This is a genomic window from Denitrificimonas halotolerans, assembly GCF_034259425.1.
In the GTDB taxonomy this organism is placed as follows: Bacteria; Pseudomonadota; Gammaproteobacteria; order Pseudomonadales; family Pseudomonadaceae; genus Denitrificimonas; species Denitrificimonas halotolerans.
The window spans coordinates 57,672-103,136 of the sequence record NZ_JAXIVU010000009.1; the positions used below are offsets into that span (position 1 = coordinate 57,672).

The 45,465-nt window shown below is 46.1% G+C and carries 50 protein-coding genes and 1 pseudogene (1 of these 51 cut by a window edge); 31 read left to right on the forward strand and 20 right to left on the reverse strand.

The annotated features are described in order from the left end of the window. Both TOI97_RS07990 and TOI97_RS07995 read right to left on the reverse strand, forming a co-directional pair. Positions 1 to 312, reverse strand: the 5' portion of a protein-coding gene (locus TOI97_RS07990) for a DMT family transporter (protein WP_321553595.1). 141 nt of this gene lie to the left of the window's left edge; the window shows 312 of its 453 coding nt (coding positions 1–312); its start codon is at positions 310 to 312; its stop codon lies beyond the left edge, outside the window. An 81-nt stretch (positions 313 to 393) separates the two neighbouring features. Next, on the reverse strand, positions 394 to 933 hold the full coding sequence (locus TOI97_RS07995; RefSeq protein WP_321553596.1) for a DUF4136 domain-containing protein: 540 nt from the start codon (positions 931 to 933) through the stop codon (positions 394 to 396). A 613-nt stretch (positions 934 to 1,546) separates the two neighbouring features. Here TOI97_RS07995 and TOI97_RS08000 point away from each other — a divergent pair. The 8 genes from TOI97_RS08000 (at position 1,547) to sfsA (ending at position 7,725) form a co-directional block, all read left to right on the forward strand. Then, complete coding sequence (locus TOI97_RS08000) at positions 1,547 to 1,849, forward strand: reverse transcriptase domain-containing protein (RefSeq protein WP_321553597.1); 303 nt, start codon at positions 1,547 to 1,549, stop codon at positions 1,847 to 1,849. A gap of 198 nt (positions 1,850 to 2,047) precedes the next feature. Beyond that, a complete protein-coding gene (locus TOI97_RS13340; RefSeq protein ID WP_407651336.1) occupies positions 2,048 to 2,146 on the forward strand; it encodes a hypothetical protein in 99 nt (32 codons plus the stop codon). 179 nt (positions 2,147 to 2,325) lie between these two features. Then, positions 2,326 to 2,946, forward strand: a complete 621-nt coding sequence (locus TOI97_RS08005; RefSeq protein WP_321553598.1) for an FKBP-type peptidyl-prolyl cis-trans isomerase — start codon at positions 2,326 to 2,328, stop codon at positions 2,944 to 2,946. Positions 2,947 to 3,071: 125 nt separating this feature from the next. Continuing rightward, on the forward strand, positions 3,072 to 4,436 hold the full coding sequence (radA, locus tag TOI97_RS08010) for a DNA repair protein RadA (protein ID WP_321553599.1): 1,365 nt from the start codon (positions 3,072 to 3,074) through the stop codon (positions 4,434 to 4,436). A gap of 102 nt (positions 4,437 to 4,538) precedes the next feature. Continuing rightward, positions 4,539 to 5,171, forward strand: coding sequence for a GTP cyclohydrolase II (gene ribA, locus TOI97_RS08015; RefSeq protein ID WP_321553600.1), 633 nt, complete (start codon positions 4,539 to 4,541; stop codon positions 5,169 to 5,171). Then, positions 5,168 to 5,587: an MFS transporter gene (locus TOI97_RS08020; RefSeq protein ID WP_321553601.1), complete on the forward strand. Its 420-nt coding sequence runs from the start codon at positions 5,168 to 5,170 to the stop codon at positions 5,585 to 5,587. Before ribA ends, TOI97_RS08020 begins: the two co-directional genes overlap by 4 nt. Before the next feature lie 250 nt (positions 5,588 to 5,837). After that, positions 5,838 to 7,022, forward strand: a complete 1,185-nt coding sequence (locus tag TOI97_RS08025; RefSeq protein WP_321553602.1) for a pyridoxal phosphate-dependent aminotransferase — start codon at positions 5,838 to 5,840, stop codon at positions 7,020 to 7,022. Next, on the forward strand, positions 7,012 to 7,725 hold the full coding sequence (gene sfsA / locus TOI97_RS08030) for a DNA/RNA nuclease SfsA (RefSeq protein ID WP_321553603.1): 714 nt from the start codon (positions 7,012 to 7,014) through the stop codon (positions 7,723 to 7,725). Before TOI97_RS08025 ends, sfsA begins: the two co-directional genes overlap by 11 nt. A 50-nt stretch (positions 7,726 to 7,775) precedes the next feature. Here sfsA and TOI97_RS08035 read toward each other — a convergent pair whose 3' ends face one another. Then, a complete protein-coding gene (locus TOI97_RS08035) occupies positions 7,776 to 7,964 on the reverse strand; it encodes a hypothetical protein (protein ID WP_321553604.1) in 189 nt (62 codons plus the stop codon). A gap of 83 nt (positions 7,965 to 8,047) precedes the next feature. Between TOI97_RS08035 and tnpA the strand changes: the two are divergent. Then, positions 8,048 to 8,461 (forward strand): annotated as a pseudogene (gene tnpA, locus TOI97_RS08040) (IS200/IS605 family transposase). Positions 8,462 to 8,778: 317 nt separating this feature from the next. Here the strand turns inward: tnpA and TOI97_RS08045 are convergent. The 5 genes from TOI97_RS08045 to TOI97_RS08065 all read right to left on the reverse strand — a co-directional run bounded on the left by TOI97_RS08045 (position 8,779) and on the right by TOI97_RS08065 (position 13,958). Then, positions 8,779 to 9,612 (reverse strand): peptidoglycan-binding domain-containing protein, encoded by an 834-nt coding sequence (locus TOI97_RS08045; RefSeq protein ID WP_321553605.1) that lies wholly within the window; start codon positions 9,610 to 9,612, stop codon positions 8,779 to 8,781. 512 nt (positions 9,613 to 10,124) lie between these two features. Further along, entirely contained in the window at positions 10,125 to 10,691 is a 567-nt protein-coding gene (locus TOI97_RS08050; protein ID WP_321553606.1) for a TadE/TadG family type IV pilus assembly protein, read from the reverse strand. Continuing rightward, a complete protein-coding gene (locus TOI97_RS08055) occupies positions 10,691 to 13,045 on the reverse strand; it encodes a pilus assembly protein TadG-related protein (RefSeq protein WP_321553607.1) in 2,355 nt (784 codons plus the stop codon). Before TOI97_RS08055 ends, TOI97_RS08050 begins: the two co-directional genes overlap by 1 nt. 28 nt (positions 13,046 to 13,073) lie before the next feature. Then, positions 13,074 to 13,565: a TadE family protein gene (locus TOI97_RS08060; protein ID WP_321553608.1), complete on the reverse strand. Its 492-nt coding sequence runs from the start codon at positions 13,563 to 13,565 to the stop codon at positions 13,074 to 13,076. A 147-nt stretch (positions 13,566 to 13,712) separates the two neighbouring features. Continuing rightward, positions 13,713 to 13,958 (reverse strand): Flp family type IVb pilin, encoded by a 246-nt coding sequence (locus TOI97_RS08065; RefSeq protein WP_321553609.1) that lies wholly within the window; start codon positions 13,956 to 13,958, stop codon positions 13,713 to 13,715. Positions 13,959 to 14,337: 379 nt separating this feature from the next. Here TOI97_RS08065 and cpaB point away from each other — a divergent pair, with 379 nt between their 5' ends. From cpaB to TOI97_RS08105, 8 genes are all read left to right on the forward strand, one after another. Next, complete coding sequence (cpaB, locus tag TOI97_RS08070) at positions 14,338 to 15,399, forward strand: Flp pilus assembly protein CpaB (RefSeq protein WP_321553610.1); 1,062 nt, start codon at positions 14,338 to 14,340, stop codon at positions 15,397 to 15,399. Between the two features lie 33 nt (positions 15,400 to 15,432). Beyond that, the gene (locus TOI97_RS08075) at positions 15,433 to 16,671 is read left to right on the forward strand and encodes a type II and III secretion system protein family protein (RefSeq protein WP_321553611.1); all 1,239 of its coding nucleotides are present in this window, start codon (positions 15,433 to 15,435) and stop codon (positions 16,669 to 16,671) included. A gap of 11 nt (positions 16,672 to 16,682) precedes the next feature. Beyond that, on the forward strand, positions 16,683 to 17,855 hold the full coding sequence (locus tag TOI97_RS08080) for a pilus assembly protein (RefSeq protein ID WP_321553612.1): 1,173 nt from the start codon (positions 16,683 to 16,685) through the stop codon (positions 17,853 to 17,855). Then, positions 17,852 to 19,102, forward strand: coding sequence for a CpaF family protein (locus TOI97_RS08085; protein ID WP_321553613.1), 1,251 nt, complete (start codon positions 17,852 to 17,854; stop codon positions 19,100 to 19,102). Before TOI97_RS08080 ends, TOI97_RS08085 begins: the two co-directional genes overlap by 4 nt. A gap of 68 nt (positions 19,103 to 19,170) precedes the next feature. Further along, entirely contained in the window at positions 19,171 to 20,031 is an 861-nt protein-coding gene (locus TOI97_RS08090; protein WP_321553614.1) for a type II secretion system F family protein, read from the forward strand. Then, positions 20,031 to 20,909 (forward strand): type II secretion system F family protein, encoded by an 879-nt coding sequence (locus TOI97_RS08095; protein WP_321553647.1) that lies wholly within the window; start codon positions 20,031 to 20,033, stop codon positions 20,907 to 20,909. The genes TOI97_RS08090 and TOI97_RS08095 overlap by 1 nt, the downstream gene beginning before the upstream one ends. Continuing rightward, positions 20,906 to 21,868: a tetratricopeptide repeat protein gene (locus tag TOI97_RS08100; RefSeq protein WP_321553615.1), complete on the forward strand. Its 963-nt coding sequence runs from the start codon at positions 20,906 to 20,908 to the stop codon at positions 21,866 to 21,868. Before TOI97_RS08095 ends, TOI97_RS08100 begins: the two co-directional genes overlap by 4 nt. Continuing rightward, positions 21,858 to 22,160, forward strand: a complete 303-nt coding sequence (locus tag TOI97_RS08105) for a DUF3613 domain-containing protein (protein WP_321553616.1) — start codon at positions 21,858 to 21,860, stop codon at positions 22,158 to 22,160. Before TOI97_RS08100 ends, TOI97_RS08105 begins: the two co-directional genes overlap by 11 nt. A gap of 21 nt (positions 22,161 to 22,181) precedes the next feature. On the opposite strand, the gene TOI97_RS08110 is transcribed toward TOI97_RS08105, so the two are convergent. Continuing rightward, positions 22,182 to 22,937: a response regulator transcription factor gene (locus TOI97_RS08110; protein ID WP_321553617.1), complete on the reverse strand. Its 756-nt coding sequence runs from the start codon at positions 22,935 to 22,937 to the stop codon at positions 22,182 to 22,184. Positions 22,938 to 22,967: 30 nt separating this feature from the next. Continuing rightward, positions 22,968 to 23,444, reverse strand: coding sequence for an A24 family peptidase (locus tag TOI97_RS08115; RefSeq protein WP_321553618.1), 477 nt, complete (start codon positions 23,442 to 23,444; stop codon positions 22,968 to 22,970). Positions 23,445 to 23,477: 33 nt separating this feature from the next. On the opposite strand from TOI97_RS08115, the gene TOI97_RS08120 reads away from it, so the two are divergent. The 4 genes from TOI97_RS08120 to TOI97_RS08135 all read left to right on the forward strand — a co-directional run bounded on the left by TOI97_RS08120 (position 23,478) and on the right by TOI97_RS08135 (position 27,117). After that, entirely contained in the window at positions 23,478 to 26,129 is a 2,652-nt protein-coding gene (locus tag TOI97_RS08120; RefSeq protein ID WP_321553619.1) for a PAS domain-containing sensor histidine kinase, read from the forward strand. A 224-nt stretch (positions 26,130 to 26,353) separates the two neighbouring features. Beyond that, on the forward strand, positions 26,354 to 26,521 hold the full coding sequence (locus tag TOI97_RS08125; protein ID WP_321553620.1) for a hypothetical protein: 168 nt from the start codon (positions 26,354 to 26,356) through the stop codon (positions 26,519 to 26,521). A gap of 108 nt (positions 26,522 to 26,629) precedes the next feature. Then, the gene (locus TOI97_RS08130; protein ID WP_321553621.1) at positions 26,630 to 27,004 is read left to right on the forward strand and encodes a transposase; all 375 of its coding nucleotides are present in this window, start codon (positions 26,630 to 26,632) and stop codon (positions 27,002 to 27,004) included. After that, positions 26,962 to 27,117, forward strand: coding sequence for a zinc ribbon domain-containing protein (locus tag TOI97_RS08135; RefSeq protein WP_321553622.1), 156 nt, complete (start codon positions 26,962 to 26,964; stop codon positions 27,115 to 27,117). Before TOI97_RS08130 ends, TOI97_RS08135 begins: the two co-directional genes overlap by 43 nt. Here TOI97_RS08135 and TOI97_RS08140 read toward each other — a convergent pair. The 5 genes from TOI97_RS08140 to cysD all read right to left on the reverse strand — a co-directional run bounded on the left by TOI97_RS08140 (position 27,114) and on the right by cysD (position 31,774). Next, the gene (locus TOI97_RS08140; RefSeq protein ID WP_321553623.1) at positions 27,114 to 27,296 is read right to left on the reverse strand and encodes a hypothetical protein; all 183 of its coding nucleotides are present in this window, start codon (positions 27,294 to 27,296) and stop codon (positions 27,114 to 27,116) included. The genes TOI97_RS08135 and TOI97_RS08140 overlap by 4 nt on opposite strands. Positions 27,297 to 27,316: 20 nt before the next feature. Further along, entirely contained in the window at positions 27,317 to 28,288 is a 972-nt protein-coding gene (locus TOI97_RS08145; protein ID WP_321553624.1) for an asparaginase, read from the reverse strand. Between the two features lie 48 nt (positions 28,289 to 28,336). After that, positions 28,337 to 28,696 carry a VanZ family protein gene (locus TOI97_RS08150; protein WP_321553625.1) on the reverse strand — a complete coding sequence of 120 codons (360 nt, stop codon included), beginning with the start codon at positions 28,694 to 28,696 and terminating at the stop codon, positions 28,337 to 28,339. A gap of 251 nt (positions 28,697 to 28,947) precedes the next feature. Then, a complete protein-coding gene (gene cysN / locus TOI97_RS08155; protein WP_321553626.1) occupies positions 28,948 to 30,843 on the reverse strand; it encodes a sulfate adenylyltransferase subunit CysN in 1,896 nt (631 codons plus the stop codon). 13 nt (positions 30,844 to 30,856) lie between these two features. Beyond that, on the reverse strand, positions 30,857 to 31,774 hold the full coding sequence (cysD, locus tag TOI97_RS08160; protein ID WP_321553627.1) for a sulfate adenylyltransferase subunit CysD: 918 nt from the start codon (positions 31,772 to 31,774) through the stop codon (positions 30,857 to 30,859). A 341-nt stretch (positions 31,775 to 32,115) separates the two neighbouring features. Between cysD and TOI97_RS08165 the strand changes: the two genes are divergently transcribed. Beyond that, positions 32,116 to 32,265: a hypothetical protein gene (locus TOI97_RS08165; RefSeq protein WP_321553628.1), complete on the forward strand. Its 150-nt coding sequence runs from the start codon at positions 32,116 to 32,118 to the stop codon at positions 32,263 to 32,265. Positions 32,266 to 32,424: 159 nt separating this feature from the next. Next, complete coding sequence (locus TOI97_RS08170) at positions 32,425 to 32,574, forward strand: zinc ribbon domain-containing protein (protein ID WP_321553629.1); 150 nt, start codon at positions 32,425 to 32,427, stop codon at positions 32,572 to 32,574. Between the two features lie 203 nt (positions 32,575 to 32,777). Here TOI97_RS08170 and TOI97_RS08175 read toward each other — a convergent pair whose 3' ends face one another. Next, on the reverse strand, positions 32,778 to 33,536 hold the full coding sequence (locus TOI97_RS08175; RefSeq protein WP_321553630.1) for a Nif3-like dinuclear metal center hexameric protein: 759 nt from the start codon (positions 33,534 to 33,536) through the stop codon (positions 32,778 to 32,780). Positions 33,537 to 33,715: 179 nt separating this feature from the next. Between TOI97_RS08175 and algW the strand changes: the two genes are divergently transcribed. Further along, the gene (algW, locus tag TOI97_RS08180; protein ID WP_321553631.1) at positions 33,716 to 34,852 is read left to right on the forward strand and encodes a Do family serine endopeptidase AlgW; all 1,137 of its coding nucleotides are present in this window, start codon (positions 33,716 to 33,718) and stop codon (positions 34,850 to 34,852) included. Positions 34,853 to 34,925: 73 nt separating this feature from the next. Here the strand turns inward: algW and TOI97_RS08185 are convergent, their stop codons facing one another. Then, complete coding sequence (locus tag TOI97_RS08185) at positions 34,926 to 35,378, reverse strand: YhcB family protein (RefSeq protein WP_321553632.1); 453 nt, start codon at positions 35,376 to 35,378, stop codon at positions 34,926 to 34,928. A gap of 153 nt (positions 35,379 to 35,531) precedes the next feature. On the opposite strand from TOI97_RS08185, the gene TOI97_RS08190 reads away from it, so the two are divergent. Further along, a complete protein-coding gene (locus TOI97_RS08190) occupies positions 35,532 to 36,161 on the forward strand; it encodes an alpha/beta hydrolase (RefSeq protein WP_321553633.1) in 630 nt (209 codons plus the stop codon). A gap of 24 nt (positions 36,162 to 36,185) precedes the next feature. Beyond that, positions 36,186 to 37,529: a tryptophan--tRNA ligase gene (locus TOI97_RS08195; RefSeq protein ID WP_321553634.1), complete on the forward strand. Its 1,344-nt coding sequence runs from the start codon at positions 36,186 to 36,188 to the stop codon at positions 37,527 to 37,529. Between the two features lie 99 nt (positions 37,530 to 37,628). Here the strand turns inward: TOI97_RS08195 and dksA are convergent, their stop codons facing one another. From dksA to TOI97_RS08210, 3 genes are all read right to left on the reverse strand, one after another. Then, positions 37,629 to 38,072: an RNA polymerase-binding protein DksA gene (gene dksA / locus TOI97_RS08200; RefSeq protein ID WP_321553635.1), complete on the reverse strand. Its 444-nt coding sequence runs from the start codon at positions 38,070 to 38,072 to the stop codon at positions 37,629 to 37,631. Positions 38,073 to 38,248: 176 nt separating this feature from the next. Then, positions 38,249 to 39,577 carry a tRNA (N6-isopentenyl adenosine(37)-C2)-methylthiotransferase MiaB gene (gene miaB, locus TOI97_RS08205; RefSeq protein ID WP_321553636.1) on the reverse strand — a complete coding sequence of 443 codons (1,329 nt, stop codon included), beginning with the start codon at positions 39,575 to 39,577 and terminating at the stop codon, positions 38,249 to 38,251. A 146-nt stretch (positions 39,578 to 39,723) separates the two neighbouring features. Beyond that, the gene (locus TOI97_RS08210; protein ID WP_321553637.1) at positions 39,724 to 40,221 is read right to left on the reverse strand and encodes an RDD family protein; all 498 of its coding nucleotides are present in this window, start codon (positions 40,219 to 40,221) and stop codon (positions 39,724 to 39,726) included. A 231-nt stretch (positions 40,222 to 40,452) separates the two neighbouring features. Between TOI97_RS08210 and pilV the strand changes: the two genes are divergently transcribed. Genes pilV through TOI97_RS08235 form a run of 5 tightly spaced genes read left to right on the forward strand, consistent with a single transcriptional unit; the run spans position 40,453 to position 45,276 of the window. Further along, a complete protein-coding gene (pilV, locus tag TOI97_RS08215) occupies positions 40,453 to 41,007 on the forward strand; it encodes a type IV pilus modification protein PilV (RefSeq protein ID WP_321553638.1) in 555 nt (184 codons plus the stop codon). Then, positions 40,977 to 41,876, forward strand: coding sequence for a PilW family protein (locus TOI97_RS08220; RefSeq protein WP_321553639.1), 900 nt, complete (start codon positions 40,977 to 40,979; stop codon positions 41,874 to 41,876). The genes pilV and TOI97_RS08220 overlap by 31 nt, the downstream gene beginning before the upstream one ends. After that, on the forward strand, positions 41,873 to 42,553 hold the full coding sequence (locus TOI97_RS08225) for a PilX N-terminal domain-containing pilus assembly protein (protein WP_321553640.1): 681 nt from the start codon (positions 41,873 to 41,875) through the stop codon (positions 42,551 to 42,553). Before TOI97_RS08220 ends, TOI97_RS08225 begins: the two co-directional genes overlap by 4 nt. 11 nt (positions 42,554 to 42,564) lie before the next feature. Further along, positions 42,565 to 44,805 (forward strand): pilus assembly protein, encoded by a 2,241-nt coding sequence (locus tag TOI97_RS08230; RefSeq protein WP_321553641.1) that lies wholly within the window; start codon positions 42,565 to 42,567, stop codon positions 44,803 to 44,805. A 45-nt stretch (positions 44,806 to 44,850) separates the two neighbouring features. Then, the gene (locus TOI97_RS08235; RefSeq protein ID WP_321553642.1) at positions 44,851 to 45,276 is read left to right on the forward strand and encodes a type IV pilin protein; all 426 of its coding nucleotides are present in this window, start codon (positions 44,851 to 44,853) and stop codon (positions 45,274 to 45,276) included. Positions 45,277 to 45,465: the final 189 nt, after the last annotated feature.

Here is a 45,465-nt window from a genome sequence, read left to right on the forward strand (position 1 = left end):
CAGCGCCATAAAGAGTAGTGCGCCGATTTTAGGTGCCACGAAAGCTGCAGTAAACACAAAAAACGCACCCAGTAAGCCGCCACCCCAATGCCACCAGTGCAAGCTTTTAAGGGTGTCAAAGCTAACGGGTTCACGCTGCACAAGTGCGAGGGTGAGTAATGCGACTGCGCCAACCATAAATGAGATGGTCGCAGCATTGAGTACGCTAGATACCTCTTTAGCCAGTAAGCCGTTAATGCCTGCTTGTAAGGGCATTAACGCGCCGGAAACAAATGCCATAGCTAAAAGCAACCAGTAAAAATGCGAAGACATAAATAACCTTAGAGTCGGAGTGTAAGCACGTATCTTGCCACAAATATAACGGGCTCATCTCGGGTTTTCTGTACTGCAGCTTTATTGTGGTGGAAAATTTTGCAAAATGTTTTGTACCTGTTGGTGAAGTCTGGCGTTACGTACTGTCGGGCTAGTACGTTGTTGGGGTAAGACCCAGCTATTGCTGCCACGCCAGATCAGTTTTTGGTTGCTAGCATCGATGAGGTCGATCTGCAGTGTTTGACTGCTGTAGGTTGTGTCATAGGTTTCTGTGCGTATCGAGGGAGTCCATAGATCCCCCCAGTAATCATTGTGTTGTACTTGAGTGCGTTGCAGTTTGTTTTCAGTCATTAACCAGGCTTGTACAAGAAGCTGGCCCTTCTCGCTCTGTTTTAGCCCTTGCTGAGTTAACTGAGCTTGAATTGCGGTGCGCAGGCGTTGGGCATCTAGATCACTTTTATGCTGGGCTGAATTGGGTATGAATTGTATTGCAGGTTCGGTCCATTGCCAGGTGTGAAAACTGTGGTAGCTCAGTCCTGGTTGGTAATCCAGTTCAACTAAACTTTGGGTCTGACAAGCTGTTAAAGTAAGAAGGCTGATTAAAAGCAGGTAGTGAGGCATGGAAAATACTCCAAGAATGGATCAAAAACTGTGGCTTTTAGTTCGGGTTTTGTGAAGAGCGCTGTTAGGGTACTGCGCTTAGTGCGACATGTCGCTCTCAAAGAGCGAAGGTCACTTGTCTTTCGATCCCAACCTGTTATTTAAGCTTGAGCGCAAAGTTCCTCATCGAAATGTCGGGACAGTGCGCAAGCATCGTTATCCGGCCCAGTATATGCCTGCTGGTCTGCTAGAAAGGCATGCATGTGGGAAGCCCTTTCGACAATGTCTCACCAACTCGATCCGCGAGGATAGACTATTTCTATGGCTATACATAGGTGATGAGGCTAGCAGCAGTAACCGCATGACTAACAAACGTGAATTCTTGTCAGAACCCTCATCAGTATCAACGGGCCTGCGATAGCTATTGGCCTCAGCCAAAAGGCAATACTGCAGGCTATCCTTGTTAAATAAAGGGGTATGGCATCAACATGTTGCCGAGGGAAAGAAACTGCAAGGATGTTAACCCGCTCGTGTTATGGGCGCTGCTGGGCTATGAAATGTGTGATGGAAAACTGAGGTCGAAAGACAGTGGGTGTTGATAGAGAAGCACAGGGGTACGCCCAAAGCCAAATGGATGGCTGTCAGTGGGCTGTCAAAAGTTCGAGGGTGCAGACCCATACCGCTTCGGCGTGTATGGATACCAAAATCCTGGAGTACGGAAAAGCGTCCACTAGGAATCCCTACGGTGCTCGACCGCGCTATGCAGGCGTTATACCTGTTGGCATTAGACCCAGTGGTAGAAACTACCAACGACCCGAAGTCTTACGGCTTCCGCACGGATAGATCTACTACTGATGCGATGGTGGAATTATTCCACCTGTTGGCACTGAAAACGGGGCTGCAGTGGGTTATGGAGGTCGTTACCGGGAGCATATAACCCGTTTGATCGGGAGCATGAACTGAAATGGGAAGCGCTCAGAGTTCAACGGATGCAGCATAAGTTGAGTTATCAAGGACAAATTCTGTCGCTCTTCGTAGACAGCAGGGTAAATGCGCTCTGTGAGGGCATGAGGTTGGTAGGGAAACTGGCTGGCATGACCGCCACGTCATAAGACGAGTGGGTGGTGAGCCAAATATGCTAAACAATCGCACGTTGCTTCACCCTAACTGCCATGCACAGGTTCATAGCCAGCATGGGCAAATACTTCTAAAATACAGTGGTTTAAAGGAATAACCATTCGTCACAGTAACCGGGTCAGTGTAGACTGGCTTTTTATAGACTTGAGCCGTATGCGGGGAAACTCGCACGTATGGTTCTTAGGAGGGATAGGCCAGTAATGGTCCGTCCCTATCCGACTATTGACTTTCAATTTACCGCATTAGGCGGTTTTTTATTTGCCAATGGAGGCATGCATGTCAAAATTAGATCTGAGCACTGATGAAACACGCGTAAGTTATGGTATCGGTCGTCAAATGGGTGAGCAACTACGTCAAAATCCACCGCCGGGCCTGAGTATTGAAGCAGTTTTGTCAGGTTTAAGCTCTGCTTTTAACGGTGAGCCACTGGCAGTGTCGGGTGAAGAATTAAATGCGAGCTTTACAGTCATTCGTGAGCGTATGGAAGCTGAGGCTGAAGCGAAGGCTAAAGAAGCGGCAGCAGCAGGTGTTGAGTTTTTGAAAGAGAATGCAAGTAAAGAAGGTGTGGTTACGCTTGCATCAGGTCTGCAATACGAAGTAATCACTGAGGGTGATGGTGCGCAACCAACCAGTGAGAGCACTGTGCGTACGCATTATCACGGTACTTTGATTGATGGTACTGTGTTTGATAGTTCATATCAGCGTGGTGAGCCTGCAGAGTTTCCAGTGAATGGGGTGATTGCAGGTTGGACTGAAGCGCTTCAGTTGATGAAATGTGGCAGTAAATGGCGTTTATATGTGCCAAGCGAGCTGGCTTACGCTGGTCAAGCGGTGGGTGCTATCCCAGCACACAGCACTTTAGTATTTGATGTTGAGTTGCTTGAAGTAGTTGCTTAACTCTTGACATCCTCTCCGTCCTTTCGGGCGGGAGGATGCCAAATTCTCACTGTAGACAATGTCAGTTTTTCAGGGCCCGAGTAAAGGCGGTCATTAGTTGCAATGTGAGCAAAGGGGAGCGCAGGATGGCTAAGGCCAAACGTATGTATGGCTGTACAGAGTGTGGAGCTACTTTTCCCAAGTGGGGTGGGCAATGTACCGCCTGCGGCACTTGGAATACTTTAGTAGAAACACTCATTGAAGCCGGAGTGTCAGAGAAAAGCAGCCGCGCAGGCTGGGCAGGTGATCAGGCCGCATTAAAAACCTTGGCTGAGGTGAGTATTGAAGAAATTCCACGTTTCAGTACAGAATCTAGCGAACTGGATCGCGTCCTAGGCGGTGGGTTAGTGGATGGTTCAGTGGTGTTGCTCGGTGGTGATCCTGGAATTGGTAAATCAACCATCTTGCTGCAAACTTTGTGTCGTATGGCTGCTACGATACCGGCTTTATATGTGACAGGTGAAGAATCTCAGCAGCAGGTGGCTATGCGCGCCCGTCGTTTAGACCTGCCACAAGATAAACTTAAAGTGATGACTGAAACCTGCATTGAAACTATTTTAGCTGTAGCGCGTCGTGAGAAGCCTCGTGTGATGGTGATTGACTCGATTCAGACGATCTTTACTGAGCAATTACAGTCGGCGCCAGGCGGAGTTGCACAAGTGCGAGAGAGTGCTGCGTTGTTGGTGCGTTATGCGAAGCAAAGCGGTACAGCTATTTTTCTGGTTGGGCATGTCACCAAAGAAGGCTCGCTAGCAGGTCCGCGTGTTTTAGAACACATGGTGGATACGGTGCTTTACTTTGAAGGCGAGTCAGATGGGCGCTTACGTATGTTGCGTGCCGTTAAGAATCGTTTTGGGGCAGTTAACGAGCTGGGTGTCTTTGGTATGACTGACCGTGGCTTGAAAGAAGTATCGAATCCTTCGGCAATATTTTTGAACCGAGCGCAAGAGGCTGTTTCTGGTAGTGTTGTTATGGCTACTTGGGAGGGGTCGCGCCCCATGCTGATTGAGGTGCAGGCTTTGGTTGATACTAGTCATTTAGGTAACCCGCGTCGTGTAACTCTTGGTTTAGATCAAAATCGTTTAGCGATGTTGTTGGCGGTGTTGCATCGTCATGGTGGTATACCTACGCACGATCAGGACGTTTTTCTGAATGTTGTGGGGGGAGTTAAGGTTTTAGAAACAGCCTCGGATTTAGCTTTAATGGCTGCTATTATTTCCAGCTTACGCAACCGGCCATTAGAGCACGGCTTGCTCGTGTTCGGTGAAATAGGATTATCCGGAGAAATTCGTCCAGTGCCGAGCGGGCAAGAGCGCTTAAAAGAAGCCGCTAAACATGGTTTTAAGCGTGCAATTGTACCTAAAGCTAATGCGCCAAGGGAAACGCCTCCAGGCATCGAAGTGATTGCGGTGACGCGTCTTGAAGACGCTTTGGATGCGTTATTTGAATAATCAAAGATTCGGGTAGGCACTAACATAAATGTTAGATTGTCTGTTCGAGTCAGAGGTGAAGCGCTACAATGCGCCACTTATAAAAGCCTAGGAGTTGTTCTGGTGTCTGTCGTCTTTGTCGCTGCCTCCAAATTACCCACCCCATTTGCTGAGTTCACAATGCACGGTTTCTTAGATGAGAAAACTGGCAAAGAGCATGTGGCTCTAACTTTAGGGGAAATTGATGATGGCGAGCCTGTCTTAGGTCGTCTTCATTCTGAATGCCTGACTGGCGATGCGCTATTTAGTTTGCGTTGTGACTGCGGTGCTCAGTTGGAAGCGGCCTTGCGTGCAATTGCTGAAGAAGGTCGCGGAGTTTTACTGTATTTACGCCAAGAAGGGCGTGGAATTGGGTTGCTTAATAAGATCCGAGCTTATAGCTTACAAGATGGTGGTGCAGATACCGTTGAGGCCAATGAGCAGTTGGGTTTTGCTGCAGATATGCGAGATTACTCAATTTGTCAGCCTATGCTAGACCATTTAGGTGTGCACTCTTTGCAGCTGATGACCAATAACCCGCGCAAAGTGAAAGCAATGCAAGGTTTTGGTGTGGAGATTGCTCGTCGTGTATCTTTGCAAGTAGGGGAGAACCCTTATAATAAGCTTTACTTAGCAACTAAAGCAGGCAAGTTAGGCCATTTGCTAGGGGTTGAGCATCAGGCAGAGCATTTTGGCAAGGTAGAAAAGGAATCGTGAAACCTCATGAGGCACGTCGTGCGCTGAGTATGCTGTGGTGGTTACAGCTGATGGTGGCTTTGTTGCCTGTTTGGTTGTTTCCAACTGCAGTATTTAAACTAGGAGAAAATACAGAGCTGCTATCAGTTGTGTACTTTGTTCTAGCTTTATTAACATTATTTTTAAATCACAAGCCCTTCCAACGCTTTAAGCAAGCAGTGATTGCTGTAGGTCAAGCGCGTGCTACAGAGCAAGAAAAGCCTGCTTGGCAATATTTAATGCATTGTCGATTACACGCATTATGGTTTGCATGTGTTCCTGCATGGGCTGCTGCACTGGCGAAGATTTTTGGTTTAGAAGCGCCAGTGGTCATCTTGTTATCCTTAGCTACTCCGATTCTGTTTTGGCTTTATAGAACCCCTAAGCAATTGTCGTAATAGGTTGTTTTAGTCAGAGCGCAACAAAGAGCCTTGCTGAGTGAACGTGCAGACAGATGGTGACGTGCAGAACGGATTGAGCTTGAGTTAAAACTACTGGGTTTGGCATACATGCGCTGCTTATATTGGCGCGGGCAACTACGCAATACAGTATGGGCTGAGTGGCTGTAAAAACTAATAGAATGCGCATCGGTTTGGTGTTGTTTGTAGTGAACCTGAGATTTGTCGCATTATTTTTATTGTGGATATTATGACATTAACCTATAGCGCGCGCAGTCGCGCAATTGAGCCTTTCCATGTAATGGCCTTACTTCAGCGTGCGAATGAGCTTGAAGCGACAGGGCATGATGTTATTCATTTAGAGATTGGTGAGCCTGATTTTAATACTGCTGAGCCTATTATTCAGGCTGGGCAGGCCGCCTTGGCTGCAGGACATACTCGTTATACGGCAGCTTTAGGCTTGCCTGCTTTGCGTGAGGCTATTGCTGGATTTTATGCCGTTCGTTATGGAGTGGATATCAGTCCAGGGCGTATCATGATTACTCCCGGCGGCTCGGGGGCATTGTTAATGGCCAGTTCTTTATTGGTGGATCCGGGTAAACACTGGCTATTGGCTGACCCAGGCTATCCATGTAATCGCCATTTTTTACGCCTAGTAGAAGGGGATGCGCGGTTGGTACCGGTAGGGCCGGCAGATAACTATCAGCTCACTGCTGATCTGGTTGCTCGTAATTGGAGTGAAGATAGTGTTGGAGCTTTAGTTGCTTCGCCGGCAAATCCGACGGGGACTGTGCTCAGTCTTGAAGAACTGACCGAGTTGTCCCAAGCGCTAAAAGTGCGTGGTGGTCACTTGGTTGTGGATGAAATTTATCACGGACTGACCTATGGTATAGACGCTCCTAGTGTTTTGGAAGTGAATAACGACGCCTTTGTGTTGAATAGTTTTTCTAAGTATTTTGGCATGACAGGTTGGCGCTTAGGGTGGTTGGTCGCGCCAGAGGCGGCGGTACCTGAATTGGAAAAGCTAGCGCAAAATATTTATATTAGTGCACCGACTTTATCACAGTATGCAGCATTAGCCTGTTTTGAGCCTGAGACTATAGATATTTTAGAAGCGCGTCGGGCTGAGTTTGCGCGACGTCGTGACTATTTGTTGCCAGCGTTGCGAGCATTGGGTTTTAAAATTGAAGTTGAGCCTCAGGGAGCTTTTTACCTCTATGCAGATGTGTCTGGCTTCGGTGGTGATGCCTTTGATTTCTGTCGACATTTCTTAGAAACCGAGCAAGTTGCTTTTACTCCTGGATTGGACTTTGGCCGGTCAGGTGCTGATCAACATGTACGTTTTGCTTATACTCAGAATGTACCTCGTTTGCAGCAAGCGGTGGAGCGTATTGCTCGCGGTTTGAAAACTTGGAAGGCACGGCATGCAATTTGATCCGAAGCTAGAAGAAGGGCGTTTAATTAAGCGTTATAAACGTTTTTTTGCTGATATTGAATGCGCTGATGGCAGTGTGGTGACCGCACATTGTGCCAATACAGGTTCCATGAAACACTGTATGGCTGAGGGTGCACGGGTGTGGTTCAGTCGTAATAATGACCCTAAGCGTAAGCTAAAGGCTACTTGGGAGCTAGTAGAAACTCCGCATGGACGTATTGCCTGCATTAATACTGGACGAGCCAATCGTTTAGTTGAGGAAGCGCTTCATGCTGGAGTGATTACTGAGCTGGCGGGCTTTACTATGCTGCGTCGAGAAGTGAAATATGGGGCAGAAAATAGCCGTGCTGACTTCTGTTTGATGTTTGCTGAGCAGCCTGTTTATGTTGAAGTGAAAAGTGTTACTTTAGGGTTTCCTGATTCTGATGTTGCCGCTTTTCCTGATGCGGTGACAGCGCGTGGTACCAAACATTTACGTGAGCTTGCTGCCTTGGCTCGCAGTGGGCAACGTGCGGTATTGATTTACTGCGTTAACTTGACAGGGATAAGTGCGGTGCGTGCAGCTAAAGAGATCGATCCTGACTATGCTGCTGCACTGTCTGAAGCTAAAGCGGCTGGGGTTGAAGTGCTTGCTTACGGTACGAGTATGGATGCTATGGTAATTCAGGTGACTCACCCTTTACTTGTTCAGAGTCATGAATAGCTAGCACGTGATCGGTAGTTTTATGTTGGTGCTTCGATTCGGGCAAGCTACTACAACTCGAACCGGCACGCACCGCCTGATTTGCGCCAGTTCAGCCGCGCTTTCTTAAACTGCTTGCGGTGCGTGACATACTCACCTGGAGTGCGCTGCAAGGTTTGGCTGTGCAGCCCAAGCTCTTTAATCGAGCATTGACTTAATCCATTAACAAAGTTCCAGCTGAAATTGACGCTTCGAGCCATGCGGTTTAGCAAGGGCACACGCCTGTCTCATGCTCGAAATTTTAAAGTCTTGGTGCTTTCATACCTTAAAGTATAGTTGGCCTATGATTAAAAATAACCCATGCAGAACAGGTAGACACTGTGTTTTTGAGCTTCACGCTCATTTGGTCTTTATTACTAAGTACCGAGGTGCTGTGTTCAACAGTCAACACCTAAAATCGCTTGAAAGTATTTTTAGCGGTGTGTGCGTGAGTTTTGAGTCAGAATTGGTTGAGTTTAATGGCGAAGCTGACCACGTGCACCTTTTGGTAAACTTTCCTCCCAAGGTTTCTGTATCACGCTTAGTAAATAGCTTGAAAGGCGTATCAAGCCGCTGACTTAAACAAATGCATCCTGAGCTGGTTAAGTCTGCATACATGAAAAATGCATTATGGAGTCCGAGTTACTATGCTGGCAGCGTAGGCGGAGCGCCTATTGCAGTGATCCGGCAATACATTGAGCAGCAGACAAGCTCCTAGTAGGACTGCTTACGCCCCTTGCTATCTATCTTCGCACTAAAAGTACGAGGTCTTACGCGATTTTGATAAAAAGGTGCTGGTAACGAATTGAGGTGATACAGCTAGGCGTTGCAAAATGTCGTAGCTGAAATCTATCACGCTGCCGTAAACGGTTTTTAAAAAGCCGCATAAACGAGCGCGATTCAGAGCTGTTAAGTCTCTGGCATTGTTCGGTTTCTTAAGTCGATCGTTGGTGGGGGTGAGTGGGCTGGAAGTAGTGAGGTTGGCGGGCTCATGAGCTGAGCCCGCTGTAGAGTCGACTGTTAGAGTATTAGAGGTTAGGGCTGAATGCCCATTTCTTCTAGCGTTTCATAGGTGAAAGCGCCAATGGCGAGTCGGTGTTGTAACTGATAATCGGCTAGGCTAGCAATGGTGCGTTTACCTACTAAGCCATCGATAGGGCCGGGATTGTAGCCGGCTTGTGCGAGTTTCTTTTGTACCTGTATCACTAAGTCACGGCTCAGTTCATTGTCACAGACCGCGCGGCGTACAACAATTTGTGGTTCACCTTCGTACTCAGTTACGCTGAGTGCTTTGGTTTGTGCGGGGGTTTGGTCTTCGAAGATCTGTGTGTCGCGCACGATGTGTTGTACCATGAGTTGTTCGATTTCTGCTTGCTCTTGTACTTCAATGGCGCGGGCCGGTTGGTCGACGACCCAGCGAGTGACTGTTTTATACTCTGCTGGTTCGGTGTAGGTCATGGTGCGTTCACCGCGTACCAGTTCCTCTACTTCAACTGTTTTATATTGAGCAGGGATTTCCTTGGCACAAAAAGCACTAACACTGGTGCCTTTGGCATATCGACTGCCTGCGGCTTGGCAAGGTTCTAGCACAGTTTGGCGGTCTTGGATTTTGATACGTTCGGTCTTTTTCTCGTATAGGGCAGGTAGTACTTCCACTTTAGTTACTTCGGGTTTGATCATCACTTCTTCAGTGACTTGTTTAAAAGTGGCAGGTTCAATTTTATAAGTGATCACTCCTTCGCGGGTTTCCACTTGTTGATAGCCACGTTTGAGTTGTGCGGGTGTAACGCGAATTTTGTTACTGGAATCTTTAATAGTAACTTCAATAGCATGCACGGAAGGGCGCGGCTTGATTTGTGCGTAAACCATACATTGGCCGGGTTCCACTCTAACCATGTTGTTGCCGGGTGAATATGTTGAAGCATATTTGGAGGAGATGGGGCGAACCTCTTGTCTAACCGGAACTGGGGCTAAGACGCGTTGACGATTTGTTCGCTCAGGGGCAGCTTGAGAGAAAGATGACGCCTCGTTTAAGGTGTTGTCATTGTAATATTCGTTATAAAATACTGAGCTGCCCTCTTGTGTATGGGGCGCTGTTGCGTTGCTAGCATTGGTATGAGGCAGTAATTGCCCCGCGCACCCAGCCAAGATTACAGTTGCCGCTAGGGCAGAATATCGATACCACATCACAATTAATGCACTCCATCACGCGGTGAGTCATATAACGTACATCTTTTCCAGCATAGGCTGACACAGTTTGTAATAATAACACTAAAAATGTTATGAGTCGCTTTCTATGCCGTAAAAGGTCGGGGTAGTGTTTACGCTTAGGGTTGGTCTAGTTTGTCCTAAAGACGTTTGCGATTATTTGCTTTGGTGTCTCAATAGTGTCGTGCACTGGCGGAACCTTTAAAAGTAGTGTCTTTTAAATTAGGAATATTGATTCCTAATAGTTTTAAGGAAGGCAACAAAGGGTGTTCTTTGTAGGGATATTCAAAGCATACATACACTTGGCTGCGGAGTTGGCCGTTGGACAAAGTATATTGATACCAGCCTCGTTTGTTAGGCAGCTCTGACCAATCTAGTGAGTTTGGAGCTGGGCAGCTTTTAAGGACATTGTTCCAAGCGCTAGGCAGCCAAATGCGGTGATTAGGGTGCTTACCTTTAAGTACCTTATCAATTTGTTCGCTGACCTTATTAGCGTAGAGGCAGCTGCTAGTGGTTGGGTTGCTTGCTGTATTTGCATTATTGTGGGTGCAGAGTATATAGGGTTCAAGCTCATAAATTGCGCGGTGCGCTTCGGCTGCTGCGTGGTTTAAGGTTGCGCGAAGTAGTAACGGTAAGCTGTAGGCAATAATGGCGTAAACTACGATAAAAAAAAGGCTGAACAGCAAGGCGAACTCAATAGTGAGTGCGCCTTGTTGATTTTGCTTGCTTGAGTGCGTCATTATTCCACCAATCGTGCTGTGCCACAGTTGACATTAAGCAAGGTGACTTCAGTTTGGCCTATATTAACACCGGTGGCTTGTAGTAGAGGGCTGAGGATATATGCGCCCAAACCATCTAAGATCAGTTTTAATAGTTGTGCAATGGGTTCTAGAACTACAGCTAGCAATGGTTGAACCACTTTGCTCAGTAATGGTTCGGTGATTTTTGTCAACACCCCTCCTGCCTCATTGGTTTGTAAGGAGCGGATGAGGTTCTCTTCGACGCAATCTTTATCGTACCCAATTTTATTGGCTACGTAGCAGCCATAAAGGGATGAGTCTACGCTGCTATCGAGTGGGACCTCATCTTCGGGGCGCTCAGGGTTTGGCTTAGCTTGAGAAGGGTCGTCCACTGTGTTTGGTGAGTTCTTTTTGCTATAAAATGCCAGTGATCTGAGGTACCAGATTTGTGACATTTTACTGTCGGTGATGCCTAGAAGGCCGGGGCGTGTCCAGTCGAGGCCATCATCTTGCATGGCTTTACGGATGGCACGTAAATCACTGATTGTGTAATGATCGCTTTTGCTTGGATGCAGCTTTTCTTGATCGAGGTATTTTTTTGCAATACGTGTGGCTTCGTTGTTGGTAAAGGCGGTGCGCTCGCTTAAACCTCCACCAATGAGGCCGATCACTTGATCGGTTAGATCTTTAACAAGAGTGCCTAGCAGTAGTGGGTTAGGCTCGGTTAATTGCGTGCAGGCACTGTTTGCATCAGATGGGTCACAGGGTAAAACGTCCAGAGGGAAGACCAACGCCTTTTGTCGAAAACGCTCTTCGTAGCTAGGTTTGGTTCCAGTGATGTCCTCGATGGTGGCGGAGTCGTGGGTATCGTTTTTTAAAATACGTAATGCAACTTGACCGCGGAGTAAAGGAATACCGAGTGCTTGTAAAAAAGTATCTGGTTCAATAGTGTCATAGCAGCTTTCGCTGGTTGACCAAATCATGTCGCCGCCTAGGCCGATATGTTCTTCTCTAAAGCGGGGTTTGCCCATACATAGAGCGCCTACTTCAGATTTGACAGCGATTGTGGCGCTAGGTATTGAGCCGGCGTTGGCTTTGCAGCTGAGCTCGGTGAGCTCGCCTGTGGCACTAGCTAAGTCCAGTTGAATGGGGAGGTTCACTTCGGTACCTAAAATATTGAGTAAGGTGCCTAGTACAGGAATGCTTGCAGTACGAGCACTGATACCGATGCGAATTTGTGCGTTGCGAGCAGTGGTGCCTACAGGGCCGATACCGATGCTGGCTGGTTCAACAATGCCTGCTTTTACTTCTACACCTAGGAGGTTGCTTGACAGAGAGGGGATTTGTATACCTCGTGCGTCGGCGGTGCCTAGTAAAATTGCTGCGTTAAGTAGTGGTCCTAGGTTAATTTGGGTATCTAAAGCAGATTTTAAGTCAGGGTTGTTGGCGGCGATACTGATGAGGCCGCGCTCAGTCACGCCAGGGATATGGAATAAGTTGATATTAGCATTTTTGATGATATCGAGTCGTTCACTGTCACTGTTTGAGCCTATGAGATCAGCATATAAAGCGGTTAAGCCTAAGCTGAGAGTTTTGTCGTTCACAAGATTTGCAGAGGCTTCTAGTAAGCGTTTAATACCCAGTGCGCCTACTTTTACATTGAGGTCGAGTAGGCCTTCGGGGGTGAGTGCGCTAAGGTTTTGGACATTCACTTTAATGCCGAGAGCGTTTAGTAAACCACTGGGAGTAATGGTGGCATTAGCGAGCCCTTTAGAGTTGAGCACAGAAAGGTGTTCAACATTCAAACCAACGCCTTTAAGTAGATAGCCCAAAATGCTGTTTTGTTCGAGGTTTAACAGTTCAGCGCCCACGCTAAATGCAGCTGTAGGTATGCTGCGCTCCGCGGTGGCAACAGCAGTGAGGGTTGTGGTACCGTCTTTTGCGCTTAGAGCATCGCGTACTTGCAGTATTAGGCTGGTGGGGACTTTGTTGCTAACAGTGACCTGCACAGCGGGACCCTTGCTATCAGGGTTCACTTGGCTGCGATGATCGGTGTAGGTGACATGTGCGCATTGCGCTTTCACAGTGCCTGATTGTTTTGGTAACCCGTTGGCTACAGCTGAGACCGTACTGATTTGTTGTGCTTGGGCGGCATCTTTATAGCATTGCCCGTCGGGAAGTTGGCTAATGGCTTCAAGAGCTGCGATGTCAGCAATATTTTGTAGCTCGCGTTGTTGGAGAAATAGACGGCTGCTATCAACAGCGAGCATGAGTGCGCTGAGTGAAGTCAATAAAACTGCAGCAGTAATGATGCTAAAAGCACCACGCTGGCGTGTGGCAAAAGGGCGGATCATTTTGAGGTGTTCCTTGTGAGCTTACCGTCTAGAGTTTAATTTGCGCTTGTCCTGAGAGCCATTCAGGATAGCTGGGTATATGGATGCCGCCCAGTTTGATGCTGGGTAACAAATGTTTGGTTGGATTCATGCCAACGCAGCTGTACCAACGCCCATTGTGTAGCACTAAGTACTCATTGTCGTAAGTAATGTTTTGGTGGTTGCTGGGGCAGGGCTGCTTAAATGCTTTGGGTAGTGGTGATTCTTCAACGATTTTACGTGCTTGAAGTTGCAGTTGGGTAATTTTTGGGCGCAGTTGAGCGTGCTTAGGATCGTTAAGGTCAAAGTTACTGAGTAAGGTGGCGTTGGGCTCGCTCACCATGCTGCGCAATATATTGCCAGATAAGCTGTGATAATGCTGTTTTAACCACAGAGGTAACGCATAACCAACGAGCCCGTAAAATATACTGAGCAGCAGGGTGAATAAAAAAGCAAACTCAATGGCGGCAGCACCACGTTGAGCTTGGTAATCTCGTAGCATGCTTCCTCCTTAATTTGAGTGCAGTGAAATATGTATTATTGCTGCTATTTATTTTGTTTAACTCAAGTACTACAGCATGCAAAGAGGTGTACTCTTTGCATGCTGTGAAAGTGTAATGTTAGCTTGTTAAGCTAGAACAATGCTTTATTAGTTACCGGAGTCGGTTTTGCCTTTTTCCTTGCCTTTTTCCGCTGCCGTTTCAATAGCCTCAGTGATGCTACTAAAGGTCTTACTAATAGAATCGCCTAGAAGGCTTGTGGCGCCGATAATCACAACTGCAATCAATCCAGCGATTAAAGCGTACTCAATTGCAGTTGCACCTTCTTCGCGTTTAGTAAAGGTGATGAGTGCAGCTTTGCTTTTGCAGTAAGCAGATAAAGCTAAGTTTTTCATATGTATCCCTCTTAAAGCGTGTTGTCGAGTTGGTTGATAACTAAGTATATTATAACTGGGCTAAATACTTTAATCTAGTAATCCCTTAAGTGTGCTGGATTATAGCTTTAGTTATAGTTGGTTAGCTGTATTTACATTTACTAGGATTTTGTATCTAATGCGCGCAGTTTAAGTTGCTAGTATTATATGTATTTATATATTGTAAGCAAGAAAGTAATGGGCTTGATAGTAATAGTTGTGCTGAGCGCTGATTAAGCAGATTGGTATACTCAGTAGGTTAAAGCAGTAGTGTTTAGTATAGCTCAGGTTTTTGATAGGGTGATGAATAAAATGAGAGATGCAGTTGGGCGCTTATTAAAGTCGTATGGGGGGATGGGTGATGAATAGCAAGCTGACCATGGCGCTAGCTGGGCTATTGATTATTGCTGCTTTAATTGCGGGCTATTGGGGAATTAAACTCAGTAGTTCAGAACCAGAGCCAGAACCTCAGCCTGTAGTCTCAGAGGAGACTGAGCTTGAGTCAGAGCCGTCGGTGCAAGCAGCGTTAGAGCAAACGGTGAATGAAATTGCAGTTGTGCAAGAAGATCTAGAAACAGTGCCGGTTGTTGTTTTAGCGCGTACTTTAGAGCCGCATGTTCCTCTCACTGCTGAAGATTTTGCGATTGAGCGTTTAAAGATAGCGCCGCCTGGTAGCTTCAGTGATATTGAAGAAGTGTTACAGCAATATAAAACAGTTTGGCGTCAAGTACCTAAGGGTAGCATTTTAAACCCCTCGCATTTTGAAGTTGGAAGCCCTTTGAGTCGCATGATTCGTCCGAATGAGCGAGCAATTTCTTTGGCTGTAGATCCAGTTGTAGCCGGTGGTGGGCATTTAATGCCAGGTGATTTTGTTGATGTATTGTTGTATTTACGTGAAAGCGAAAAAAATTCTGACCAAACTGCGCAAGTGGTCTTGCCTGCGCTGCGTTTGCTAACCATTGGGGACACCTTTGGTTTAACAACTCAGGGCGAACCAGCTGTCGTGAAAGAAAAGCTGAGTGAGGAAGAAGCTCGACGTCAGCGCACTTCGCGTCCAGAGGCAGCGAGAAACGTCGTATTAGCAGTGCCTGCGGCATTAGTTAACCGCTTTTTGCTAGCAACTCAGGTGCAAGGTGGTAAGGTGCAACTGGCTGCGCGCAGCGCAGATGAAAAACTAATGGAAAAATACTTGGCTGAAGGCGGTAAAGCGCTCACTGCAGAGGAGCAGATGGAGCAAGATAAGGTTTTGGAAAAAGAACTTGAGCGCTTGAATCGCGAGTTGTTCCAGTTTGAAAAGCTGGCAATGAATAAAACCACCGCTCCCCGTCGAGCCGCTGCTCCGAGTTATCGTGGCACTGTACCGCAGCAAGCACCAACGATTGAAGTGATGCGTGGTGCGCAAGTTACCCGTCAAAACCCTTAAGCTTGGAGTGAGCCGCGTAAGGCATAGAAGACTATGAAGAACACCGTAAAAAAGGCATTAATGGTTTTAAGCTTAAGCAGTCTTGCACTGGGGCAGCACGCCTATGCGAACAGTTGCAGTCAGATTGATCGCTTGCCTGCCGAGCTTAACTTGCAGTTGGGCCTACAACACCCCGTACAGTGGCCTGTGAATATCACCCGTCTTGCGGTGGGTGAGCCAGAGACAGCGGATATTTACTTAACTTCTAAGAGAAGCTATATCCTCACGCCTAAAGCAGCAGGCACAACTAATGTATCAGTGTGGAGTGCTTGCAGTGCTGAGCCGAAGCAGCTGACAGTGCATGTGCAAGGTGAAGCCACTGCAGCAATAGCTACACCTGTAGTGCCAAGCACACATGACACGCTGTTACCTAACCAAGTGCAGACTGATATTCGTTTTGTTGAGGTTAATCGCAGCAAATTAAAAGAAGTGGGTGTGTCTTTATTTGGCGGGCCGCGTTCGAAAAACTTCTTATTTGGCTCACCGGGGCTAGGGGATTCTGTTGGTATCGGAAAGGTAGCTGATGCTGTTAAAGAAGCAGCTATTCCTTTGTCTAAAGATGGATTTAATATCGTTTGGGGCGGTGGCAGTAGTCGTGTTTTGGGTGCTTTACAAGCTCTAGAGCGCAGTGGCTTTGCCTACACTTTGTCGCAGCCGTCTTTGGTTGCTATGAGCGGTCAGACCGCCAGCTTTTTGGCCGGTGGTGAATTCCCAGTCCCTATTCCAAGCAGTGGTAGTGACTCAGTTAGTATAGAGTATAAAGAGTTTGGTGTGCGCTTAAATCTCACTCCCACGGTGGTCAGTCGTGAGCGTATCAGTTTAAAAGTTGCCCCTGAGGTCAGTGAGCTAGATTTCGCCAACGGTATTGTGATGGAAGGTGTTCAGGTTCCAGCATTGCGCGTACGCCGTACTGATACGACTGTATCTTTGGCTGATGGTGAAAGCTTTGTGATCAGTGGTTTGATTGACAGCAGTAAAGCTTCTGCCGTGGATAAAGTGCCGATGTTAGGTGACATTCCAGTTCTTGGCGCACTATTTAGATCATCACGTATCGATAGCGAAGAGCGTGAGTTACTCATGATTGTTACACCACGCTTGGTTCAGCCGATGGCAGCTGATGCGCAATTGCCTCGTTTGCCTGGAGAAGAAGTGCGTAATTATGATCCGAGCGCGCTGGACTTACTGTTATTTGAAAATGGCAGCTTCTCTCGTAATAACGGACTGTCATGGTAAGGGAAAGCACAATGGAGCAGGTATATTTAGCAGTTTCTGAGAACACTGATGATCTTGGTTGGTTACAAGAAACGTTAGCACCTATGGGGCAGGTTTTACAGGCTTCGGATCAGCTTGAAGAACTGTTAGGTCTGATGGATGTAGTCAATACTCATGTGGTTTTTTTAGGTGTTGATGCAGACAATATGGTGCAGCAATGTGCACTGATTGAAAGCTTACTCGCTGCGCGTCCATTAGTGGTGGTTGTATGCATCGGTGATGGTCAAAATAACCAATTGGTTTTGTCTGCCATGCGTGCTGGCGCACGGGATTTCATCTCATACGGTTTGCGTAGTAGTGAAGTGCAAGGCTTAGTGCGGCGCATCATGGAGCGGTTACCGCAGTTGCCTGTTCGTAAAGAGCAGGGCGGTCTGATCACGCTTTGCGGTTCAGAAGCAGACAATAACGCTTCGTTTGTTGCTGCGCACTTAGCTTTAATGTTGCATAAACAAGTCGGCAGTGCACTTTTTATTGATTTAGGGCTGCCTGAGGAAGAGAGCACAGTATTGCTGGGCGTGGAAAGCAGTTTTACTTTTGGCGATGCGTTACGAAATTTACGCCGTTTAGATAGTAATCTTATTTCAAGCGCTTTTGCAGAACATGCTTCGGGCATGAAAGTATTGCCAGGAGTGCTCAATCGTAGAGTGTTAGATCAGGCTTCATCTGCTGAATTGTTTTTATTGTTAGGCACCTTGCGACAAAATTTTTCTCTGATTGTGATCAATACTTGTGGCTTAGAGGATAGCCATGCATTGCGCACGCTGATTAATGCCAGTGAGCAATTGCTATGGTATGTCACGCAAAGTGTAAGCAGCTGTAAACGTAACTTACAGTATTTGCAGAGTTGGCAGCGGCAAAATGTAAAGTTGGACTCCATTAAAGTACTGGTTGATTGCTACGAGCCAGATGTAGCACCGGACGCAATAACTCTAGCGCGCTCTTTTGAAGCACCTTTACTAGGGCATATCACTCATGCGCCCAAATTAAGATTGCAAGCGCTAAACCTAGCGCGCCCTGTTTTTGAAATGGGTGGCCGAGCTGCTTTAGGTAAGGAGTTGAGCAGTATTGCCCAGAGTTTAGCGGGTAAAAAAGTAGGGGGTAAAAAGGGCGGAGTATTGAGTCAATTGTTAGGTAAGTTGCAATGAGTAACGATAGAGTATTCGGTGCACCTACGCGTCAACTCGATGTTAATGCGCTTAAGTTGGCGTTGCACCGCTACATCATTGATAAGCTCAATGATGAGGATGAAAACTTCTTAGAAAGCCCCCGGAATCTGCTATCGAACTTTGTAAATGAGCATGTGCAACAGTACATACGCTCACGCCAGATTGCGGTGTCGCGCTACGAGGCGGACCAGGTCACAGAAGAGCTGGTTGATGAGTTGGTAGGGTATGGTCCATTAGAAGTGTTGCTTAGAGACCCTAGTATCAGTGAAATACTTGTTAATGGGCCTGATCGAGTCTTTGTTGAGCGCAGCGGTAAAATTCAACAGACTGACTTGCGCTTTATGGATAATCAGCACTTACAGCGAGTCATTCAACGTATTTTAGCACCTGTTGGGCGACGTTTAGACGAATCTTCGCCTATGGTTGATGCGCGTATGCCAGATGGCAGTCGTTTGAATGCAGTGATTCCACCAATTGCTTTAGATGGTGCTTCACTGTCTATTCGTAAGTTCCGTAAAGACATGTTGCGTAGCAGTGACTTAATTGTTACGCGCAGTCTGAATCAAGAGATGTTGGATTTTATTGAGAAGGCGGTCCGGGCCCGTTGCAATATTTTGGTCAGTGGTGGTACAGGTACGGGTAAGACTACGATTCTAAATATTTTAAGCCAAATCATTAACCCACACGAACGTATTGTCACTATTGAAGATACTGCAGAGCTACAGTTGAATCATGGCCACGTCGTTCGTCTAGAAACACGCCCACCAAATGCTGATGGGCATGGTGAAGTCAGTGCGCGTGATCTTGTGCGTAATGCCTTACGTATGCGTCCCGATCGTATTATTTTAGGTGAAATTCGAGGCGCTGAAGTGCTCGATGTTTTGACTGCTATGAATACAGGGCACGATGGTTCTATGTCGACCGTACACGCAAACAGTGCCAGTGATGCCTTACTGCGCTTGGAAACCTTAGTAGGGTTTAGTGGAATGCAAGTCGCAGATAAAACCTTACGTAATACGATTTGTTCAGCAATTGATATTGTAATTCAGTTGACACGCTTGGCTGACGGGCGCCGTTGCGTCAGTGAGATTTTAGAAGTGGTGGGTTTACGTGATGATACTTATGTCACCAACACTTTATTTAAGCTGGATCGCCAAGCGGGTGATGTGTTCCGACGTGAAGCAGTGAACCCTGCAACGGATAAGCTCAAACGTACATCTTTTTAATTTATGACGCCTTCTTTATAAGGTTAAAAATAGGACTGCAACAAGTGATAGGGTTTTTCCTTTTATTGTTGAGTTTAATACTGTTGATTATTGGTGTGCGCACTTTTTTAAAAGGCTTGCACCGCTCTAAATCAGAAAAAGTATTAAGTCACATTGATCCAAGTACGCATAGCCTTCGTCAGGTAGGGCATAAAAGTGATTTTATTAGCGTTGAGCTGCGACGTTTGGGTGCAGACTTAAGTCCGAAAAAGCTGAGCTTTTTTCTTATTACAATTATTTTAATAGCTTTTATTGCTGCATTTTTTTTTGGTGCTCTAGCTGCGGTATTAGTGGTACTGATTGCGCCACTGGTTTTCTACTTAGTGATGAAGCTTCGCTATGAGAGACGCGTATCACGCATGGTGGAGCAGCTTCCGATGTTCTTAGATCACAGTGTGCGCAGTTTAATGTCAGGGCGTACTTTAGGTGATGCGATGCTATTGGCCATGGACAGTGTTCCGGCCCCTTTGGGGGAGGCATTTAAGTCAACGCGCCGACAGATTGATCATGGTGTTGCGATGCAGGATGCAATTACCGATTTTGCTGAGTTTTATCAGCGAGATGAGTTCCGTATTTTAGCTTTAGGTTTACGAGTTAATTCACGTTATGGCGGAAACTCAAGCGATTTGTTAAAAAGCTTAATTGTACTGGTGCGTGATCGAGACAGAATGGCGCGTACCTTGAAAGCGATGACTGGGGAAACTCGGCTTTCTGCTGTAGTGCTGGCATCAATGCCGGCCGGGCTGGCAAGCTATTTAATGCTGACTAATCCGAGTTTCTTTTTGGGTTTATGGGAAGATAGTCTTGGAAAAATGCTACTTTTTGTGGCATTTGGCTTGCAGGTTTTGGGCAGCTTCATTATGTGGAAGATGCTAAGGAGTGTGAAATGATGTTACTGCTGATCAGCGCAGTATTGCTCCTGTCTGCCGCAGGCTTACTTTTGTATTTTTATTTTCAAACACAGTATCGAAATAGGGCGATTGTGCAGCGTCTTGGGCAAGAGACGGGGACTGCGCGCCGTGAGTTACTGCGTAACTTTGATGAAGGTGGTTTGGCTGCACATATTAAAAGCTTAGACGCAGAGGTTGGTCAATACCTTAACATCATGGGATGGCGTCAAGCTAAGCAACGCTCCATCTTTTACTTAGGACAAGTGGCCTTTACTGTAGCTTGTTTAGGAGTAGCTGTTATTTTTGTCAGCACCAAAGGAGAAGGTGGTTTATTGCTGGCTGTACTGTTTGCTTTAGCGGCTGGCTTTTTACTGCCAAAAATGTGGTTGCGCAAAAAAGCAGAAGCGCGTCAAGCGAATTTGGTTACAGAGGTATCCACTTTAATCCCATTGTTGCGTAGCTTGTTTGAAGTGGGATTGACTGTGGAGCAAGCATTGCGAGTGATAACGTATGAGGCGCAAAGTATTCTGCCAGAGTTTACATTTGAGCTGAAATGGGTGTTAGCACGAGTGGATGCGGGGCTGGATTTAGGTAGCGAGTTACGTGCAGTTGCGGAGCTTCTAGATGTAGAAGAAGTAACAGATACGTTTGCAATTTTGGAGCAGTTGATCACCCAGGGTGGGGGGGCAATGAATTCTTTGCTTAACCTTAAAAACTTAGTTGATGAGCGCCGTTTAACAGCATTGGAAGAATTGGTTTCCAAGTTGTCGGCAAAAATGTCAATGGTGATGCTTACATTTTTATTCCCAGCTTTATTAATTGTATTGGCTGGGCCTGGGTTTATTGCAATTATAAAAGCGCTTGGAGATATGGGATGAAAAAAATTGGATTATTAGGCTTAGCAGTAAGCCTGCTGGTGGGCTGCAGTAATGCGCCAATGCAGCAGTCACCTTGGCTGATGGATAATACCAGTGTGGGCGGCAAGCCAGCTTTATGCCCACCGCTCACCAATGAGCACGAACTCATCCTAAGTACCTCTGAGGAAATGATGGCTGAGCGTCGTCGTGTGCATGCTGCGCTTGCTAATCTTGAACGCTTACCTCATAGCATCCCTGAAGCCCGTTTAGGTAAAGCTAAAATTTTACGCTTGTTAGGTCGTAGTGAAGCTGGTGACTTGTACCATAGTCTGCTTGATACCTGTTTGGCTGCTGATGGTGAACATGGCATTGGGCAGTTATTGGTTGGAGTGCAGCGCTATCAGGATGCTTTACGTCATTTACGTCGTGCAGTTTACCTTGAGCCAACCAATGATTATATGCGCAACGACTTAGGTGTGGCTTATTTAAATCTGTTTTATCTGAATGAAGCACAGTTTGAATTTACAACAGCCATGGAGTTGAATGATCGTAATCTGCGTGCCGCAGAAAATCTTTTAACTTTATTGCTCTTTCAGCAGCGCACCCAAGCAGCTCAAATCCTAGCACAACACCGGAGCATGACTGCTGAACAGTTTCAACGTGCGGAGGAGCGTGCGCAACAGCTGCGTATTCGCCAAGCACAGTTGGAAGCGGGTCACCAAAGTGTGCCTAATAATTTTGCAGTAGAACCCGCAGCGCCCTCGGCTACTTCTTCGGAAACTTCTCCTAGTCCTATAGGTAGTGCGCCTTTGCAGCCTGTTCAGCAAAAGCAGAAACCACAGAAAACATTAATCTTTAAAGTTGAGAAGATCACCAGTGATGGGTCGTCTGACGTAGAAAATCAAGCATCACTGACAGTCAATGCTGTGCCTGAGCTGATGCTTCAGCAGGCTGAGAAGGGGCAAAACAATGAAGTATAATACTGTATTAGCAATGGCTACTTTGATTATTGCCGCGCCGGTTGCAGCGCAAGGCTACTATGATCACTATCAAGGGCATGAGCGTATGCGAAAAGAGCGCACTATGAGTGCGCATAGTCAAGCAAATGTATGGTTAGAGGCACAACGTGATGGTCGTTATGCGTCTAAACATATTCAGAATGCAACACCCGCTGAGTATGAGATGAGCTTAAAACGCTGGAGTGAGAGTTATAAGCATCCGATTCCAGAGTATTTCGATCAAGAGTCTGCAGGTGAGTTTACAACGGATTAACAAGCTATACCTCAAGCCCAACTAATGTTGTTGGGCTTGATTGTAGATTAATAAAGCTAATTGTGTACGGTTCGCCACTCCAGTGGCTTTCAATATTTGAGAAATGTATAACTTCACAGTGTTTTCTTGAATATTCAGAGTGCTGGCAATCTGTAGGTTGGTGAGTCCATCAGCTGCTAAGAGAGCCACTTCTTTTTGTCTCCGCGTCAGTTTATCTAGAGGGCTACCTGCTGCTATAGGTGCTTTTTGGGGCTGCTGCGTATCTTTATTGCCTTCAACTTGACTATAGGTCTCTAGGAGGCTTTGTAAGGTTTGCAGGTGGTCAGTCAACTGAGAAATATTTGTATCAATTTTCTTTGAGCTGTTACTGGTTAAAAATTGTAGCTGCTTTTTATGTAGTTGTTTAACTGCAGTCAACACATTATTAAAGTCTAAGGGTTTAGGGTAAAAGTCCGTGAAACCTGTGCGCAATGCTCGAATAATATCATCTTTTTCAGAACGCGCTGTGAAGAGGATCGCCTCGAAAGAACGGTCAAGTGGTTGTTCTTTTTTCAACTGTGCGATGAGCTCGATACCGTTAAGCACTGGCATATGCAGGTCAGTTAAGATAATACCAATGGATGGATGTTGATGGAAAAGTGCAATAGCCTCTTGTGAGTTGTTTGTACTGAAGCAATCAAAACCGTGCAGTAAAAAAAACTCACTGAGTTCATCAGTAATATCGGGTTCGTCATCAACAATGAGTAGGGCGACAGTAGAAGTGTTGTCTTGAAGCATAATTGTCCTTAAATGTAGTGTTTTTAGCGATTATTTTAAAAATAAGAGACTCGCTAAAAAGCCTAAAAAAACGAAGGGTGCATAGGGCAGTTTGCTGTCATTTTTTAATATGGTTTTTTGTAGAGCTGTAGAAGTAATGTTGGCCTGTCGTTGTTTGAGAAGTGTTTGGCTTATAGTCCAAACAATTAAGCTCAATGCAGTACCCGCTATGGTGTATAAAATTGTTAAGGTTGAGCTGGCCAACGCTAAGCTCATCAGTAACTTCACATCGCCCGCGCCAAATTGATTTTTAGCATAACCTGGGATTGTTAAGAGTAAAGCCAGTAACAGGGCAATAATGCTGTCGAGCCAGTGATAGCCAAGTAAAGAGTGTTGATGCATTACGAGATAAAAAATACTGTATAAAAATACGGGTGCAATCAGCCAGTTAGGGATTTTACGCGTTCTTATATCAATTAGAGAGCACAGGGCTAACCAGCACAGCAGTAATGTGTAAAATAAAGACATAGTATATAGCCAAATTTGTGAGATAAATCAGTAATGGAATTAAGCGTTAATATACCACAAGTTAATCCTATGCGTCGTGAAGGATTAAGCCTTAGTGTATCTGCAAAGGGTAGGGTTGAGTTTATAACTAAAGACTTAGCCAATAAGTTAATGCTTGATGTAAATATGGGTAGCCAAGTAATATATTTTAATGAACTTTTGGCGCAGCCTTTTCCTGAACAAACAGATTGGCCATATTTAACAAGTGATGTCATTGATATTTGTTTTAAGTCTGCCAGTAAAGAAATAATTCATATGCGTGGCCATATTAGTGGGCAGGGTCATTTTTGGGGTTTTTACCTCGTTGATATCAGTGATTATGTCGAGCGATCAAATAATAACGAAAAAGAACTTTATTTGTTACAAGCAATAAGTCGATTTTATTTGAAATATCAGCAAAGTAGAGCTGAGGGGCGGCAGCATGCTGTAGAAGATATCTTAGATGATGTATTAGTTACAGTTAAAGCCCAAGCTATAGGGGTGGTTACTAAAACTGATATGTTTGAGAACTACCGATTGATTGTGCAAAGAGAATTGCCTACTGCAGGAAAGTATATAACAAGTACGGGCGGGTTTAATGCGTTACTTGCTGAACGCCAACCTATCGCTTTTTTTTATGAAGATTCAAGTGGCTTTTCAAGGGAGCCTAGAACGGTTTTGTTCTTACCCTTTATCCAAGAGCATCAGGTGTTATCGTGGATGTTTGTTGTGTTTAGCCAGGGAAACCCGCAGCGCGTGCTCACACTTGAGAAATGGGAAAGCATTGCGACTTTATTGGTGAGTGCGGTACTGGACAGTTATAACCATGAGGAAACACTGCGCACTTTAAATAAGAAGAAATTTGCCGACAGTGTTTTGGGCGGTGGTTTTTGGGATTACAACATTATTGATGGGCGCGTCTCCCTATCCACTGCACTAGCAGAGAAAATAGATTTTTTCGGTGAGTATTTGGTTGAGTTATTGGACCGAGTTTATTTAGGAGATAGAGAGAAGCTAGAGCTCAAAATTGATGAATTGCAATTTAAAGCCAATGGTAGCGAGGAAGAGGAAATTATTCGCTTAAAGCAGGGGCCGCAATTGTGTTGGTATAAAGTGTATTTGCAATTGAGTGGCTCAAGTATCTTGGGTTATTTGCTTGATGTTACTGAGATTAAAGAGGCGCAGCTTGATCAGCGTATTTCTAAGCAGCGCTTGAGTCATTTAGTTTCGAGTGGGCCGGCAATTATTTATGTTCAGCGTTATGTGGAAGGTGCTTTTGTTCAGGACTTTTTAAGCCAAAGTATATTGCATGTGTTGGGCTGGAAGCCTGAGGATATACGTGAACAAGGCTGGCTACGCTTGTTGCATCCAGAAGATCGTCCAGTGTTTGATGAGCGCATTAAAACGCTGATTGCAAAGGGTAGTGTAAGTCATCAGTACCGCCTTCGAGGTAAGGATGGTAATTACCATTGGATGTTAGAAGAAGGAACATTGTTGCGTGATGAGTATGGCTTGCCTTTAGAAGTTGTGGGCGTCTTATTAGATAACAGTGAACGAAAAAAGGCTGAAGCAGCGCTGAGTAAAAGTGAAGAGTGCTATCGGGTATTGGTTGAGGATGCACCGACGGCTATTTGTCGTTGTACCCCAGATTTAAATTTAACTTTTGCTAACCGTCTTTTGCTCAGTTATTTGGGTGTTGATAGCCTCATTGATCGAGTTTACCCCGTTAATTTGTCTAACTATATCAAAGCGTCTGAAGTTGAGCGTCTGCAGGAGCGCATGGCGAAACTAACAATGCAGCAACCGATGTTTAATATTGAACTGTGCATTGATGTATCAGAATATGAAACCAGTATTTGGTTATGGTCTGTGCGTGGAATATTTGACCAACAAGGTCAGTTGTATGAGCTTCAAGCTGTTGGGCGAGATGATACCGAGTTGCATCGAACTCGCCAGGAAATCTATCAGAATACTAAAATGGCTACCGTTGGGCGCTTAGCATCGGGTATTGCGCATGAATTAAACCAACCACTCAATATTATGCGAGCTACATTAACAAATTTAGTGCTACGCATAGAGCGTAATATGTTGGATGATGAGTATTTAAAAGATAAAGCGGAGCGACTAGATGCGCAGATTACGCGAGCATCTAATATTATTAATAATATGCAGTTGTTCAGCTATAAAAATAGTAGGGAGCTGCTGGATTTTTCACCATTTAAAACAGTTAAATCAGCTATTGAACTATTTAAACAAGCTAATCCTGAACAGCAGTTTGATATCGCTATTGAGTGTTTGTTTGATGGTTATTTAAAAGGTTGTAGTGAGCTTTTAGAGCAAGTTATATTGAATTTATTAGAAAATGCTTGGCATGCATTTTTTAATCAGGTTGATACATCAGAAAGACAACTGAAGGTCATAATTGAAATATATCAAATAAATAGTCAGGTTTTTATTGAGGTGCAAGATAATGCGGGAGGTATTCCCGCAGAGATCATTGATAAGGTTTTTGATCCATTCTTTACAACCAAATCTGTTGGTAGTGGTACAGGGTTAGGTTTGTGCTTATGTTATGAAATTGTTACTCGCTTTCAGGGTAAACTTTCAGTAGCTAATAAAAAGCAAGGTGCTTGTTTCAAAATTCAACTTCCAGTTTTTGAATTTTGACGATAATAGCATAAACTTTAGTTGTAATTTTAAAACCGCGTAAGACCTCGTAATTTTTGTGCGGGATGGATAGCGAGGGCTGCGTAAGCAGCCCTTTAACCCCTTAACAGGTTGCTGAAGTCTTTGCAGTACAGGTTGGTACTGGTATTGTATACAGCATGATAAGGCACACCAAAACATTAAAAGTCCGAGTCCGAGACAGGCATGTGCCCCTGCTAAACCGCATGGCTCGAAGCGTCAATTTCGTCTGGAACTTTGTTAATGAATTAAGTCAACGCTCGATTAAAGAGCGAGGTGTGTTTTTGTCTGCTTTTGATATGCACCATTACATCAAGGGCGCGGGTAAAGAGCTGGGGTTGCACAGCCAAACCTTACTAGTGCATCGCGGGTGAGTATGTCACACGCCGTAAGCAGTTTAAGAAAGCGCGGCTGAACTGGCGCAAATCACGCGGTGTACGCCGCTCACTGGGCTGGATACCCGTCAATACAGGTGCAGCGCAGTGGAAAAATGGTCAGGTCTTGAGGAAAAGTTGGCCATCGCTCAACGATCCAGAAATAAAACCCAAGTCAAAACCCTTCATGCGAAAATCGCTAACCGTAGAAAAGACGCATTGCACAAGTTCAGCCATAAGCTGGTCAATCGCTGTGGTGAAATCTATGTGGGCAACGTCAGTAGTTTAAAACTCGTTAAAACCACGATGGTCAAGTCAGTGTTAGATGCTGACCGGGGCCAATTAAAAACAATGCTGGACTATAAATGCGCTCACGCAGGCATTGTTTTAAGGAAGTTAACGAGACATACATCACCCAAACCTGTTCGAGTTGTGGCTGTTTGCCCGAGTCGAGGCCGAAAGGTATCGCAGGGCTTGGAATAAGAGAATGGACGTGCAGTGGGTGTGGTGTCACCCACGATCGCGATATCAACGCGGCACGTAACATTCTCGCGGCCGGGCATGGTCGTCTAGCAGTAGGAATCCCCGTCCTTTAGGTCGGGGATGTCAATGTTGCTTCGTTGGGCTGTTGCTCGCTGGTTGTAACCTTAGGCTCTGCAGTGTGTTGTCCACGTATCTTTGGTAGGCCAATAGCGGTGAGAATGGCTAATATGAGAATCACTGCGAAAATTTTATAACCACGGTTAAACAGCGGCTGTTTTTTAGATGGTTTCATAGTCTTTGTTATCGATTAAATCAGTGGGTTGTAGAATTTGTACTTAAGACGTGTAATAGGAGCCAGATTCTAGCTTTTTGTGGTGATAAGTCACCTAAAGTAATGAGCTCTAAATTAGAGTAGTACTTAATAGGTACAACGCCCCCTGCTCCTACTCGTGAAGTCATGACTATAGGGATGCCCTGCTTGCGTGCGCTATACAGTGCTTGTTCTTCTTTGGGTGAGCAGCGTCCTGCGCCAGTACCTGCAATCACTAAGCCATCCAACTGGGTGTGTTGTAAGAGTGCTTCTAAAAGTTGTGAATCTGCACCTGCATGGGAATAAACAATAGGGATGTAAGGTGCTCGATCAGGTTTCTGAATAGTACAGTATGGACTGCTACTAGTGTGTGGTTGCGCTGGGGCGTGCATAAAGTGCACTGTACGGTTGGCTTCAATACGCCCAATTGGGCCGTTATTGGGTGCTTGAAATGCTTCTAAGTGATAAGTATGGGTTTTGCTGACATCTTGAGCAGAATAAATTTTATCATTAAATACAGTTAGTACGCCTTTACCTGCGGCCGCGGGGCAGGCTGCGACACGAAAACTATTGAGTAAATTAAAATATGCATCACTGCCTAGGGCTGAGAACGGTTTTTGTGCGCCCGTAATAATAACGGGCTTAGTGGTGTTTAACGTGTGATGAAGAAAGTAGGCTGTTTCTTCTAAGGTGTTGGTACCTTGAGTAATGACGACCGCATCTTGTTTTTTCAGCTGTTGTTCAATCTGCTTTTTTAAGTTAAACCAATCGAATGTATCAATGGCGGTACTCGTCACATTTTTGATGGGTATCCATTCGATTTGAGCGAGCTCCGATAACTCAGGTAGCGCATTGATAAAATCCTGTGCATGGTAATGACCGGTTTGGTAGTCGCATAACTCTAAACGATCGGAGTGGTGAGCAGAAATGGTACCACCTAAGGTAAATAAAGTGATGTGAGGTCGATTTGACACAGGGTAATTCCTTTTTGTCTGAGTAACGTATTAAGTTAGGCTCAGTCATCAGTGATTGGTATACATTGTGTTGGGTTGCCAACGTCTCTTGAGGTAAGTGTAAACAAACCAAAGCAAAGCGGCTAAGGCTACGCCTAATAGGTTGGCATAAATATCAGTACGGCTAAAACTACGCAGTGGTTGTAATAGTTGTAGAAACTCCGCTAAGGGCGCACAGCATAACAAAATAGTCCACAGCCACTGAGCGGGGCAATGTCTAAAGGCGATACGTGTGGCTAAGGATAGAGTTGCAAAGCCAATGCAGTGTAGGACAAAGCCAATATGTGGAAACAATGCCGGTGGTGGTTTAGGGTTTAATAAGCCGACCAGTGCCGCCAGCAAAATTACAATAAAGATTAAAATTCTCAAGGCGTACTCTTTGTTGATGTGATCACCGTACCGCATCATTGAGTTTGAGCATGCGGCCTGCTATATGAGCTGACCGATAACCTTACCAGAAATGCGAAAAGTTTCGTAAAGTTTGAGGTTTGCAATGCTGTACTCGTGCAATCTGTTGTAGCTGCAGGTATGACGCATCATGTCAGTAGAGGGTGTTGGCTAATAACAAAAAACCGCCCTATGACATTCGCATTGAGGGCGGTTTTGAGCTCAGTATGATGTTAAATGATCTCGCGTTGCCGCAACAGTTCGAGCACTTGTTGCACACCTTCATCCACATCAGTGATTTGCGTATTGATCACTAAATCAGCATCCAAGGGCACATCGTAGGGAAAGGATTCTCCAGGAATATTGTCTTCTCCTGCTGCATATAAGCCTTGTGGATCACGCTCTTGGCAGACTTGTGGTGAGGCTTGCACATAGACAGTGATAAAGCGTTCTTTACCAATGATAGCTTTAGCCTGCTCACGGCCTTCGGCATCCGGTGCGACAAAGGCTGCTAAAGTAATTAATCCGGCTTCGTTAAATTGGCGTGCCACTTGTGCAGCACGGCGCCAGTTTTCGGTACGGCCAGCGCGATCGAGTGGTAAGCCTTTATTGAGGTTATGGCGCAAGTTCTGTCCGTCCAGTACATAGACAGCGCGTCCTGTATCAAAGAGTTTACGTTCAACTGCATAGGCAAGGGTACTTTTACCTGCTCCTGATAAACCACTGAAAAGCACCGTGACAGGCTGTTGCCCTAGGCGTAACTGGCGCTCTTGCGGACTGACGCGACCTTTGCCTAAGCTACGGCCACTGCTTTGCGCGCTGTCTGGGGTAATGATCATACCGGCACCAACGGTAATGTTGGTCAAGCGATCAATCACAATAAAAGCACCTGTAGTGCGGTTGGCTTGGTAGTCATCTAATGCTAAAGGCGCATCTAAGCTGACTTGCACGCGACCCACTTCGTTAAGCTGCAAACTGCTGGCACTGCTTTGGGTCAGGGAGTTAACGTCCACCTGATGCTCGATGCTGGATACGTTGCCCGGTATATAACTGGTGGCGCGTTTAAAATCGTAACGCTTGCCTGGTAATAATGGCTCTTCTCCTAGCCAGACCAACATTGCTTCGAAGTGATCACTGCTGCGCACTTTTGCGTCTGCGTGAACAATTAAGTCACCGCGAGAAATATCAATCTCGTCTTCCAAGGTTAGGGTGATGGCTTGCCCAGCAATAGCTTGCTCCAGCTCACCATCAAAGGTGACGATGGATTTAACCTGACTGCTGCGGCCTGAAGGAAGCACTGTAATGCTGTCACCTTTACGAATCGAGCCTGAGGCTAAAGTGCCAGCAAAACCACGGAAGTTCAGATTTGGGCGGTTGACGTACTGTACAGGAAAGCGCATATCACGGTGATTTAAGTCACCGCTGACATCCACATTCTCCAGAATTTCCATTAAGGTTTGTCCGGTGTACCAAGGTGTATGCTCGCTGCGGTTGACTACGTTATCGCCCTTGAGAGCGGATAATGGCACAAAATGCAGTGATGAGGTGTCCAGATTGATTTGCTCAGCAAAGGCTAAATAATCATCCTTAATGGCGTTGTACACCTGTTCATCGTAGTTTTTTAAATCCATCTTATTGATGGCCACCACTAAGTGGCGAATACCCAACAGAGAGGCAATATAACTGTGGCGGCGGGTTTGGTTTTCTACACCGTGGCGGGCATCGACCAAAATAATTGCCAAGTCACAGGTCGAGGCTCCAGTGGCCATATTGCGGGTGTACTGCTCATGCCCAGGAGTGTCAGCAATGATAAATTTGCGTTTGGTGGTGCTGAAATAGCGGTAAGCTACATCAATGGTGATGCCTTGCTCACGCTCTGCTTGTAGGCCGTCGACTAAGAGTGCTAAGTCGACATCATCGCCAGTGGTGCCCACTTTTTTTGAGTCGCGAGTGATGGCCTCTAGATGGTCTTCATAAATCATCTTAGAGTCGTGTAGTAGGCGACCAATTAAAGTGCTTTTGCCATCGTCGACATTACCGCAGGTTAAGAAACGTAGCAGTTCTTTGCGTTCGTGTTGAGCCAGATAGGCAAGGATATCCTGGCTGATTAGTTCAGATTGATGACTCATGGGTACGGATTCCTTAAAAGTAGCCTTGACGTTTCTTTTCTTCCATTGACCCGGCACCATCGTGATCGATGACACGGCCTTGGCGTTCTGAAGTGCGGGTCAGTAACATCTCTTGAATAATTTCTGGCAGTGTTGTGGCAGTGGACTCCACTGCGCCAGTGAGTGGGTAGCAGCCTAAAGTACGGAAGCGCACCATTTTCTTTTCAATACGTGATTTTTCTTCATCCGTTAAGTGTTCGAGGATGCGCTCATCGTCGATTAACACTAGTGTGCCATCGCGCTCAATCACCTCACGTTCAGCGGCGAAATACAACGGTACAATAGGGATGCCTTCTAAATAGATGTATTGCCAAATATCCAACTCGGTCCAGTTGGACAAGGGGAACACACGGATGGACTCGCCTTTGTTTACTTTGCCGTTGTAGATATTCCATAGCTCAGGACGTTGGTTTTTTGGGTCCCAGCGGTGTTTGCTATCACGGAAGGAGTATACCCGCTCTTTTGCTCGGGATTTTTCTTCGTCACGGCGGGCGCCACCAAAAGCAGCATCAAAACCGTACTGATCTAAGGCTTGTTTGAGGCCTTCGGTTTTCATGATGTCAGTGTGTTTAGCGCTACCATGGACAAAAGGGTTGATATCTTGGGCAATGCCGTCTGGGTTGGTGTGTGTTAGTAAGTTCAGGTCAAGATCTTCTACCATTTTGTCGCGAAAGCTGTACATCTCTTGGAATTTCCAGCGGGTATCCACGTGCATCACAGGGAAAGGTAACTTACCCGGATAAAATGCCTTGCGAGCCAAATGCAGCATGACCGCTGAATCTTTACCAATGGAGTAGAGCATGACGGGATTATCGAACTCCGCAGCCACTTCACGAATGATATGGATACTTTCGGCTTCGAGTTGTTTTAAATGGGTTAGCTTATCGGCCATGCTGTGCTCACTTAGATAGGGTGTTGCGCCTGATTGGGCTTAGGGTTGAACAGGATGAGAGGCACTTTATCATGGAGGTTGGTTCTAACGAAGTGCTTATCAAGAACAAAAAGGAATAGATATATATAAAACAGTGGCGTCGAGCGGTTCCCTAGCTCTACGGCTGTTTTCTAGCTACGTCCGTCAGTATGAGGGTTTAACAATTGCTAGCAGAATTCCCCCACCTTTTAGGTGGTGGGATGAATGCGCTCTTGATCTTGCCTTTAGGGGTTTGCATGATGAAATAAGATCAGTCTTAAGGCTAGAGAGAATACAGGCTCTACCCAACGGCAGAACAGCAGGTGTTTTTAGCCAAGCATGAAAAGAAGTTGGCGCGTGAGCAAAAGATTTTAGCTCGCCGCAGGGCGGCGGCTAAGGCCGCCAACCGTAAGCTATCTGAAAGCTGTAACTATCAAAAGCAACGCTTAAAGGTTGCTAAGTTGCATGAGTAAATAGCCAACTGCCGCAAAGACTCCCTGTATAAAACCTCATTCAATCTCATCAAAAACCACGATGTTATTGTTATTGAGGATTTGAACGTTAAAGGCATGGTTAAAAAACAGGCGTTTAGCTAAAGCGATCAGCGACAGCTCATGGTCACAGTTTCCACGATGCTGGCCTACAAAGCAGAGTGGTATGGCAAACAGCTCAGCAAGCTAGACCGATGGTTTCCATCGTTTAAAACCTGCTCAGGCTGCGATCATGTGCTTGGTAAGGGTGAGCTCACCCTAGCCATGCGGCAGTGGCAGTGCCCAACCTAGATCGTGATTATAACGCCAGCATTAACAGCCTCAAGGGAGGGTTATGCTGCTGGATATCAATGACAGAAACCTCGGTGCTAGAGAGTTAGTCGAGTCAATTTGCATAGCCTCTGCTGTGTGCAACGCACCTTAGCAAGGCTGTGTATTACCTAGGAAACCCCACTTCTAAAGTGGCGGATAGTTCATGAGCTAACAAGCACTCATCACACTGGGTTATCACACTCTACATAGTGATGCTCAATAGCAAAGCGCTTTGCTAACCACTCACCTAGTGCTTGTACGCCATAGCGTTCAGTGGCGTGATGGCCGGCGGCAAAGAAACTGATACCGTTTTCTTTGGCTTCATGGAATGTGCGTTCAGATACTTCACCGGTGATATAAGCATCGGCGCCGACGGCAATGGCGTGTTCGATATAGCTTTGGGCGCCCCCTGTGCACCAAGCTACGCGTTTAATCAAGTGTTGGTGGCCAACGACTAAAGGAGCACGATCTAATACTTTTTCAATGTGCGTGGCAAGCTCGGTTGCAGATAAAGGTGGGTTTAACTCGCCTATCAAGCCTACATTGCGTGGGTTATCAGGTTCCAGTGGACCGGTAATAGTCAAACCTAGACGTTGTGCCAGCTGCACGTTATTACCCACTTCAGGGTGAACATCTAAAGGTAAGTGGTAAGCCAAGAGATTAATATCGTGGGCGAGTAGTGCTTTAATACGGCGCTGCTTCATACCTACTATAGGCTGATCTTCACCTTTCCAAAAGTAACCGTGGTGCACTAATAAAGCATCGGCTTGCAATTCGATAGCTGCTTCAATTAAAGCTTGGCTCGCGGTAACGCCGCTGACAATGCGTTTAATCTGCTCTTTACCTTCAACTTGTAGGCCGTTAGGGCAATAGTCACTGATGGCATTGACGTTTAGATAGTCCTCGATTTCTTTAACTAAAACTTGGCGTGAAACGGGCATAATTGTTCCTTAATGTGAATGGCGATACTTTAATGTGTTGGCACATTCTATAATGTGAATTATTCACTCAAACGCTACGACTTTTGCCTGAAGAATATCCACTTCGTAATGGGTATATTCTTTTAGCGGTTTGGTTGTTTAATTTTTATACGTTTAATCTATGGACTCTGGAATACTCTATGCTGCGCTTAGTAAAAAATTACGGGTGGCCATTGCTCGTTGGTTTGTTGGTTGCGTTGTTATTGATCGAACGCTTCCCGCACTGGGTTGGTTTGCCCAGTGCTGACTTTAAGGTTCAGCAAGCGCCTGCTTATGTCAACGCAAACGCGGGTCCAGAGTCTTATGCTAACGCAGTTAATCAAGCATCGCCTGCTGTAGCAAATTTATACACAGCTAAAGTGGTCAGCAACCCTCTACCTCCTTTGTACAATGATCCTGCTTTTAAACGTTTTTATGGAGATAATTTACCACAGCAAAAGCGTATGGAATCAAGCTTGGGTTCGGCTGTATTGATGAGCAAAGAAGGTTACTTGTTGACCAATAATCATGTGATTGCTGGGGCAGACCAGATTATTGTGGCGCTGAAAGATGGGCGGGAAACTTTAGCGCGCGTTATTGGCAGTGATCCTGAGACTGATCTTGCTGTATTAAAAATTGACTTGCCGCGCTTGCCAGCCATTACTTTAGGTCGTTCTGACTTAATCCGTATAGGTGATGTGGTGTTAGCCATAGGTAATCCATTTGGGGTGGGGCAGACTGTCACTATGGGGATCATCAGTGCGACTGGGCGTAATCAATTGGGATTGAATACCTACGAAGATTTTATCCAAACTGATGCAGCAATTAATCCAGGGAACTCTGGTGGGGCTTTGGTTGATGCGCAAGGTAATTTGCTTGGTATCAATACTGCGATTTTTTCACGCACAGGAGGCTCGCAAGGGATTGGTTTTGCCATTCCGGTGAAGTTGGCGTTGGAAGTGATGCGCTCGATTGTTGAGCATGGGCAAGTGGTGAGAGGTTGGCTAGGCTTGGAGGTGCAGTCTTTAACGCCAGAGCTGTCTGAGTCTTTTGGTCTGGTGGGTAGTCCTGGGGTGCTAGTGGCCGGTGTGTTTCGTGATGGCCCTGCCTTTAATGCTGGATTGCAGCCAGGTGATGTGATTTTGAAAATTGCTGATGAAGCGGCTCAAGATGGGCGTACATCGATGAATCAGGTGGCACGTATGCAGCCTGGGGAGACGATTAAATTGGATATTTTACGCAATGGTGAACCCAGTAGTGTGACTGCTACCATCGGGCTACGCCCACCCATGGAGTAGAACCCAGTGTGGCCTGTGGGAAAATAGGTATGAAAAAGGAGCCTTGTGGGCTCCTTTTTTGATCGCACTTAGCTTAGCGTTTTAAGCCGTAACCTTCAGCAAGCATGCTTGGATCGCCATCTTTTTTATTTGCATAATCGCGTGGTGGTTCGGTAGGTGTGCCAAAATAGCTGTCGTCCTGTGGCGCACGGATGCGCTCACGAGATCGAGGCTCGTCATCAACTAAACTTGCCAGTAAGCGCTCACGAGATATTTCATCTAAAGCCAATCGTTCAGCACCTGAGGAGAGATGCTCTTGCACATCTTGGTAGTTTTTGGTGAGTTTTCGAACCAGTGCAGCAGTGGTATTAAAATGTGTCACCACCTCACTTTGATAACTATCGAAGCGCTCTTGGAGTTCATCGAGCTGCTGTTGGGTTTTACCTGGAGCAGCGCGCTTTAGTACGCGTGCTAAAATAAAGCCAATAATAATACCACCCACTAATGTGAGTGCTGGAATTAACCAAACGGAGAGTGACTGTTCCACAAGACTTCCTCTTTAAACGACTTTGTTTTAGGTTAACCACTTATACCTGTTCCGTATAGTATAGAACAGGCTTCTTTATAAAACAGTATCTGCTTTATAGACAGTACTGACTACTAGACGAATTTACCCCCTTAGAGGGGCTGGGAGTCCTTTTTGTTAGCACGTGAAAATCCTGTCATGATTGATGGCCCTGTAGGGCTGCTTCAAGGTTTACACTTGCCGGTTGCTGAGGCACGTGGCATTGCATTAATTTGTCATCCAAACCCGAGTCAAGGTGGCACCATGTTGAATAAAGTGGTGTCTACTTTGCAACGTACAGCCCGCGATAGTGGTTTGTCCACTTTACGTTTTAATTATCGCGGAACCGGACAAAGTGAAGGTGAGCATGATATGGCCAGCGGCGAGGTGGATGATGCACAAGCAGCATTAGCGTGGCTGCAGGCAGAGCATCCGGGGTTGCCTGTTTATCTCTTTGGCTTTTCTTTTGGTGGTTTTGTTGCTGGTAGCTTATCTGGTCGCTTACAACAGGCAGGTGTTGCTGTTGAGCAGCTGTACTTGGTTGCGCCTGCTGTGATGCGTTTGGATGATGAGCATGTATTGGCTAACAATTGTCAGCTGACTGTGATTCAGCCAGAACAAGATGAGATTATTGATCCAGAATTGGTTTATCAATGGTCCGGTGCATTATCACAGCCACATGAGTTGCTAAAAGTGGCAGAATGTGGGCACTTTTTCCATGGCCGATTGGTTGAGCTGAAAGAGTTAGTTGCTGAACGTCTTTAATTTTTTAGTATGAATTGAGTAATTATGACCACCCGAATTTTAACAGGAATTACCACCACAGGTACGCCGCACTTAGGTAATTACGCTGGCGCCATCCGTCCAGCTATTGCGGCAAGTCAAGTTGATAATGTTGAGTCTTTTTATTTTCTTGCTGACTATCATGCATTGATTAAGTGTGATGATCCGGCGCGTATTCAGCGTTCACGTTTAGAAATTGCAGCCACTTGGCTGGCTGGTGGTTTGGATACTGAACGTGCGACCTTTTATCGTCAGTCGGATATTCCAGAAATACCTCAGTTAACTTGGCTGTTGACTTGTGTGGCGGGTAAAGGTCTATTGAACCGAGCACATGCTTATAAAGCTGCTGTGGATCAGAACGAAGCAGCTGGGGCAGACCCTGATGCAGGTGTCACCATGGGGTTGTTCAGCTACCCGGTCTTGATGGCGGCAGATATTTTAATTTTTAATGCCAACAAAGTGCCTGTGGGGCGTGATCAAGTGCAGCACGTCGAAATGGCACGTGATATTGGTCAGCGCTTTAATCACTTGTTTGGTAAGGGGCATGATTTTTTTACTTTGCCAGAAGCCGTGATTGAAGATGACGTGGCTACTTTACCCGGTTTAGATGGTCGTAAAATGTCAAAAAGTTACGACAACACCATTCCGCTTTTTTCTTCGAGTAAAGATCTGAAAAGTGCGATCTCTCGCATTGTGACTGATTCCAAGTTGCCAGGGGAAGCGAAAGATCCTGATAACTCCCATTTGTTTACTTTGTATCAAGCCTTTTCGACTCATGCTGAACAAGCGCAAATGCGTGCTGATCTAGAGGCTGGATTGGCGTGGGGAGAGGCTAAGCAACGTTTATTCACTTTATTAGATGAACAATTGGCTGAACCGCGTGAGCGTTACCATGAATTACTGGCCAAGCCTGAAGAGTTGGAAGATATTTTGCAAGCAGGGGCTGTTAAGGCGCGTCAAGTAGCGACACCTTTTTTGCAGGAGTTGCGTGAGGCTGTTGGCTTACGTAATTTTGCAGTGCAGGGGGCAGACCTTTCTACGAGCAAGAAAAAAGCTAAAAAAGCACGTCGCATTGTTAGCTTTAGAGATGATGAAGGATTCCGTTTCCGTGTTTTGGATGATGAGGGTGGAGACTTACTTTTGTCTAAAGCATTTGCTGATGGTCGCGCTGCGGGTATGGCGTCTAAATATGTGCAAAGTGCTGGCGATGATTTAGATATTCGTCAAGTTGATCAGCAGATCACTGTATGGATGGATAATGAGTGCATTGCTCAAAGTCAGACGCATGATAGTGAAGAGGCGTGTCAGACAGCGGTATTGGATTTACGCATTGCTTTAGCAGCGCAGTAATATTCATTTTGCATTTACAGTATATATCTCTGCTGTAAGTGCAAGAGAGGCAATAAAAAACGGAGCCCTAGGCTCCGTTTTTATATATGCAAGCAGGGGTTACGAACCCATTTGCTTCTCTTTAATTTCTGCTAAGGTCTTGCAGTCAATACACAGTGTGGCTGTCGGGCGGGCTTCGAGTCGACGCAGACCAATCTCTACACCACAGGCATCGCACCAACCATACTCATCTTCTTTGATAAGTTCAATGGTTTCATCAATTTTCTTAATCAGCTTACGTTCACGATCGCGAGTTCTGAGCTCAAGACTGAATTCTTCTTCTTGGCTCGCTCGGTCAGCTGGATCCGGAAAGTTCGCAGCCTCATCTTTCATATGATTAACAGTGCGGTCCACTTCTTCCATGAGCTCTTGTTTCCAGTTGTTCATGATATTAGTGAAGTGAGCGCGCATTTTTTCGCTCATATACTCTTCTCCCTCAGCTTCCTGATAAGGGACGAAAGCACGGATCAATTGGCTGCTTTTATTTTCTGCTTTATTGGGCATATCTTCGCCTCTCAAACACTCAAAATCACTGCGTAATTAGCATTAGTCGATTTGCGACCAAGCCCCTCTACGCTCACAAGCGGGCGAACTTACCAGAAACCTACGCACCACGCTAGCGTTATTTCCATCATGGTGCTGAATATACGGCTAAATTGACTGTCTACTGGCTTAAAGTCTTAATCTACAAGGGTGCCGTGTAAAGTATAGGGTTTAGCTTCCTCAATCTTTACATTAACAAAGTGACCAATCAGTGCCGGGTTATTGCTGCGAAAATATACAACGCGATTATTCTCGTTACGACCTTGCAATAATCCAGGGTCTTTTTTTGCGTAGTCGGTGACCAGTACGCGTTGCACAGTGCCTGCCATACGGCGAGTGTGCGCCATACCTTGTTGTTGTAATCGGTGTTGTAATAAGCCTAAGCGTTGCTTGATGACCTCTTCAGGAGTGTCATCATGCAGTTCAGCGGCTGGGGTGCCGGGGCGAGGACTGTAGATGAATGAGTATGAGAAGTCGAAGTCAACATCAGCGACTAATTGCATGGTTTGCTCAAAGTCTTTTTCCGTTTCGCCAGGAAAGCCAACGATGAAATCGGAGCTGATCAAAATGTCGGGCACTGCTGCTTTCAGCTTACGAATGCGTGACTTGTATTCAAGAGCTGTGTGGTTGCGCTTCATCGCCGCCAAAATACGATCTGAGCCTGATTGCACTGGTAAGTGTAGGTATTTTGCCAGTTTTGGAATGTTGGCATGGGCATCAATCAAAGCGTCAGAAAACTCCAATGGATGTGAGGTCATATAACGGATGCGATCAATGCCATCGATTTCTGCTACTAAGCGAATTAATTCAGCAAAATCAGCGATTTCGCCATGACCCATGTCGCCGCGATAGCCGTTGACATTTTGTCCCAGTAAAGTGACCTCGCGCACACCGTGTTCAGCTAAATGTTGAATTTCCTTTAAGACATCTTGCAGTGGGCGGCTGACTTCTTCGCCGCGGGTGTAAGGTACAACGCAGAAGCTACAGTATTTGCTGCAGCCTTCCATTACTGAAACATAAGCGCTGGGCCCTTCAATGCGAGGCTCGGGCAAACGGTCAAACTTTTCAATTTCAGGGAAAGATACATCAACCTGCGCCTTTCCAGTGCTGCGTGCTGCGTCAATCATTTCTGGTAAACGATGGAGGGTTTGTGGACCAAACACGACATCAACATAAGGTGCGCGTTCACGAATGGCGGCGCCTTCTTGGCTGGCAACACAGCCCCCAACGGTAATTACTAAATTCGGATTGGCATTTTTTAGTGCACGCCAACGGCCCAACTGTGAATAGACTTTGTCTTGTGCTCGTTCGCGAATGGAACAAGTATTAAGAACAATCACGTCCGCATCAGCTGCATCCTCGGTGGTTTCTATGGCCTGGTGTTCGCCCAGTAAATCCACCATACGCGAGCTGTCGTACTCGTTCATTTGGCAGCCGTGGGTTTCGATATATAATTTTTTAGCCATGAGAAAACGCGCCTACAAGTAACAACGATAGCCGCATATTATGGAAGAGGCTGGGCAAGGGCGCAAACCTAATTGCTGATTTGATGATGAATCATTTTAAGTTGCGGGACAATTACGGCTTGAATCAGTATAAGTTTCACGGTTAATCACTTCTTGTGTGTATTTTTCGGTAGCTGTATGACTTGGCTCTCTGAATAAATATCGGACCAAGTGCGCTTTTGTTTATCAAACAACATCCACAAAAAACCTAAGCCTGCAGGTAGCCAAGCAAAAATAGCAATAAAGAAACGCAGCAAGGCTTGCCAAAGGTCAATGGCACTGCCATCTGCGTTTTGCACACGGATACCCCAAACTTGCATACCCAAAGTTTGTCCGTTGTGAGTCCAGAACTTGGCAAAAAAAGCAAACACTGAGAATAACAAGAGGGTGGACAGTACCGGGTCAATATCCAACATTTGGCTATCTGCTAGCTGTTGTAAAACTTCAGAGCCATAAATCATGCGCAAAATGCCCTGTTGATAAATCAAGGTGACAACCATCATCAAAGCAACGCAGAGCATAAAGTCATAAAAGATAGCGGCCATGCGCTTCCAGAAGCCGGCTTTAGGGAAGTCGCCTGTAGGTTGTAGTGTTCGCTTAGACATAACCAGTGGGTACCAAGAACTTAGAGAGAGTGTATTGTAACCGTAGCTTGCTTGAGGTGCGAACCTATTACTGGATGAAGTGGATTTGCTAGTTGTAAATAGCTGTCTAAACTGATGTGCAAGCGCATGCAATGGGTGTTGTAACTCTATTTTTAGTTTTAACAATTGCTAGCAGAATTACCCCACTTCTAAAGTGGCGGGTAGTTCATTAGAGACTCAAAGGAGTGAGTGGTGAAACACAGTCAGGGATTTAGCCTTATTGAGGTTCTGCTTACTATTGCCCTAGTAAGCTCAAGTTTATTGGGTATGCTGAAGTTGCAAAGTATCAGTATTCAATATACCCAGGCAGCAGTACAGCGTAATGCTGCTATGAATTTAGCTTATGAGTTGGTTGAGATCATGCGTGCTCACCGTCATGAGCTTTTACGCCGCTCGACCACTCCGTCTGAGGCGGTCAGTTTGTTGGCATCTACAGTGGTGTATCAGGCTAATGGGCGACTTAAAGTGAGTGGGGCTGGGTGTGCTGCACAGACCTTAGCGCAAAGCTTAAGTGAGCAGTTAGAATGCTGGTTTGAAAAAGTGAAAACTTACCTGCCCGGTGCCTCTGAACTACGAGATTTTTTTGTTGTTTGCCCCAGTTATAAGTTGGATGCTGATGCTCGCCCAGTGTGCGCAGACTCGAGTTATCGCGGCGTGAATTTAGGGATACAGCTGGCTTGGCGCAGTCAGAACTCTCTATGTGGGGAGTCTGATATGTGCATTTATACGACGCAGGTAGCGTTGTAACGATGTTGAATCTAAGCGCTCAACGGGGGGTATCCATGGTAGAGCTCTTGGTTGCTTTAGCGCTAAGCAGTTTTTTGATGCTAGGTCTGACCCAAGTCTATCTGGCGGGTAAGCGCAGTGACTTGTTTCGTCAAGCCCAAGCAGCGCATTTAGAAAATAGTCGCTTTGCTATCATGCTACTCAATGAGTTGCTCAGTAAGGCAGGCTATCGGCATTCACCAGCACAAAGTATCGATGTGGCATTTCCGAAAAACACCACGGCACTGGCGGCACATTGTGCTGAGTTTTCTGCTGGGGCTGTGATCACTAAGTTGAAATCTGTAGAGGGTGGACAGACAGGTTTTTGTTTGCGCTACCAACCGGCCATTGATGGTGAATTGATGTGTGATGGTAACCGCGCTGTACTTAGCAGCAAGGCACCGCTGCAGCCCGCTCAGCCGAATGAGATGATTTATGTTGCGGTAAAGTTTATTCCGCAGTCTTCAGTGCTGGAGCAGGGGGCATTGTATTGCATCACGCAACGCACATCGGCACAGCTCATGGAGGGTATTGCAGATATGCGTATTGAGTTTGCTGTGGGGGATTTGCAGAGCATCGCTGGAACACAAGGGCAAGAGAGAAAACTTAGGGAAAGTAACCCTTTTGTTCCTGCAAACACTTGGAATCACGAAGGCGTTGTGTTGGGTGTGCGCTATTCGCTTTTGCTAGCCAGCGCACCCTTTGTACGGGATGGTGCTGAAGTGCCTGGGTTGCAGCAGTGGTTAGCGCAAGCAGATGCCAATGCAGCTCAGCGATTGGTGGAGAGCGATCACAGGCGGACTTATCAACAGGTCAGTAGTTTGCAAACATTAAGGAATCGGCTGCCATGAATTGTGTGCTCAGTATGCGCCAACAACGGGCATCTGTATTGGTGGTGGCGTTATTGATGCTACTTGTTGTATCGATGTTGGCGATCAGTCATATGCAAGGGGTAGCTCTTGAATCTCGCATCACTGCTCGGCGCGTCAACAGTGAGCAGTTATTTAATTTGGCGGAAGCTGCACTGCGTGAAGCGGAACAGCGTTTGCAAGTTTTTTCTGGGAATGCGCAAGGGTTATCGGCAGAGCGCTCCAACTGTACTAAAAGCAACAGATTCAGCGCGAGCTTGCACGCTCCATTATGTGTATTAGAGCCAATGAATGATCAGCAGTTGTCGCGCTTTAAGCACAACCCTATTCAGTTTTTACAAGAGCAGACGGAGCACTACGACGCCGTTACTGCTGAGCAAATTAGTGCGGCCAGTGAGCAGGCTCATTTGGCTTGGATGCCTTATCGTGGGGTTGACCCTAATCCGAGCCATGACTTCCAGGCTGCAGAGGGCTTAGCTGCTTTTTGGAATATTTATTTGCTCAATTCCAACACTACGGAAAGGCAGACTTTGAACCCTGAATATGGTGCAGCATTAACTGGAAAAGGCACTTATTATTTTTTGGTCACTGGGCAGGCCAATGATCAAGTGGCTATTCAATCAACTGTAGCTGTGAGCTATTTGGGGTTAGATCACTGAGGGGGCAGCTGATGAAAGGTTACGTTAAAGTTGCTCAGGGTTGCAGTCTGTTTTTATGGGCCGCTTATATTGCTATACCCAGTGCTAGTGCTGATGTCGGATATCATTGGCTAACAAAACGTAGTGATGAATTCACCTCATTTTTCACATCGGGGCGTACTGCATCGAATGTTGAGGAGGCGCGGCCAGTGCTGGTTGCCAAGCAAGTTGATGCAGTGCAAGAGCAGAGTTTTGTTCCTTTATTTACAGGCATTCAGTGCAGCCAAGGCCAGGAGATTATTTCTGGGAGCAGTGCGATGAGGGAGACCTCAGGTGCTACCTCTCATACTGATCTTTACCAGAGCAGTTTTAATATTGGCGCAGGCTGGCTTGGTGAACTGCGTAAAATAAGTAAAAGGCGCTTGGGGCTCAGTGAACAACGCACTTTAGTATGGAGTGCCAGTCAGCAGTTGCCTGAGCACAGTGCTCGCAACATCCTGATTGCAGGGAGTAGCGCTCCTCGCTTACAAGCATTTAGCGTACACAATGCTGGTTTAGAGACGCATCCACATAGTCTAGCGTTTCACCTCAGTTACAATCCAGAACCTGGGGTGCAGCAAGCTACTTGGCAGCAGCGTTTAGCGTATATTCGTGGCGATCAATCTTATGAAGGGGCGGCCTCAGGCCAGTTGAGATCACGTAGCGGTATGTTGGGTGATTTTATGAATTCACAACCTGTACTTGTGGCAGGGGCACGCTATCTTCCAGGCTTCGCTAATCGTTTAGAAGGCAGTAGTGCGTATACTGATTTTGCACAAAACATGCAGGAAAGGTCTGAAATGCTATATATCGGCAGTAATGGCGGTATGTTACATGGCTTTGATAGTCGAACTGGTGTTGAACGCTTTGCATTTATTCCTACAGGGGTTTTTCCCACACTCAGTCAGCTAACAGCTCAGAGTTATGCGCACCGTTATTATGTCGATGGTACTCCTGTAGTAGCAGATGTTTATGATGGTCACCGCTGGCGTACGATTTTAGTAGGCACTTTGGCTGCGGGTGGTAAAGGGTTGTTTGCTTTAGATATTACAGATCCGATGCAGATTAAATTGTTATGGGAAATGGATGAGCAGGCGCCGCAATTACAGCAGAGTAAAGTGAAGTTGGGTTATAGCTTTGCTCGGCCCAGTATTGCTCGATTGCATCATGGTCGTTGGGCTGTAGTCGTTGGTAATGGGTATTATGCGGCAGGATCAGAAACCGGAGCAGCAGCGCTTTATATTATCGATGCATTGCAAGGGACGCTGATTAAAAGTTTGCAAGTGCAGAGTCCGAGTCGGAGTGCGAATGGCTTGTCTACGGCCCGTTTAGCGGACTATAACGCCGATGGTGTGGCCGATTATGCCTATGCCGGTGACTTACAGGGTAATTTGTGGCGGTTTGATTTGTTGGGTGATGGAGCGCAGCCTGCTGCTTCCATGTCAGGATTGATGAACTTTGGCAGTAAAAATGGTAGTGCAAATAATTTCAAAGTGTCTTATGGCGGACAGCCTCTATTTCGGGCCGAAACAGCTCATGGATCAAGGCCGCAGGCCATCACTGCAGCTCCATCGATAATACGGCACCCTAGTGGGATGGGTTATGTGGTGGTGTTTGGTACGGGTCGCTATATCAGTCAGAGTGACCATATAGACTCGAGTGTAGTTAACACGGTTTATGGGGTGTGGGACCTGAATACACAGGCTGAACCTGGTGGCTTGGGGAATGTGGATCGCGGTCAATTGCAAGAGCAAAAACTTAGTCGCTCAATGCAAAATAAGTCAGGTAAAACTCGTGTTTTGAGCTTGCATCCAGTGGAGTGGTACAAAGACTTTGATACCGATAATGCTGTAAAACAGCGGGGCTGGTGGTTTGATTTAAGCAGCGGTGAGAGGGTGGTAAGTCCTATGCAAAATGTAGGCTCCATGCTGTTATTGCAAACATTAGTACCTAGTGATGATCCTTGCGCTAGTGCGGCAACAGGTTGGTTGTATGCTATTGACCCGGTAACGGGCGGGCGCATGCAACATCATGTATTTGTTGAGCCTGAGTCAGTAGGTGAGGCCGAACCCAAAGAAGTGGTGTCGGCTATTGAGTTTGCCGGAACTGCACAGTTAACACTGGTAGCCAACGAGAATGGCATTAGGGTGCATGCAGCTGATGAGGACGCTTTGGTCCAGTTGCCGCCGACAGCACAGGGGCGGCAAACCTGGCGGAGAGCCATACACGAGTGAGTATTGAGGCTGTCACTGAGTCTTATTTAAGGAGCGTAAGGTTGGATGATAAGTATAAATAAAGGTTTTAGCTTAATTGAATTGATGTGGGTGCTAGCTATTGTTGGCATTATGCTCGGACTGGTATATCCACGTTATGATGCTTACTTAAAAAGAGGCTATCGCAGTGAGGGGCAGGCATTTTTAATTGAGGTAGCTGCACGGCAAGAACGTTATTTTGCGCAAAATAATCACTATTTCATACCTGAGCAAAGTAATGGTGATCTTAGGGCTTTAGGGTTGTTTGAGATCGCTCAGTCAGCAACGAAAAAATACCGCTTAGAGATCACCCAAGAAGCAGCTGATGGTGGATTTACCTTAATGGCATGGCCACAATTCACTGACCTTCAATGTGGGGCTTTAAGCCTGAATGGTTTGGGAATTAAAGGGCATAACGGGCTTGAGGAGGGGGTTGCAGGTTGCTGGCGCTAAGTACAGCATTGCGTTGCTCCGAGCCTGTGTTGGTTGTCAAAATCGCGTAAGACCTCGTACTTTGGAGTGAACCCCTAAAGTTGGACTAAACTTTCAACTGGAAGGGTTCACAATGAAAAGACCGAAACACACCAAAGCTTTTAAAATAAACGCGGTACGAAAATACCTTAAAGGGCATTTAAGTAGTGC

What these genes read in the sequence shown, in the direction of transcription:
- TOI97_RS07995 (WP_321553596.1), bottom strand. Translation starts at nt 933, where the DNA reads ATGCCTCACTACCTGCTTTTAATCAGCCTTCTTACTTTAACAGCTTGT.
- TOI97_RS08000 (WP_321553597.1), top strand. Translation starts at nt 1,547, where the DNA reads ATGGCTGTCAGTGGGCTGTCAAAAGTTCGAGGGTGCAGACCCATACCG.
- TOI97_RS13340 (WP_407651336.1), top strand. Translation starts at nt 2,048, where the DNA reads ATGCTAAACAATCGCACGTTGCTTCACCCTAACTGCCATGCACAGGTT.
- TOI97_RS08005 (WP_321553598.1), top strand. Translation starts at nt 2,326, where the DNA reads ATGTCAAAATTAGATCTGAGCACTGATGAAACACGCGTAAGTTATGGT.
- radA (WP_321553599.1), top strand. Translation starts at nt 3,072, where the DNA reads ATGGCTAAGGCCAAACGTATGTATGGCTGTACAGAGTGTGGAGCTACT.
- TOI97_RS08025 (WP_321553602.1), top strand. Translation starts at nt 5,838, where the DNA reads ATGACATTAACCTATAGCGCGCGCAGTCGCGCAATTGAGCCTTTCCAT.
- sfsA (WP_321553603.1), top strand. Translation starts at nt 7,012, where the DNA reads ATGCAATTTGATCCGAAGCTAGAAGAAGGGCGTTTAATTAAGCGTTAT.
- TOI97_RS08035 (WP_321553604.1), bottom strand. Translation starts at nt 7,964, where the DNA reads ATGGCTCGAAGCGTCAATTTCAGCTGGAACTTTGTTAATGGATTAAGT.
- TOI97_RS08045 (WP_321553605.1), bottom strand. Translation starts at nt 9,612, where the DNA reads ATGGTTTACGCACAAATCAAGCCGCGCCCTTCCGTGCATGCTATTGAA.
- TOI97_RS08050 (WP_321553606.1), bottom strand. Translation starts at nt 10,691, where the DNA reads ATGACGCACTCAAGCAAGCAAAATCAACAAGGCGCACTCACTATTGAG.
- TOI97_RS08055 (WP_321553607.1), bottom strand. Translation starts at nt 13,045, where the DNA reads ATGATCCGCCCTTTTGCCACACGCCAGCGTGGTGCTTTTAGCATCATT.
- TOI97_RS08060 (WP_321553608.1), bottom strand. Translation starts at nt 13,565, where the DNA reads ATGCTACGAGATTACCAAGCTCAACGTGGTGCTGCCGCCATTGAGTTT.
- TOI97_RS08065 (WP_321553609.1), bottom strand. Translation starts at nt 13,958, where the DNA reads ATGAAAAACTTAGCTTTATCTGCTTACTGCAAAAGCAAAGCTGCACTC.
- cpaB (WP_321553610.1), top strand. Translation starts at nt 14,338, where the DNA reads ATGAATAGCAAGCTGACCATGGCGCTAGCTGGGCTATTGATTATTGCT.
- TOI97_RS08075 (WP_321553611.1), top strand. Translation starts at nt 15,433, where the DNA reads ATGAAGAACACCGTAAAAAAGGCATTAATGGTTTTAAGCTTAAGCAGT.
- TOI97_RS08080 (WP_321553612.1), top strand. Translation starts at nt 16,683, where the DNA reads ATGGAGCAGGTATATTTAGCAGTTTCTGAGAACACTGATGATCTTGGT.
- TOI97_RS08085 (WP_321553613.1), top strand. Translation starts at nt 17,852, where the DNA reads ATGAGTAACGATAGAGTATTCGGTGCACCTACGCGTCAACTCGATGTT.
- TOI97_RS08095 (WP_321553647.1), top strand. Translation starts at nt 20,031, where the DNA reads ATGTTACTGCTGATCAGCGCAGTATTGCTCCTGTCTGCCGCAGGCTTA.
- TOI97_RS08100 (WP_321553615.1), top strand. Translation starts at nt 20,906, where the DNA reads ATGAAAAAAATTGGATTATTAGGCTTAGCAGTAAGCCTGCTGGTGGGC.
- TOI97_RS08105 (WP_321553616.1), top strand. Translation starts at nt 21,858, where the DNA reads ATGAAGTATAATACTGTATTAGCAATGGCTACTTTGATTATTGCCGCG.
- TOI97_RS08110 (WP_321553617.1), bottom strand. Translation starts at nt 22,937, where the DNA reads ATGCTTCAAGACAACACTTCTACTGTCGCCCTACTCATTGTTGATGAC.
- TOI97_RS08115 (WP_321553618.1), bottom strand. Translation starts at nt 23,444, where the DNA reads ATGTCTTTATTTTACACATTACTGCTGTGCTGGTTAGCCCTGTGCTCT.
- TOI97_RS08120 (WP_321553619.1), top strand. Translation starts at nt 23,478, where the DNA reads ATGGAATTAAGCGTTAATATACCACAAGTTAATCCTATGCGTCGTGAA.
- TOI97_RS08125 (WP_321553620.1), top strand. Translation starts at nt 26,354, where the DNA reads ATGGCTCGAAGCGTCAATTTCGTCTGGAACTTTGTTAATGAATTAAGT.
- TOI97_RS08140 (WP_321553623.1), bottom strand. Translation starts at nt 27,296, where the DNA reads ATGAAACCATCTAAAAAACAGCCGCTGTTTAACCGTGGTTATAAAATT.
- cysN (WP_321553626.1), bottom strand. Translation starts at nt 30,843, where the DNA reads ATGAGTCATCAATCTGAACTAATCAGCCAGGATATCCTTGCCTATCTG.
- cysD (WP_321553627.1), bottom strand. Translation starts at nt 31,774, where the DNA reads ATGGCCGATAAGCTAACCCATTTAAAACAACTCGAAGCCGAAAGTATC.
- TOI97_RS08170 (WP_321553629.1), top strand. Translation starts at nt 32,425, where the DNA reads ATGCTGGCCTACAAAGCAGAGTGGTATGGCAAACAGCTCAGCAAGCTA.
- TOI97_RS08175 (WP_321553630.1), bottom strand. Translation starts at nt 33,536, where the DNA reads ATGCCCGTTTCACGCCAAGTTTTAGTTAAAGAAATCGAGGACTATCTA.
- algW (WP_321553631.1), top strand. Translation starts at nt 33,716, where the DNA reads ATGCTGCGCTTAGTAAAAAATTACGGGTGGCCATTGCTCGTTGGTTTG.
- TOI97_RS08195 (WP_321553634.1), top strand. Translation starts at nt 36,186, where the DNA reads ATGACCACCCGAATTTTAACAGGAATTACCACCACAGGTACGCCGCAC.
- dksA (WP_321553635.1), bottom strand. Translation starts at nt 38,072, where the DNA reads ATGCCCAATAAAGCAGAAAATAAAAGCAGCCAATTGATCCGTGCTTTC.
- miaB (WP_321553636.1), bottom strand. Translation starts at nt 39,577, where the DNA reads ATGGCTAAAAAATTATATATCGAAACCCACGGCTGCCAAATGAACGAG.
- TOI97_RS08210 (WP_321553637.1), bottom strand. Translation starts at nt 40,221, where the DNA reads ATGTCTAAGCGAACACTACAACCTACAGGCGACTTCCCTAAAGCCGGC.
- TOI97_RS08225 (WP_321553640.1), top strand. Translation starts at nt 41,873, where the DNA reads ATGAATTGTGTGCTCAGTATGCGCCAACAACGGGCATCTGTATTGGTG.
- TOI97_RS08230 (WP_321553641.1), top strand. Translation starts at nt 42,565, where the DNA reads ATGAAAGGTTACGTTAAAGTTGCTCAGGGTTGCAGTCTGTTTTTATGG.
- TOI97_RS08235 (WP_321553642.1), top strand. Translation starts at nt 44,851, where the DNA reads ATGATAAGTATAAATAAAGGTTTTAGCTTAATTGAATTGATGTGGGTG.